Source organism: Streptomyces sp. RPA4-2, from assembly GCF_012273515.2.
GTDB lineage: Bacteria > Actinomycetota > Actinomycetes > Streptomycetales > Streptomycetaceae > Streptomyces > Streptomyces kaempferi.
This window is the reverse complement of sequence record NZ_CP050975.2, coordinates 5,327,673-5,384,713: the sequence shown is the minus strand read 5'-3', so window position 1 is coordinate 5,384,713 and position 57,041 is coordinate 5,327,673. Positions and strand designations below refer to the sequence as shown.

Annotated in this window: 49 protein-coding genes, 3 tRNA genes, 2 pseudogenes and 1 riboswitch (2 of these 55 cut by a window edge); of the genes and pseudogenes, 21 read left to right on the top strand and 33 right to left on the bottom strand. The window is 71.0% G+C overall.

The window, feature by feature from the left end:
• The 3 genes from HEP85_RS23555 to HEP85_RS23545 all read left to right on the top strand — a co-directional run.
• On the top strand, positions 1–332 hold the end of the coding sequence (locus HEP85_RS23555) for a pyridoxal phosphate-dependent aminotransferase (RefSeq protein ID WP_168529615.1). The gene continues 895 nt to the left of window position 1, outside the view; the window shows 332 of its 1,227 coding nt (coding positions 896–1,227); the start codon falls outside the window, past its left edge; its stop codon occupies positions 330–332.
• Positions 333–491: 159 nt separating this feature from the next.
• Positions 492–1,532: an adenosine deaminase gene (locus HEP85_RS23550; protein WP_168529613.1), complete on the top strand. Its 1,041-nt coding sequence runs from the start codon at positions 492–494 to the stop codon at positions 1,530–1,532.
• A gap of 154 nt (positions 1,533–1,686) precedes the next feature.
• A complete protein-coding gene (locus HEP85_RS23545; RefSeq protein ID WP_168529611.1) occupies positions 1,687–2,319 on the top strand; it encodes an NAD(P)-dependent oxidoreductase in 633 nt (210 codons plus the stop codon).
• A 26-nt stretch (positions 2,320–2,345) separates the two neighbouring features.
• Here the strand turns inward: HEP85_RS23545 and HEP85_RS23540 are convergent, their stop codons facing one another.
• The 8 genes from HEP85_RS23540 to HEP85_RS23505 form a co-directional block, all read right to left on the bottom strand.
• Positions 2,346–3,401, bottom strand: a complete 1,056-nt coding sequence (locus HEP85_RS23540) for a UDP-N-acetylmuramate dehydrogenase (RefSeq protein ID WP_168529609.1) — start codon at positions 3,399–3,401, stop codon at positions 2,346–2,348.
• Positions 3,402–3,579: 178 nt separating this feature from the next.
• A complete protein-coding gene (locus HEP85_RS23535; RefSeq protein ID WP_248002047.1) occupies positions 3,580–5,037 on the bottom strand; it encodes a DHA2 family efflux MFS transporter permease subunit in 1,458 nt (485 codons plus the stop codon).
• A 97-nt stretch (positions 5,038–5,134) separates the two neighbouring features.
• Positions 5,135–5,713: a TetR/AcrR family transcriptional regulator gene (locus HEP85_RS23530; RefSeq protein WP_211118046.1), complete on the bottom strand. Its 579-nt coding sequence runs from the start codon at positions 5,711–5,713 to the stop codon at positions 5,135–5,137.
• Between the two features lie 352 nt (positions 5,714–6,065).
• Positions 6,066–6,494, bottom strand: coding sequence for a MaoC family dehydratase (locus tag HEP85_RS23525; protein WP_168529605.1), 429 nt, complete (start codon positions 6,492–6,494; stop codon positions 6,066–6,068).
• 2 nt (positions 6,495–6,496) lie between these two features.
• Positions 6,497–6,943, bottom strand: coding sequence for a MaoC family dehydratase N-terminal domain-containing protein (locus HEP85_RS23520; RefSeq protein WP_168529603.1), 447 nt, complete (start codon positions 6,941–6,943; stop codon positions 6,497–6,499).
• 200 nt (positions 6,944–7,143) lie between these two features.
• The gene (gene rpmG / locus HEP85_RS23515) at positions 7,144–7,308 is read right to left on the bottom strand and encodes a 50S ribosomal protein L33 (RefSeq protein WP_004571794.1); all 165 of its coding nucleotides are present in this window, start codon (positions 7,306–7,308) and stop codon (positions 7,144–7,146) included.
• Between the two features lie 96 nt (positions 7,309–7,404).
• A tRNA-Met gene (locus tag HEP85_RS23510) sits at positions 7,405–7,477 on the bottom strand.
• A 46-nt stretch (positions 7,478–7,523) separates the two neighbouring features.
• Positions 7,524–7,596, bottom strand: a tRNA-Thr gene (locus HEP85_RS23505).
• A gap of 388 nt (positions 7,597–7,984) precedes the next feature.
• On the opposite strand from HEP85_RS23505, the gene HEP85_RS23500 reads away from it, so the two are divergent.
• Positions 7,985–9,238 (top strand): amidohydrolase family protein, encoded by a 1,254-nt coding sequence (locus tag HEP85_RS23500; RefSeq protein WP_329289694.1) that lies wholly within the window; start codon positions 7,985–7,987, stop codon positions 9,236–9,238.
• A 209-nt stretch (positions 9,239–9,447) separates the two neighbouring features.
• Positions 9,448–10,104 (top strand): SDR family oxidoreductase, encoded by a 657-nt coding sequence (locus HEP85_RS23495; protein WP_168529601.1) that lies wholly within the window; start codon positions 9,448–9,450, stop codon positions 10,102–10,104.
• Between the two features lie 196 nt (positions 10,105–10,300).
• On the opposite strand, the gene HEP85_RS23490 is transcribed toward HEP85_RS23495, so the two are convergent.
• Together HEP85_RS23490 and HEP85_RS23485 are read right to left on the bottom strand one after the other, a co-directional pair.
• On the bottom strand, positions 10,301–10,513 hold the full coding sequence (locus tag HEP85_RS23490) for a hypothetical protein (RefSeq protein ID WP_168529599.1): 213 nt from the start codon (positions 10,511–10,513) through the stop codon (positions 10,301–10,303).
• Between the two features lie 191 nt (positions 10,514–10,704).
• A tRNA-Tyr gene (locus HEP85_RS23485) sits at positions 10,705–10,786 on the bottom strand.
• A gap of 201 nt (positions 10,787–10,987) precedes the next feature.
• Here HEP85_RS23485 and HEP85_RS23480 point away from each other — a divergent pair.
• A complete protein-coding gene (locus HEP85_RS23480) occupies positions 10,988–11,476 on the top strand; it encodes a YajQ family cyclic di-GMP-binding protein (RefSeq protein ID WP_168529597.1) in 489 nt (162 codons plus the stop codon).
• A 108-nt stretch (positions 11,477–11,584) separates the two neighbouring features.
• On the opposite strand, the gene HEP85_RS23475 is transcribed toward HEP85_RS23480, so the two are convergent.
• On the bottom strand, positions 11,585–11,851 hold the full coding sequence (locus HEP85_RS23475) for a GlsB/YeaQ/YmgE family stress response membrane protein (protein WP_153289150.1): 267 nt from the start codon (positions 11,849–11,851) through the stop codon (positions 11,585–11,587).
• A 173-nt stretch (positions 11,852–12,024) separates the two neighbouring features.
• Between HEP85_RS23475 and HEP85_RS23470 the strand changes: the two genes are divergently transcribed.
• Positions 12,025–13,269 (top strand): APC family permease, encoded by a 1,245-nt coding sequence (locus HEP85_RS23470; protein WP_168529595.1) that lies wholly within the window; start codon positions 12,025–12,027, stop codon positions 13,267–13,269.
• A 136-nt stretch (positions 13,270–13,405) separates the two neighbouring features.
• On the opposite strand, the gene HEP85_RS23465 is transcribed toward HEP85_RS23470, so the two are convergent.
• Positions 13,406–13,972 (bottom strand): SMI1/KNR4 family protein, encoded by a 567-nt coding sequence (locus tag HEP85_RS23465; RefSeq protein WP_168529593.1) that lies wholly within the window; start codon positions 13,970–13,972, stop codon positions 13,406–13,408.
• Positions 13,973–14,335: 363 nt separating this feature from the next.
• Between HEP85_RS23465 and HEP85_RS23460 the strand changes: the two genes are divergently transcribed.
• The gene (locus HEP85_RS23460) at positions 14,336–14,737 is read left to right on the top strand and encodes a YccF domain-containing protein (protein WP_168529592.1); all 402 of its coding nucleotides are present in this window, start codon (positions 14,336–14,338) and stop codon (positions 14,735–14,737) included.
• 286 nt (positions 14,738–15,023) lie between these two features.
• Here HEP85_RS23460 and htpX read toward each other — a convergent pair whose 3' ends face one another.
• From htpX to HEP85_RS23405, 11 genes and pseudogenes are all read right to left on the bottom strand, one after another.
• Complete coding sequence (gene htpX, locus HEP85_RS23455; RefSeq protein ID WP_168529590.1) at positions 15,024–15,887, bottom strand: zinc metalloprotease HtpX; 864 nt, start codon at positions 15,885–15,887, stop codon at positions 15,024–15,026.
• Positions 15,888–16,125: 238 nt separating this feature from the next.
• On the bottom strand, positions 16,126–17,625 hold the full coding sequence (locus HEP85_RS23450) for an NADH-quinone oxidoreductase subunit N (protein ID WP_168529588.1): 1,500 nt from the start codon (positions 17,623–17,625) through the stop codon (positions 16,126–16,128).
• Positions 17,622–19,199, bottom strand: coding sequence for an NADH-quinone oxidoreductase subunit M (locus HEP85_RS23445; RefSeq protein ID WP_168529587.1), 1,578 nt, complete (start codon positions 19,197–19,199; stop codon positions 17,622–17,624). Before HEP85_RS23445 ends, HEP85_RS23450 begins: the two co-directional genes overlap by 4 nt.
• Positions 19,200–19,205: 6 nt before the next feature.
• Positions 19,206–21,197, bottom strand: coding sequence for an NADH-quinone oxidoreductase subunit L (locus HEP85_RS23440; RefSeq protein WP_168529585.1), 1,992 nt, complete (start codon positions 21,195–21,197; stop codon positions 19,206–19,208).
• Complete coding sequence (nuoK, locus tag HEP85_RS23435) at positions 21,194–21,637, bottom strand: NADH-quinone oxidoreductase subunit NuoK (RefSeq protein WP_168529583.1); 444 nt, start codon at positions 21,635–21,637, stop codon at positions 21,194–21,196. The genes HEP85_RS23440 and nuoK overlap by 4 nt, the downstream gene beginning before the upstream one ends.
• Positions 21,637–22,245 (bottom strand): NADH-quinone oxidoreductase subunit J, encoded by a 609-nt coding sequence (locus HEP85_RS23430; protein WP_168529581.1) that lies wholly within the window; start codon positions 22,243–22,245, stop codon positions 21,637–21,639. Before HEP85_RS23430 ends, nuoK begins: the two co-directional genes overlap by 1 nt.
• On the bottom strand, positions 22,242–23,000 hold the full coding sequence (locus HEP85_RS23425) for an NADH-quinone oxidoreductase subunit I (RefSeq protein WP_168529579.1): 759 nt from the start codon (positions 22,998–23,000) through the stop codon (positions 22,242–22,244). Before HEP85_RS23425 ends, HEP85_RS23430 begins: the two co-directional genes overlap by 4 nt.
• 2 nt (positions 23,001–23,002) lie before the next feature.
• Positions 23,003–23,971 (bottom strand): complex I subunit 1 family protein, encoded by a 969-nt coding sequence (locus HEP85_RS23420; RefSeq protein ID WP_168529577.1) that lies wholly within the window; start codon positions 23,969–23,971, stop codon positions 23,003–23,005.
• Positions 23,968–25,369, bottom strand: a pseudogene (locus HEP85_RS23415) (NADH-quinone oxidoreductase subunit C). Before HEP85_RS23415 ends, HEP85_RS23420 begins: the two are co-directional and overlap by 4 nt.
• Entirely contained in the window at positions 25,366–26,115 is a 750-nt protein-coding gene (locus HEP85_RS23410) for an NADH-quinone oxidoreductase subunit B (protein WP_168529575.1), read from the bottom strand. The pseudogene HEP85_RS23415 and the gene HEP85_RS23410 overlap by 4 nt, the downstream one beginning before the upstream one ends.
• Positions 26,106–26,531, bottom strand: coding sequence for an NADH-quinone oxidoreductase subunit A (locus HEP85_RS23405; protein WP_168529573.1), 426 nt, complete (start codon positions 26,529–26,531; stop codon positions 26,106–26,108). Before HEP85_RS23405 ends, HEP85_RS23410 begins: the two co-directional genes overlap by 10 nt.
• 311 nt (positions 26,532–26,842) lie before the next feature.
• On the opposite strand from HEP85_RS23405, the gene HEP85_RS23400 reads away from it, so the two are divergent.
• The 5 genes and pseudogenes from HEP85_RS23400 to HEP85_RS23380 all read left to right on the top strand — a co-directional run bounded on the left by HEP85_RS23400 (position 26,843) and on the right by HEP85_RS23380 (position 34,090).
• Positions 26,843–28,108, top strand: a complete 1,266-nt coding sequence (locus HEP85_RS23400) for a sensor domain-containing protein (protein WP_168529571.1) — start codon at positions 26,843–26,845, stop codon at positions 28,106–28,108.
• A 397-nt stretch (positions 28,109–28,505) separates the two neighbouring features.
• A pseudogene (locus tag HEP85_RS23395) lies at positions 28,506–29,860 on the top strand (sensor histidine kinase).
• A 273-nt stretch (positions 29,861–30,133) separates the two neighbouring features.
• Positions 30,134–30,793: a response regulator transcription factor gene (locus HEP85_RS23390; protein WP_282189913.1), complete on the top strand. Its 660-nt coding sequence runs from the start codon at positions 30,134–30,136 to the stop codon at positions 30,791–30,793.
• A gap of 293 nt (positions 30,794–31,086) precedes the next feature.
• Complete coding sequence (locus HEP85_RS23385; protein WP_168529567.1) at positions 31,087–33,018, top strand: 2-oxoacid:acceptor oxidoreductase subunit alpha; 1,932 nt, start codon at positions 31,087–31,089, stop codon at positions 33,016–33,018.
• Positions 33,011–34,090 (top strand): 2-oxoacid:ferredoxin oxidoreductase subunit beta, encoded by a 1,080-nt coding sequence (locus tag HEP85_RS23380; RefSeq protein ID WP_168529565.1) that lies wholly within the window; start codon positions 33,011–33,013, stop codon positions 34,088–34,090. Before HEP85_RS23385 ends, HEP85_RS23380 begins: the two co-directional genes overlap by 8 nt.
• Positions 34,091–34,104: 14 nt before the next feature.
• Here the strand turns inward: HEP85_RS23380 and HEP85_RS23375 are convergent, their stop codons facing one another.
• A complete protein-coding gene (locus HEP85_RS23375) occupies positions 34,105–34,458 on the bottom strand; it encodes a helix-turn-helix domain-containing protein (protein ID WP_168529564.1) in 354 nt (117 codons plus the stop codon).
• A gap of 166 nt (positions 34,459–34,624) precedes the next feature.
• Here HEP85_RS23375 and HEP85_RS23370 point away from each other — a divergent pair, with 166 nt between their 5' ends.
• The 4 genes from HEP85_RS23370 to HEP85_RS23355 all read left to right on the top strand — a co-directional run bounded on the left by HEP85_RS23370 (position 34,625) and on the right by HEP85_RS23355 (position 38,436).
• Positions 34,625–35,479 (top strand): SDR family oxidoreductase, encoded by an 855-nt coding sequence (locus HEP85_RS23370; RefSeq protein ID WP_168529562.1) that lies wholly within the window; start codon positions 34,625–34,627, stop codon positions 35,477–35,479.
• A gap of 207 nt (positions 35,480–35,686) precedes the next feature.
• Complete coding sequence (gene rarD, locus HEP85_RS23365) at positions 35,687–36,631, top strand: EamA family transporter RarD (protein WP_282189912.1); 945 nt, start codon at positions 35,687–35,689, stop codon at positions 36,629–36,631.
• A 256-nt stretch (positions 36,632–36,887) separates the two neighbouring features.
• Positions 36,888–37,349: a VOC family protein gene (locus HEP85_RS23360; RefSeq protein WP_168529558.1), complete on the top strand. Its 462-nt coding sequence runs from the start codon at positions 36,888–36,890 to the stop codon at positions 37,347–37,349.
• A 124-nt stretch (positions 37,350–37,473) separates the two neighbouring features.
• Positions 37,474–38,436 carry a M28 family metallopeptidase gene (locus HEP85_RS23355; RefSeq protein ID WP_168533936.1) on the top strand — a complete coding sequence of 321 codons (963 nt, stop codon included), beginning with the start codon at positions 37,474–37,476 and terminating at the stop codon, positions 38,434–38,436.
• 6 nt (positions 38,437–38,442) lie between these two features.
• On the opposite strand, the gene HEP85_RS23350 is transcribed toward HEP85_RS23355, so the two are convergent.
• Entirely contained in the window at positions 38,443–40,299 is a 1,857-nt protein-coding gene (locus HEP85_RS23350; RefSeq protein ID WP_369657813.1) for a hypothetical protein, read from the bottom strand.
• Positions 40,300–40,621: 322 nt separating this feature from the next.
• On the opposite strand from HEP85_RS23350, the gene HEP85_RS23345 reads away from it, so the two are divergent.
• Positions 40,622–41,146 (top strand): DUF6668 family protein, encoded by a 525-nt coding sequence (locus HEP85_RS23345; protein WP_168529556.1) that lies wholly within the window; start codon positions 40,622–40,624, stop codon positions 41,144–41,146.
• 35 nt (positions 41,147–41,181) lie between these two features.
• Here HEP85_RS23345 and HEP85_RS23340 read toward each other — a convergent pair whose 3' ends face one another.
• The 4 genes from HEP85_RS23340 to HEP85_RS23325 all read right to left on the bottom strand — a co-directional run bounded on the left by HEP85_RS23340 (position 41,182) and on the right by HEP85_RS23325 (position 45,895).
• A complete protein-coding gene (locus HEP85_RS23340) occupies positions 41,182–42,141 on the bottom strand; it encodes an ABC transporter permease (protein ID WP_168529554.1) in 960 nt (319 codons plus the stop codon).
• Positions 42,128–43,099, bottom strand: a complete 972-nt coding sequence (locus HEP85_RS23335; RefSeq protein WP_168529552.1) for an ABC transporter ATP-binding protein — start codon at positions 43,097–43,099, stop codon at positions 42,128–42,130. The genes HEP85_RS23340 and HEP85_RS23335 overlap by 14 nt, the downstream gene beginning before the upstream one ends.
• 35 nt (positions 43,100–43,134) lie before the next feature.
• A complete protein-coding gene (locus tag HEP85_RS23330; RefSeq protein WP_168529550.1) occupies positions 43,135–44,430 on the bottom strand; it encodes an outer membrane lipoprotein carrier protein LolA in 1,296 nt (431 codons plus the stop codon).
• A gap of 454 nt (positions 44,431–44,884) precedes the next feature.
• On the bottom strand, positions 44,885–45,895 hold the full coding sequence (locus HEP85_RS23325) for a polyprenyl synthetase family protein (RefSeq protein ID WP_148009971.1): 1,011 nt from the start codon (positions 45,893–45,895) through the stop codon (positions 44,885–44,887).
• Positions 45,896–48,081: 2,186 nt separating this feature from the next.
• Positions 48,082–48,242, top strand: a riboswitch (cyclic di-AMP (ydaO/yuaA leader).
• A 3-nt stretch (positions 48,243–48,245) separates the two neighbouring features.
• Here HEP85_RS23325 and HEP85_RS23320 point away from each other — a divergent pair.
• Complete coding sequence (locus HEP85_RS23320; RefSeq protein WP_168529548.1) at positions 48,246–49,013, top strand: LysM peptidoglycan-binding domain-containing protein; 768 nt, start codon at positions 48,246–48,248, stop codon at positions 49,011–49,013.
• A 161-nt stretch (positions 49,014–49,174) separates the two neighbouring features.
• On the opposite strand, the gene HEP85_RS23315 is transcribed toward HEP85_RS23320, so the two are convergent.
• From HEP85_RS23315 to HEP85_RS23305, 3 genes are all read right to left on the bottom strand, one after another.
• Positions 49,175–50,002, bottom strand: coding sequence for an HAD family hydrolase (locus tag HEP85_RS23315; RefSeq protein ID WP_168529546.1), 828 nt, complete (start codon positions 50,000–50,002; stop codon positions 49,175–49,177).
• 286 nt (positions 50,003–50,288) lie between these two features.
• Positions 50,289–51,491 (bottom strand): FAD-dependent oxidoreductase, encoded by a 1,203-nt coding sequence (locus HEP85_RS23310; RefSeq protein ID WP_168529544.1) that lies wholly within the window; start codon positions 51,489–51,491, stop codon positions 50,289–50,291.
• A gap of 28 nt (positions 51,492–51,519) precedes the next feature.
• Positions 51,520–52,791, bottom strand: a complete 1,272-nt coding sequence (locus HEP85_RS23305) for an ATP-grasp domain-containing protein (RefSeq protein WP_369657812.1) — start codon at positions 52,789–52,791, stop codon at positions 51,520–51,522.
• 224 nt (positions 52,792–53,015) lie between these two features.
• Between HEP85_RS23305 and fahA the strand changes: the two genes are divergently transcribed.
• A complete protein-coding gene (gene fahA, locus HEP85_RS23300) occupies positions 53,016–54,221 on the top strand; it encodes a fumarylacetoacetase (RefSeq protein WP_168529542.1) in 1,206 nt (401 codons plus the stop codon).
• Positions 54,222–54,347: 126 nt separating this feature from the next.
• Here fahA and recQ read toward each other — a convergent pair whose 3' ends face one another.
• Positions 54,348–56,327 carry a DNA helicase RecQ gene (recQ, locus tag HEP85_RS23295; RefSeq protein ID WP_168533934.1) on the bottom strand — a complete coding sequence of 660 codons (1,980 nt, stop codon included), beginning with the start codon at positions 56,325–56,327 and terminating at the stop codon, positions 54,348–54,350.
• Positions 56,328–56,617: 290 nt separating this feature from the next.
• On the opposite strand from recQ, the gene HEP85_RS23290 reads away from it, so the two are divergent.
• On the top strand, positions 56,618–57,041 hold the 5' portion of the coding sequence (locus HEP85_RS23290) for a hypothetical protein (protein ID WP_168529540.1). It continues 176 nt past the right edge of the window; 424 of the gene's 600 nt are visible here — the first part of the coding sequence; its start codon is at positions 56,618–56,620; its stop codon lies beyond the right edge, outside the window.

Genomic DNA, 57,041 nt, shown 5'->3' with positions numbered 1-57,041 from the left:
TGGCCGAGATGCGCGAGGCCTTCGACCGCCGCCGCAAGACCATCGTGCGCATGCTCAACGAGATCGAGGGCGTCCTGTGCCCCGAGCCCGAGGGCGCCTTCTACGCGTACCCCTCGGTCAAGGCCCTGCTCGGCAAGGAGATCCGCGGCAGGCGCCCCCAGGACACGGTGGAGCTGGCCGCGCTCATCCTGGAGGAGGCCGAGGTCGCGGTCGTCCCGGGCGAGGCCTTCGGTACACCGGGGTATCTGCGTCTGTCCTACGCCCTGGGTGACGAGGATCTCGTCGAGGGCGTCAGCCGGATCCAGAAGCTTCTGGCCGAGGCGCAGGACTGACGTCCCCGACGCCTCTCGTCGTACGTTTCGCGTTTTCGCGCTCCACGCGCGTGTGCGGGCCGTTTCCCCCCGGGGAGACGGCCCGCTTCTTCGTGCGAGCAAGACCACTAAAGGGGAAAGCGCTACCGGGACGACCCGGACGTGCGGCAGGATCCTGGAATGGAGCGCGTACGTGATCTCTCTGAACTGCCGAAAGCCCATCTGCACCTGCACTTCACCGGTTCGATGCGGCCGACCACCCTGCTGGAACTGGCCGACAAGTACGGCGTCCGGCTGCCCGAAGCACTGACCGAGGCGCTGACCGGCGGGGAACCGCCGAAACTGCGGGCGACCGACGAGCGCGGCTGGTTCCGCTTCCAGCGGCTGTACGACGCGGCACGGTCCTGCCTCAGAGAGCCCGACGACATCCGGCGGCTGGTGCGCGAGGCCGCCGAGGAGGACATCAAGGACGGCTCCGGGTGGCTGGAGATCCAGGTCGACCCGACCTCGTACGCGCCTCGCCTGGGCGGGCTCATCCCGGCGCTGGAGATCATCCTGGACGCGGTGGACTCGGCCGTGCGCGAGACCGGCATCGGGATGCGGGTCCTGGTGGCCGCGAACCGTATGAAGCACCCCCTGGACGCCCGCACGCTCGCCCGGCTCGCGGTGCGCTACGCGGACCGGGGCGTCGTCGGCTTCGGGCTGTCGAACGACGAGCGGCGGGGCATGGCGCGCGACTTCGACCGGGCCTTCGCGATCGCGCGTGAGGGCGGACTGCTGTCCGCGCCGCACGGTGGCGAACTGGCCGGTCCGGCCTCGGTCCGCGACTGCCTGGACGACCTGCACGCCACCCGGATCGGGCACGGGGTGCGCGCGGCCGAGAACCCGCGGCTGCTCGCGCGGCTCGCGGAGCGCGGCATCACCTGCGAGGTGTGCCCGGCGTCGAACGTCGCCCTGGGCGTGTACGAGAAGGCGGAGGACATCCCCCTGCGCACGCTCTTCGAAGCCGGTGTCCCGATGGCCCTCGGCGCCGATGACCCGCTCCTGTTCGGCTCGCGGCTCGCCGCCCAGTACGAGCTGGCGCGCCACCACCACGGCTTCACCGACGCCGAACTGGCCGAGCTGGCCCGCCAGTCCGTGCGGGGCTCGGCGGCGCCCCAGGACGTCAGGGGGAAGCTGCTGGCCGGCATCGACGACTGGCTGGCCGCCCCGGTCGCCTGAAGCGGCCGCGGCGCGGACACGCCTGGAAACCGGCGTCCAGCTCCGTACGGTGGCCTCGCCCGGTGGGTACTCGGCCGGTCGCAGCCTCACGGACACCGCTCCGGGAAGGTCATACGGAAAGGCACCCATTGAACTCGTCCAAGGGGAACTCGCCATGAAACTGACCGTCTTCGGTGCGACCGGCGGTATCGGACAGGAGATCGTCCGGCAGGCACTGGCCTCCGGTCACCAGGTCACGGCCGTCGTACGGGATCCGGCGCGGCTGTCCGTCACGGGCGCGGGCCTGGAGGTCCTCCGCGCGGACCTCACCGACCCGGAGGCGCTGCGCCCCGCGGTCCGGGGCCGGGACGCGGTCCTCTCCGGGCTCGGCGCCCGCAGCCGCAAGGACGCAGGGGTCACGACCCGGCTGACCCGTACGGTGCTCGGTGCGATGCGGGCCGAGGACGTGCGCCGACTGCTGGTGGTGAGCGCGGGGCCGGTCGGTCCCGACCCCGAGGGCGCCTCTTTCGCCGACCGTGCCGCGCGGGCCCTGATCTCGGTGATCCTCAAGGACGTCTACGCCGACCTGAGAGGCATGGAGGGCGAACTGGCCCGGAGCGACACCGACTGGACGGCCGTACGGCCGCCGCGGCTGCGGAACAAGCCGGTGACCGGCTCGTACCGGACGGCGGTCGGGAGCTTCCCCCTCGGGGGCCGTTTCATCGCGCGCGCCGACGTGGCGCACGCGATGCTGGCGATGATCACCGACACGGGGACGGTGAAGCAGGGGGTGGGTATCGCCTACTGAGCCGACGCGATTCGGCCCGACCTGGCCTAGAGGCGCACGCCGACCGTCACCGGTTCGTTGACCAGGGTGATCCCGAAGGCGTCACGCACCCCGGCGACGACCTCCCGGGCCAGCGCGAGGAGGTCCTCGGTGGTGGCCCGGCCGCGGTTGGTGAGGGCCAGCGTGTGCTTGGTGGAGATCCGGGCGGGCCCGGAGCCGTACCCCTTGGTGAATCCGGACTTGTCGATCAGCCAGGCCGCGGACGTCTTGGTGTGTCCTTCGCCCGCCGGGTAGGCGGGCGGCACGGCGCCGGAACCGAGCCGCTGCGCCACGCGCGCGTGGAACGCGGCGAACTCCTCGTCCGTGAGGATCGGATTGGTGAAGAACGACCCGGCGGACCAGGTGTCGTGGTCCTCGGGGTCGAGCACCATGCCCTTGCCGGAGCGCAGCTTCAGGACGGTCTCGCGGGCGGCGGTGAGGGGCACGCGGTCGCCGGGCTCCACGCCCAGCGCGCGGGCCGTCTCGGCGTACTTGACCGGTGCCGACAGCCCCGCCGCGTCCTCCAGCTCGAAACGGACGCGCAGCACGACATGACGCTCCGGGTCGGCCTTGAAGCGGCTGTGGCGGTAGGAGAAGGCGCAGTCGGCGTTCGTGAGGGTGACCGTCTCGCGCGTCTTCCGGTCGTACGCGATCACTTCGGTGATGGTCGACGACACTTCCTGGCCGTACGCGCCCACGTTCTGGATCGGGGTCGCGCCGGCGGAACCGGGGATGCCGGCGAGGCACTCGACGCCCGCGAGTCCGGCCTCGACGGTGCGGGCGACCGCGTCGCTCCACACCTCGCCCGCGGCCAGCTCCAGCCTCGTCCCGTCGAGCGCGAACCCGCTCGTCGCGATGCGCAGAGCGGTTCCGGCGAAGCCGTTGTCGCCGATGACGAGGTTCGATCCGCCGCCGATCAGCAGCAACGGGGTACCGGTGTCGTCGGCCTCGCGGACAGCGGCGATCACCTCGGCGTCGGTCGTGGCGGTGATCAGCCGGGTCGCGGGCCCCCCGAGCCGGAAGGTGGTCAACGGGGCGAGCGGGGCGTCGTGGAGTTCCTGCACGCGCCCAAGACTACGAGAAGGCCGGCGGCTCCCGGCCCGCGGTACGCGCGCTGTGCGCTGTGCGGCGTGCGGCGTGCGGCGTGCGGCGTGCGGCGTGCGGCGTGCGGCGTGCGGCGTGCGAACGGCCCCGCCGGGGAGGCGGGGCCGTTTCGTGTCGTACGGGCTGCGGACAGGCGGTTCAGTGGGAGGCGGTTTCCAGGGCCGGGGCCGGGGTGAGGGCGGGGACCGGGACCTCGGCCACGGTCTCGGACCGTGCCGCACGCCGTGCCGACGGGATGAGCAGCACCGCGACTCCCGCCAGGGCGACCATCGCGGAGCCCACCACCAGCGCGGGCCGCAGGCCGTCCACGAAGGTCTTCGCGGTCTCGTAGCCGCCCTGCGCGGAGAAGATCGACGACATCACCGCGATGCCGAGCGCGCCGCCCACCTCGCGCAGCGCGTTGTTGGCGCCGGAGGCGATGCCCTGCTCCTGCGGACGGACGCTGGACATGACCAGGTTGGACGCCGGAGCGAAGTACAGGGACATCCCGATGCCGCTGATGATCAGGGCGGGCAGCTGCTCGGCGTACGAGACGTCGGCGGCGACCACCACGGCGTAGTAGGCGAGTCCGACGGCCTGCAGGAAGAGCCCGGTGGCGACCACGGGGCGCCCGCCGACGCGGTCGGAGAGGTAGCCGGCGATCGGCGCGACGAGCATCGGCATACCGGTCCAGGGCAGCATCCGCAGCCCCGCCTCGGTGGGCGAGTAGCCGAGGACGCCCTGCATGTACTGGCTGAGCAGGAAGATCGAGCCGAACATCCCGAGGAACATCAGCAGGCTCGCGGCGTTGATCCCGGCGAAGGCGCGGGAGCGGAACAGCCGCATCGGCAGCATCGGGTTCTTCGCCCGGATGCCGTGCAGGACGAAGGCGGTGAGCAGCGCGGCGCCGGCGAGCAGGCCGGTCAGTACGACCGGGCTGGTCCAGCCGTCGGCGGGCCCGCGGACCAGGCCGTAGACGATTCCGAAGAGGCCGCCGCTGGCGAGCAGCGTGCCGGGGATGTCGAGCCGGGCACCGGCGCCGTGGGACTCGGCCAGCCGCAGCCGGGCGAGCGGGAGGAGGGCGAGGCCCAGCGGAACGTTCAGCCAGAAGATCCAGTGCCAGGACACGTGTTCGGTGAGGCTGCCGCCGATGAGGGGCCCGGAAGCGACCGCGAGTCCGTTCACGGCGCCCCAGATCCCGTACGCCATCCCGCGCCTGGCGGCCGGCACGGCGGCCGTCAGCAGGGTCAGCGTCAGCGGCATCATGATGGCGGCGCCGACACCCTGGACCGCGCGGGCGGCGATCAGCGAGTCGATGCCGGGGGCCATGGCCGCGGCCGCGGAGGCGCCGGTGAAGACGGAGAGACCGACGAGGAAGAGCCGGCGGCGGCCGAAGCGGTCGCCCAGCGCCGCGCCGAACATCAGCAGGACGGCGAAGGTGAGCGTGTACGCGCTCACGGTCCATTCCAGGTCGTCCAGCGCTCCACCCAGGTCCTTGCGGATGGAGGGCAGCGCGGTCGTGACGACGAGATTGTCGAGAGCCGCCATGAATCCGGCGACGCTGGTGATGACGAGGGCCCAGGTAGCTCCCCCGCGCCGTGCTGTCTGCTGTGACATCGCTCCCCCAAGAGTGATTCACTCGAGTTGATTAGTTATTGATGACTAACTTTCGCGCTCATGAAAAGGCGAGCCCCGCCGCCTTCCCGATGAACGTCTATCCGCCCGAAACCCCGGCGCGCCCGGCCACTCGCGCCTCCGGATAGATCCCTTCCCAGACCCGGTGGCCGGCCGGAAACCCCATGGCCACGAAGCAGTTGATGAGCATCCCGTACGCAAGGAAGTTCGTCGTCTCACCCACGTCGGCACCGAGCGGCAGATGGACCGTGTCCCACAGTCGCGTCCAGCCGCTCCGCACCGCCTCGCCGAACTCCCGGTCACCGGCCTCCTCGGCGGCCGCCACCGCGGTGTACGTCTGCATCTGCATGAGCAGCCGCTCCGGGTGCTCCGCGATGACCCGTGTGTACGCGGTCGCCATGGAGTGCAGGGCCTCCTCGCCCTCCAGCCCCTCGGAGGCCTCCTCGAAGGTGCGGCGGATGTCCTCGAGGCAGCGTTCGGCCGCCGCGAGGAAGATCGCCTTCTTGCCCGGGAAGAGCCGGAAGAGGTACGGCTGCGAGACGCCCACACGCTTGGCGATCGCCTCGGTGGAGGTGCCGTAGTAGCCGCCGCGGGCGAACTCGCCGATCGCCGCGCGGATGACGCTTTCGCGCCTGTCCTCTGCGCTCATCCTGACCATGCGAGAAAGTTAGTACTCAATCACTAACTACGTCAAGAGGGTTCTGAGAATGGGGCGGAACGTGTCCTCAGGGGCTCGTGGGGCGTGGCGTGAGGCGCGCGGGGGCGTGCCGGGCTGCGCGGTGGGGGCCGTGAGCTGAGCGGTGGGGCCGTGCGCCGCATGGTGAGGCGCGCTGGTGAGGACGCGTAAGGGGCGTCCGCCATGGACGGACGCCCCTTACCGCTGCCGGTTACTGGTTGCCGGTTGCCGGTTGCCGGTTGCCGGTTGCCGGTTGCCGGTTGCCGGTTGCCGGTTGCCGGTTGCCTGGACACACGGGCCGCCACCGAAACCGAACCGGCCGCACGACCCGCCGTCAGGCCAGTCGCACGACCGCTCGCGACATGCCCAGGACCTTCTGGCCCGCGCTCGTCGCGGTGAGGTCGACGCGGACGGTGTTGTCGTCCAGCTTGGCCGCGACCTTGGCGCTGACCTCGACGGTCGCCCCCTTGTCGTCGTTCGGCACGACGACGGGCTTGGTGAACCGCACCCCGTACTCGAGCACCGCGCCCGGGTCGCCGACCCAGTCGGTGACGACGCGGATCGCCTCGGCCATGGTGAACATGCCGTGCGCGATGACGTCGGGGAGACCGACCTCGACCGCGAACTTCTCGTTCCAGTGAATCGGGTTGAAGTCCCCGGAGGCGCCCGCGTACCGCACGAGTGTGGCGCGAGTCACGGGGAAGGTCTGGGGCGGCAGCTCCGTACCGACCTCGACATCACCGTAGGTAATCTTCGCCGCCATGATCAGCCCTCCGCCCGCGCCACGAGTTTGGTGATGGCCGTCACCACGTGCTCGCCCGTCTCGTCGTGGACCTCACCCCGGATGTCCAGGATGTCGTTGCCGGCCATGGACTTGATCGCCTCGATGGTCGAGGTGACCGTGAGCCGGTCACCCGCGCGCACTGGGCGGGTGTAGGCGAACTTCTGGTCACCGTGCACCACGCGGCTGTAGTCGAGACCCAGTTGGGGGTCCTCGACGACCTGCCCCGCGGCCTTGAAGGTGATGGCGAACACGAAGGTCGGGGGGGCGATCACATCGGCGTGCCCGAGCGCCTTGGCGGCTTCCGGGTCCGTGTACACCGGGTTGGTGTCCCCCACGGCCTCCGCGAATTCGCGGATCTTCTCCCGCCCCACCTCATAGGGCTCGGTGGGCGGGTAGGACCGCCCCACGAAGGACTGGTCGAGCGCCATGGGCCCGGAACCTCCTGGTTTTCAGCCGGTGCGGCATCTGCCGCGGTGCAGCGGATCCCGGCCGGTGTCCGGCGCCGTCGCTACGGCACGCGGGCCTGGCCGGAGGCCGGCGCCGGGCGTTCGACACGCCCGGCATCCGACCGGTGAACGACGCGAGGCCGCCCCCGTTACTGGGGACGGCCTCGTGTACGAGCCTGAAATTATCGCGTTTCGCGGTGCGCGGTGTGCGCGTTGCAACGCGGGCAGTGCTTCTTCATCTCCAGTCGGTCCGGGTCGTTACGCCGGTTCTTCTTGGTGATGTAGTTCCGCTCCTTGCACTCCACGCAGGCCAGCGTGATCTTCGGGCGGACGTCGGTGGCAGCCACAGGAGTGCTCCTTGACGAACGGATGGGACATTAAGACGTTTAACGCATAGAAGAGTAGCCGATCGAAGGACCGACCCCACAATCGGCTACTGTCTGTAGCGGTGACCGGACTTGAACCGGTGACACAGCGATTATGAGCCGCTTGCTCTACCGACTGAGCTACACCGCTGTGATGCGATCGGACCCCGCCTTGCGACGGGGACCTCCCACACCAGAGCCCCAATACGGAATCGAACCGTAGACCTTCTCCTTACCATGGAGACGCTCTACCGACTGAGCTATTGGGGCGAGCGATGAAGACATTACACGCTCGCCCGCCGATCGCCCAAATCCGTTTCGCGGCACCCGCCCCGGCCTGTTCCCCACCGCTTGCCGACCGCTCACCGGCCCGCATCCCACCCGTTCCTCACGCCCCTCGCGGACGGTGCGCCACATCCGCGACACACGGACCTCGCGCCCCCTGCGTCACGACGCATCCCCAGGTCCGGGGCCCTCTCCCGAGCGACGGACCACACCGGTACGACTATTGCGCTCCTCCCCGATGAGGACGGATCGCCACCCTAGGCTCGACCCACACCGCGTGATCTTGACCGGCTACTCTCCGTCACTCCAGCGTCCCCCAACAGCACTCTCCGCAACCGACTCCCCGCGGTCGCCCCCGAGCCCCAGGAGCGCGATGCCCGACAGCCAGTCGCAGCCGCCCCACTCCTCGTCCTCCCCTTGCGGTCGGACCGACACCGCCACCCTGCTGCTGTGCGGAGCGCGGCTCACCGACGGCCGGACCGTGGACGTACGGCTCGGCGGCGGGCGCATCGAGGCGGTCGGCACCGCGGGCAGCCTGGCGACGGAGTCCTCCGGGGCGCGGACCCCGAAGGTGGACCTCGGTGGCCATCTGCTCCTGCCTGCCCCCGCCGAACCCCACGCACACGGCGACACGGCCCTGACGGCCGAGGGCGACGGCCCCGTCTCGTACGACCCGCACGAGGTCCAGCGCCGGGCCACCGAGGCCGCGTTGCTGCAGCTCGCGCACGGGGCGACGGCGCTGCGCTCGCACGTGCGCGTCGGCGACGTACAGGGGCTCGGCGCACTGGACGCGGTGCTCCAGGCACGGCGGGCACTGCGAGGGCTCACCGAACTGTCGGTGGTGGCGATGCCGCGCGTACTCAGCGGGATCGCCGGGGCCGACGGTCTCGCGATGCTGCGGGACGCCGTGAAGATGGGCGCCTCGGTGGTGGGCGGCTGCCCGGACGCCGACCCCGATCCGACGGGGTACGTGGAGGCGGTCCTGGAACTCGCCTCCGAGTACGGCTGCCCGGTCGACCTGCACACGGACGCCACCGACCCCGCCCGGCTCGGGCGGCTCGCGGCGATGGCGGGCGGGCTGCGGTCCGGGGTGACGCTGAGCCCGTGCGCCGGGCTCGGCCGGCTGCACGCCGAGGCGGCCGCCCTGGCGGCCGACCAACTCGCCGCAGCGGGCGTCACCGTGGTGTGCCTGCCGCAGGGCGGCTGCGGGGGTTCGGAGCGTCGCGGGACGGCCCCGGTACGGCTGTTACGGGCCGCCGGAGTACGGGTCGTGGCGGGCGGCGGCGCCCTGCGGGACGTGGCGAACCCGGTGGGTCGCGGGGACCCCCTGGACACGGCGTACCTGCTGGCCTCGCGGTACGGGCTGCGCCCCGAGGACGCCTACGACGCCGTGAGTTCCGGGGCGCGGTGCGCGCTCGGGCTGCCCGAGGTGCGCGTGGAGGCGGGATTCCCGGCCGAGTTGCTCGCGGTGCGCGGCGACGGGCTCGCGGGAGCGCTGTCGCTCTCGTACAGCCGGATCGTGGTGCACCGGGGGCGCGTGGTGGCGCGGACCAGCGCTGTGCGTGAGTACTGCGACTCGGTGGTGGGCCTGGACCTGCCACGGCAGGGCTACGGGGATCCCTCTTGAGTGGCTCTCGGCCTTCCGGACCCTCAGAAGCCGTCCGCTGGGCGTGCGTTGGGAATCGGGACGCGAGACACGAGAGACGAGAGTTGAGAAGCGGAAAAGGCCCGTCCACTCCCGCGTCCGATCACTCGTTCGCAAGATCACTCTCGTGACCGGTGAGTTGTCCACAGGTCATGCGGCGAACGCGTGCGTCCGGGCGTACGGTCGGAAACATGCGCATTGTCATCGCTGGAGGTCATGGTCAGATCGCGCTGCGGCTGGAGCGCCTGCTCGCCGCACGCGGTGACGAGGTCGCGGGGATCATCCGCCGCGCCGAGCAGGGCGACGATCTGCGGGCGGCCGGTGCCGAACCGGTTCTGTGCGATCTGGAATCGGCCTCGGTGAAGGAGGTCGCCGCGCATCTGCGGGGTGCGGACGCGGCCGTCTTCGCGGCGGGCGCGGGGCCGGGCAGCGGCGCGGCCCGCAAGGACACGGTGGACCGCGGCGCCGCGGTCCTGTTCGCGGACGCGGCGGAGCAGGCGGGTGTACGGCGCTACGTGGTCGTGTCCTCCATGGGCGCGGACCCGTCCCATCAGGGCGACGACGTGTTCGACGTGTACCTGCGCGCCAAGGGCGAGGCCGACGAGTACGTACGCGGCCGTACGGCCCTGGAGTGGACGATCCTGCGTCCCGGCGGCCTGATCGACGACGCCGGAACAGGCCTCGTACGCCTGGAGGCCTCGACCGGCCGTGGCACGGTTCCGCGCGACGACGTCGCGGCCGTCCTCGCGGAGCTGGTGGACACACCGGCGACGGCCGGCCTGACCTTGGAACTGATCAGCGGTTCGACGCCTGTCTCGGTGTCGGTCAAGTCGGTGGCGGGGAACTGACCGCGTCCGCGCATCTGGGACAGGGCTTCGAGACAGGGATCCGGGCCGCGGAACCGGGACGGGGATCTCGGACAGGGATTCGGGGCGCGGAACCGGGACGCGGAACCGGGACGGGAAGCTGGTCTCCTGTCCCGGTTGTCCCGGTGTCCCCGGTCGCCGTCAGGGTGTCGGCCGCGCGGGGCCGGAACCGAACCGTTCAGAACAGCGGGAGCTGACCGGGGAACTCCGCGACGACGTATCCGTCCAGGGCCGGCTGTGCGGCCCCCAACTGCGCCTGCCTGCGCGACCCGGGACACGAGACCAGTTCCCCGTTTCCGCGCGCGCCCGGCGGATCGTGCCGGGCGAACCGTCCGGCGACAACGGCGATCTCCCGGCGGCACTCGGGGCAGTTCCTGCGACGCGACGACATGAGATCAGTGTGCCCTCGCGACACCCGGCGCGCCCTCCCCCACATGCCCCGGCCCGTCACTGCCCTGCCCCAGCCCTGGAGCACACCCCAGCCGTCGTACCGAGAACAGCCTCGGCAAGCGCATAGGCCCGACAACGAAGAAACCCCCTCCGATCTGCGTCAACGCAAATCAGAGGGGGTTTACCTTCATGTGGCGGCGCCAGGATTCGAACCTGGGAAGGCTGAGCCGGCAGATTTACAGTCTGCTCCCTTTGGCCGCTCGGGCACACCGCCGGGGTCGCTGCCCTGAGACCGCTTTTCGGCGGTGCTCTCTGGCAACGACGTAAACGATACCTGATGCCCAGGGGTGCTCCGCCACCCGATTGATCTGCGCTCGAAGGGGAGCGGGTGACTAGGCTTATGCGGATGCGGCCGGGGGCCTACGCCGGGCTCGACGGCCGCCCCTACGCACCCCGATACAAGGAGCCACAGGACATGGCCGACTCCAGTTTCGACATCGTCTCGAAGGTCGAGCGGCAGGAGGTCGACAACGCCCTCAACCAGACCGCCAAGGAGATCTCGCAGCGCTACGACTTCAAGAACGTCGGTGCCGCCATCTCCTGGTCCGGCGAGAAGATCCTCATGGAGGCGAACTCCGAGGAGCGGGTGAAGGCCGTCCTCGACGTGTTCGAGACCAAGCTGATCAAGCGCGGCATCTCGCTGAAGTCGCTGGACGCCGGTGAGCCGCAGCTCTCCGGCAAGGAGTACAAGATCTTCGCGTCGATCGAGGAGGGCATCTCCCAGGAGAACGCGAAGAAGGTGGCAAAGATCATCCGCGATGAGGGCCCGAAGGGCGTGAAGGCTCAGGTGCAGGGTGACGAGCTGCGTGTCACCTCGAAGAGCCGTGACGACCTGCAGGCCGTCCAGGCCCTGCTCAAGGGCAAGGACTTCGAATTCGCGCTGCAGTACGTGAACTACCGGTAGTCGTCGGTCCGTTGCGCTGCGGCGCGTGCGACCGTGTGTACGAGGAAGGGTGGGCGCCCGGAGTGCCCACCCTTCGCGTCTGCCGGCCGCGGCCTCAGGGATGCGCGGTCAGCGGCGCGAGTCGCCGAACAGGATGCGGTAGAGGATCAGCAGGACGAGCGAGCCGCCGATCGCCGCCGCCCACGTGGCACCGTCGTAGAAGTGCTTGCTGACCGGGTGGTCCAACCAGCGCGCGGATATCCAGCCGCCCAGGAATGCCCCCGTGACCCCGATGAGGGTCGTGCCGATGAAACCGCCCGGGTCACGGCCCGGCAGCAGGAATTTGGCGATGGCTCCGGCCAACAGTCCCAGAATGATCCAGCTGATGATGCTCATGCCCTGAACCTGCCTCTCCGCGCTGTGCCTGTGCTGTCCTCCTGCTCCGGCCTGGCCATGTCCATGCCTTCCACTTCGAGCAGTCGGTGGTGGATACCGGTGTTCGTGGCGCGTTACCAGGCAGGACGCCTGGTCGGCGCCGGGTGGTTGCAACGATCAATAGGGTGCGGCACATGACACAGTCCGGTTCTTCTCTGCGGCGCACGCTGGGCACGACGGACGCCGTGGTCGTCGGCCTCGGCGCGATGGTCGGAGCGGGGATCTTCGCGGCGCTCGGCCCCGCGGCACGGGCGGCCGGTTCGGGGCTGCTTCTCGGGCTCGCGGTCGCCGCCGTGGTCGCGTACTGCAACGCGATGTCCTCGGCGCGGCTGGCCGCTCTGTATCCCGCGTCCGGCGGCACCTACGTGTACGGGCGTGAGCGGCTCGGGGCCTTCTGGGGGTATCTGGCGGGCTGGTCGTTCGTCGTCGGGAAGACGGCCTCCTGTGCGGCGATGGCGCTCACCGTGGGCGCGTACGTCTGGCCTGAGCAGGCGCACGCGGTGGCGGTCGCGGCCGTGGTGGCCCTCACCGCCGTGAACTACGGCGGCGTACAGAAGTCCGCTTGGCTGACGCGGGCGATCGTGGCGGTGGTCCTCGCGGTCCTCGCTTCCGTGGTGGTCGTATGTCTCGGCTCGGGCGCCTCCGACGCCGGACGGCTGCAGGTCGGGGTCTCCGACGGTGTGGGCGGCGTGCTCCAGGCGGCAGGGCTGCTGTTCTTCGCCTTCGCCGGGTACGCGCGGATCGCCACGCTCGGGGAGGAGGTACGGGATCCCGCACGCACCATTCCGCGCGCGATCCCCACGGCACTGGGCATCACGCTGGTGGTGTACGCGGCGGTCGCGGTCTCAGTCCTTTCCGTGCTGGGGCCGGACGGCCTCGGGCAGGCTCCGGCGCCACTCGCCGACGCGGTACGGGCGGCCGGTGTGCCGGGTCTCGTGCCGGTGGTGCGGGTGGGTGCGGCCGTGGCGGCGCTGGGTTCCCTCCTCGCCCTGATTCTGGGTGTGTCACGGACGACGCTGGCCATGGCCCGCGACCGTCATCTGCCGGGCGCCCTGGCCGCCGTGCATCCCCGCTTCCAGGTGCCGCACCGGGCGGAGCTGGCCGTGGGCGCGGTGGTGGCGGCGCTGGCCGCGACGGTGGACGTCCGGGGTGCGATCGGTTTCTCCTCCTTCGGTGTGCTGGCGTACTACGCGGTGGCCAACGCGGCCGCCTGGACATTGAGGCCGACTCCGGTGGTGCGGGTCGTGCCGGTCGTGGGATTCGTCGGATGCGTGACCCTCGCGTTCGCCCTGCCCTGGGTTTCCGTGGTCGTGGGCGCGGCTGTACTGGGGGTCGGCGCGGCCGCGTACGGCGTGCGGAAGAGGGTGGCTTCGCGGTAGTCGCGGGCGCGAGCGGACCGCCGACTGTCGGTCGTCGGTGTCGGTCGTGGTGGCTCGGGGCGGAGGAAGGGCAGGGCTGGGAAAGGGTGGGGCTGGGACGCGGTGCGGCCCCGCTCGCTCGTGGCAGGGCTGACGGCTACGAGGCCGGTGCCGCCGTCGTGCGGGTGCGGAAGTCGGGCCAAGGGGACAGGTCCGCGTCGTCGTTGGACTCCTCGTACCAGCCGGTGCCCTCCAGCCAGATACGCAGCCAGGCCTCGAGGTCGGGTGCGTCCACGTACCACGCGTGGTCGGCCTCGTCGGCGTTCGGCTCGAACAGCAGGACCGTGGCCCTGGGGCTGTGGCAGTCCACGCACGCGTACATCCCGCAGCCCCAGTGGGATATCGGCAGGACGCCCTCCGGCCACGGCCAGTCCGGGTCCTTGCGTCCGCTCTCGCGGTGCGCGAGGTACTGCGGGACAGCGGCCGGCTCACCGGACGGGGCGCCGTCGAGCAGCGGCAGCAAGCCGTACTCCGGGCCGAATCCGCCGTCCCCTATTCGCAGATAGAGCGCGGCGAGCAGGGGTGGCAGCCCGAAGCCCAGGGCGGCCTCGGCGCGGACGACCGACGCCGCGTCCACCGGCTCGGGGAGCGAAGGCCAGCCCCACGGACGGGTGTTGCGGGCCTCCGTGCCGACCCTTGCCAGCAACTGCTCGATTTCGGTCATGGGTTCATGATGCAGCGCGCCACCGACATTCGGGCAGCCTGTGGATAACCCTCCGGCGGGGAGGCGGGCAGCCCTCGGACTGGTGGCGGACAGCTCTCGAGCCAGGCGGTCGCCGACGCGCTCGTCGACGCGCGCCGCCGAGGGAGCCGGCGCGCCACGAGCGGCTGGTCCGTGCACAGGACTTCGCGTCCCGCGGGGAGCAGCGAGACCCGGATGGGCTTGAAGTCGGCGATGCCGGACAGGATCGATTCCCGGCGCTCACGACACTCCCACAAAGGCTCTGCGGTTCCGGCTTCATGGCTGAGCACCGGATACTGGCCAGTGACAGCGGGCACGGGCGTCATCCGCGAAGGGGCAGCGATCGTGAAACTCCTCAGCCTGATCCTCAACATCCTGTGGTTGATCTTCTGCGGGATCTGGATGGCGCTCGCCTACACGGTGGCCGCGCTCATCTGTTTCGTCTTGATCATCACGATTCCGTTCGGCGTCGCCTCACTGCGGATCGCCGGATTCGTCCTCTGGCCCTTCGGGCGTACGACGGTACCGAAGCCGGACGCCGGAGCGGGCTCCTTGATCGGCAACGTGATCTGGATCATCGTCGCAGGGTGGTGGCTCGCCATTGGTCACCTCGTCACCAGCATCCCGCTCTTCCTGTCGATCATCGGGATTCCCTTCGGCTGGGCGAACCTCAAAATGATTCCGATCTCTCTCATGCCCCTGGGGCGCGAGGTCGTATCGACTGACGAAGAGTTCGGCGCGCGCTGAGTGCCCACTGCGGGATGCCAGTCCTCTCCCGCGCCCTGACGGCTCGCCCGCCGCCCAGGCCCTCTCTCGTTGCCCACGAACGTCCGTGCGGTCGAGGTCGCGTGCGGTACACGTCTCCCGATGAGAACGCCGGCCCGTGCACCGTCCTTTCGACGGGGCGCGGGCATTCTGTGACGGTCGGGGACAGCGGGCGGCAGCGGCCTTCCGCGCTCTGGTGGAACCTGCTGATGAAGCCGCCCCGTGGGGCATGCCGCTCAGGACCGGGCGAAGGACGTTCGGACCGTCTTCATCGCTGGCGGCCTGCCATCTGCTCGAGCCGGGAGATGCGCTCCGCCATGGGCGGGTGCGTGGAGAACATCTTCGACATCCCCTGCCCGGGGCGGAAGGGGTTCGCGATCATCATGTGACTCGCGGTCTCGATGCGCGGTTCCGGGGGCAGGGGCAGTTGCTTGGTGCCCGCGTCGAGCTTGCGCAGGGCGCTCGCGAGAGCGAGGGGGTCGCCGGTGAGCTGGGCGCCGGAGGCGTCCGCCTCGTACTCCCTGGAGCGGCTGATGGCGAGCTGGATGAGGGACGCGGCGAGCGGGCCCAGGATCATGATCAGCAGCATGCCGAGGATGCCGGGGCCCTCGTCGTCGTTCGAACGTCCGATCGGGATCAGCCAGGCGAAATTGACCAGGAACATGATCACGGAGGCGAGGGCGCCGGCGACCGACGAGATCAGGATGTCGCGGTTGTAGACATGGCTGAGTTCGTGGCCGATGACACCGCGCAGCTCGCGCTCGTCCAGGATGCGGAGAATTCCTTCGGTACAGCACACCGCCGCGTTGCGTGGATTGCGGCCCGTCGCGAACGCGTTCGGTGCCTCCGTCGGTGAGATGTACAGACGCGGCATGGGCTGGCGGGCCTGGGTCGAGAGCTCACGGACCATGCGGTACAGCGCCGGGGCCTCGAACTCGCTCACCGGGCGCGCGCGCATCGCGCGTAGAGCCAGTTTGTCGCTGTTCCAGTACGCGTACGCGTTCGTCCCGATCGCGATGAACAGCGCGACGACGAGGCCGGTACGCCCGAAGAAGCTGCCGATGACGATGATGAGTGCGGACAGTCCCCCGAGGAGTACGGCGGTCCTGAGCCCGTTGTGCCGGCGGTGCACGGTACGCCCTCCAAGTGGTGCGGCAGGGGAACCCTTTGCTTGTCGAATGCTCTGCTTCCACTCTTCAGTGGACCCTCCCGTACTGGTCAACGCCAGGCGGGGAGCACTAGTTCCCTTGTGCGCACGGCGGCGCGTGTCGGCCGTCCGGGTGACTGCCGGCGTCATCCCGCGCGCGGGGGGCTCATGGATGCCGCGCGCGTGGGCCTCACGATCGCCGCACACGGGCGCCACGCGAGCGTCAGAACAGGCTGGTCGCCGAGAAGCGCAGGATCAGTTGGGGCGCCCCGGAGAGGGCGATGCCCAGGACCGCCGTCAGCGCGATCGCTGCGGTCAACGGGGCCGGTACCGGGTGCCTCGCGGCCTCGCCCTCGGGGGCGCGGAAGAGCAGGGTCGTCCACTGGAGGTAGTAGAAGAGCGCGATCACGACGTTCACGGCCATGACCACGGCGAGCCAGCCGAGTCCCGCGTCGACGGCCGCCGAGAAGACGGTGACCTTGGCGAAGAGCCCGATGATGCCCGGCGGCAGTCCTGCCAGGCAGAGCAGGAAGAAGCCGAGGAGGAGGGCCGAGAGGGGGCTCTCCGCGTACAGGCCGCGGTAGTCGCTGATGCGGTTCAGGGGCCTTGTGCGGGCGACGAGGGCGGCCACCGCGAAGGCGCCCAGGTTCACGGCCGCGTACATCAGGGCGTACGCGACGGTGGAGCCGATGGCCTTCTCGGCGTCCTTGGAGTAGGCGGCGGACGCGATCGGCACCAGGAGGTAGCCGGCCTGGCCGACCGAGGACCAGGCGAGCAGCCGTACCGCGCTGTGCGCGCGCGTGGCCCGCTGCCGCAGGGCGCCGACGTTGCCGACGGTCATGGTGAGGGCGGCCAGCGCGGCGAGCGCCGGGCCCCAGACGTCCGCGTACGACGGGAAGGCGACGACGGTGACGAGGATCAGCCCGGAGAATCCGACCGCCTTGCCCACGACCGACAAGTAGGCGGCGATCGGCAGGGGTGCCCCCACATAGGTGTCGGGCACCCAGAAGTGGAAGGGCACGGCGGCCGTCTTGAAGGCGAAGCCGACGAGGGTGAGGACGACGCCGGCCTGGGCGAGCGTGTGGAATTGCCCGTCGACGTGCTGGATCTTGTCCGCGATCCGGGTGAGGTAGAGGGTGCCGGTGGTGGCGTAGACGAAGCTGACGCCCATGAGGCTCACGGCGGTGGCGGTGACCGAGGACAGGAAGAACTTCAGGGCCGCTTCGGAGGACTTCTTGTCGCCGTGCTTGATGCCGACGAGCGCGAAGGCGGGTAGTGAGGCGACTTCCAGGGCGACGATGAGGGTCGCCAGGTCGCGCGAGGCGGGCAGCAGGGCGGCGCCCGCGGCGGAGGAGAGCAGCAGGAACCAGTACTCCCCTTCGGGCAGTCCCTTGTTGGCGTCCTTCAGGGCGGTGACCGAGAGGAGGGCGGCCAGGAGCGCTCCGCCGAGGACGAGGAGCTGGATGACGAGCGTGAAGCGGTCCGCCGTGTAGCTGCACAGGCCGGTGTCGCCCGTCAGGCAGAAGGTGGCGCGGTCGCCGTCCAGGAGGGGCAGCAGCATGAGCGCGGAGGCGGCGAGTCCGGCGACCGAGACCCAGCCGAGGAGCGCCTTCCTGCCGTCGCCGACGAAGAGGTCGGCGACGAGCACGACGAGTCCGACGACCGCGGTGATGGTGGGCGGCGCGATCGCGAGCCAGTCGACGGACTGGACCATGGAGCTCATCGGGTGCCTCCTGCGAGGAGCTGCTGTACGGCCGGGTCGGTCAGCCCGAGGAGGGCCTTGGGCCAGAGGCCGGCGACGACGGTGAGGACGACGAGCGGCGTCCAGGCCGCGAACTCGTAGCTGTGGACGTCGGCGAGCTTCGGGGCCTCCGGCCGCGGGGTCGCGCCCATGCACACCCGGCGTACGACGAGGAGCATGTACGCGGCGGTGAGGAGGGTGCCGAAGGCGGCGATGGCCATGAAGGTCAGGAACGCCGGACGGCTGAGGTCGTCGGCGGGCTTGAACGCGCCGAACAGCGCCAGCATCTCGCCCCAGAACCCGGCGAGGCCCGGCAGTCCGAGTGAGGCGACGGCGCCGAAGGCGAGCAGCCCGCCGAGACGTGGGGCCTTGCCGTACAGCGCGGCTCCGGTCTCCTCGGCGAGGCTGTCGAGGTCGGTCGTGCCCGTACGGTCCTTCAGCGCCCCGACGAGGAAGAAGAGCAGGCCGGTGATGAGGCCGTGGGCGATGTTGGCGAACAGCGCGCCGTTCACGCCGGTCGGGGTCATCGTGGCGATGCCGAGCAGGACGAAGCCCATGTGGCCGACGGACGAGTAGGCGATGAGCCGCTTGAGATCGCCCTTCGCACCCTGTTTGACGAGAGCCAGACAGGCCAGGGATCCGTAGATGATCCCGACCACGGCGAAGGCGGCGAGGTAGGGGGCGAAGGTGTGCAGGCCCTCCGGCGCGACCGGCAGCAGAATCCGGACGAAACCGTACGTACCCATCTTCAGCAGCACACCGGCCAGCAGCACCGAGCCGACGGTGGGCGCGGCGGTGTGCGCATCCGGCAGCCAGCTGTGCAGCGGCCACATCGGCGTCTTGACCGCAAGCCCGATCCCGATCGCCAATACGGCGATGACCTGCACGGATGTGGTCAGCGACCGGCCGTTGTCAGTGGCGAGTGCCACCATGTCGAACGTGCCCGCCTTGATTCCGATCAGGAGCAGGCCCAGCAGCATCACGACCGACCCGAGCAGGGTGAAGAGGATGAACTTCCAGGCGGCTGCCTGGCGCTGAGCACCGCCCCAGCGGGCGATGAGGAAGTACATCGGGATGAGCACCATCTCGAACGCGAGGAAGAACAGCAGCAGATCGAGGACGGCGAAGGTCGCGAGGGTGCCGGACTCGAGCACGAGGACGAGTGCGACGAATGCCTTCGGGGTCGGGCCCGCGGGCATCTTGAAGTAGCTGTACAGCGCGCAGAGGAAGGTCAGAAGCGCGGTCAGGACCAGAAGGGGGAGGGAAATGCCGTCGGTGCCGAGGTGGATCCGCACGTCGAGTGCGGGGATCCAGCTGATGTCCGTCGTGGCCTGCATCTTCGACGGGTGGTCGTGGTCGAAGCCGAGCGCGAGGACGATCGCCGCGATGAGCACCGCGCCGGTGACGATCACACCGTGCCGCAGCACGGCCTGCTCGGGCGACTTCCCTTTCAGCCCGGGCGGGGCCGGCAGCAGAGCGGCGGCGGCGCCGATGAGCGGGCCGACGACGATGAACGCCAGAAGGATCTGCATCACGGATTCACTGATATCGATCACGCCAGCTCACGCTCCTGTGGCGACGAGGAGGGCGGCGACCACCAGGACGACGGTGCCGGCGAGCAGCGCGCTCACATAGGTCTGCACATTGCCGGTCTGCGCGCGCCGTACGGCGGCGCCGAGCCAGCGGGGTAGGTCGCCCGCGGCGCGGACGTAGGTGTCGACGACCTCGCGGTCGAGGAACCGGACGAGTGAGGCTCCGGCCTGGACCGGGCGGACGAACAGCACGGTGTACACGGCGTCGAGGTGGAAGCCGACGGCCGCGTGCCGGTGCAGCGGGCCGAGCAGCAGCCGGCCCGGGTCCGCGGGGTCGGGCGCGTAGGCCACGTCTCCGAAGGCGGGCGCGTGACCGGCGATCGCCTCGGCCTCGACCTGTCCGCCGTCGGCATCGGGATGGGCCGCGACGGCACCCAGCGGGACGCGGGCCGCGAGCACGGTGGTCTGCCGCCAGGCGCCGTAGGTGACGAGTCCGCCGACCAGGGCGAGCCCCGTGCCGAGGACGGAGGTGGTGAGTACCGGTGTCAGGTCGCGGCCGTCGAACCAGTCGGGCAACGGCCCGTACAGCAGGCCGAAGGCGAGCGACGGGACGGCGAGCACCCACAGCACGGCGGTCATGGTGACGGGCTGCCTGCCGTGGTCGGGAGCTTCGACGCCCCGGCCGCGGAAGGCCAGCAGCCACAGTCGGGTGGCGTACGCCGCGGTGAGCACGGCCGTGATCAGACCGGCGACGAGGACGATCCAGCCCGCGGCGCCGGGGGCGTGCTCGGTGTGGCCGGTGGCGACGTGTTCGGCGGCGCCGAGGACGGCTTCCTTGGAGAAGAAGCCGCTGAACGGCGGGATCGCGGCGAGTGCGAGCAGCGCCACCGTCATCGTCCAGTAGGCGTCCGGGACGCGGGTGCGCAGGTCCTTCATCCGGGACATGACGGCGAGTGAGTTGGTGCCGGAGGCGTGGATGATCACGCCGGCGGCGAGGAACAGCAGCGCCTTGAAGGCGCCGTGCGCGAGGAGGTGGAAGACGGCGGCACCGCGGTCGCCGACGGCGAGGGCGCCGGTCATGTAGCCGAGCTGGCCGATCGTGGAGTACGCGAGGACGCGCTTGATGTCGTCCTGGGCGAGTGCGGCGAGTGCCGAGCCGGCCATCGTGACGGCGGCCATGACGGCGAGGACGGTCATCGCGGCCGATGAGGCCTGGAAGACGGGGAGGAGCCGGGCGACGAAGTAGACACCGGCGGCGACCATCGTCGCGGCGTGGATCAGCGCGGAGACGGGTGTCGGGCCGGCCATGGCGTCGGGCAGCCAGGTGTGCAGCGGGAACTGCGCGGACTTGCCCGCGACACCGGCGAGGAGCAGCAGGGCGATCAGCGTCGGATGGTGCAGTCCGCCGCTCGCGACGGTGCCGAGGACCGTGGTGATGCGGAAGGACCCGGCGTCGGTGGCCAGGGCGAACAGGCCGATGAGGAAGGGGACGTCGCCGAGTTTGGTGACCAGGAAGGCCTTGATGGAGGCGGCGCGGGCCTCGGGGGTCTCCCAGTAGTGGCCGACCAGGAAGTACGAGCAGATGCCCATGACTTCCCAGCCGACCAGCAGCACGATCAGGTCGCCCGAGTACACGACGAGGAGCATCGCGGAGGTGAAGAGGGAGACGAGAGCGGCGTAGGAGGGGTAGCGGGGGTCGTCGCGCAGATAGCCCGTCGAGTAGATCTGCACGCAGGTGGCGACGACGCCGACGAGTACGGCGACGAGGGCGGCGAAGCCGTCGATGTACAGGGCGAGTTCGATCGGGACCGAGCCGGTGGGCGTCAGCTCGGTGGCGGCGCTGATGGCCTGGTCGCCGCCCTGGCGCACGGCGACGAGGACGGCGATGACGAGCGAGGCGAGGGGCGGGAGTACGGCGAGGGGACGTACGAAGCCGGGGGCCGTGCGGCCGAGGAGGAGTCCGGCCACCGCGCCGAGGAACGGCAGGAGGGGGACGAGGACGGCGAGGCTGGTCGTGGTCACGCGGCGGCCTCAGCCTTCTCGTCTGCCGGGACGGGGGCTCCTTCGGAGCCGTCGTCGTCGGGGCCGTCGCTGTCCGGGCCGTGACTGTCCGGGCCGCCGTCGTCGGGGCCGCCGGTCTCGGGGCCCTCGGCGGTGTCGCGGAGTCGGTCGATGTCCGCGGTGCCGCGGTTGCGGTGGACGGCGAGGACGATCGCCAGGCCGATGCCGATCTCGGCGGCAGCGATGGCGATGGTGAACAGGGTCAGGGCCTGCCCGGAGTGGAGCGTGTCGCGGGAGGCCTTGGAGAGCCAGACGTCGAAGGCGACGAGGTTGAGGTTGACGGCGTTGAGCATCAGCTCGACGGACATCAGGACCAGGATCGCGTTGCGGCGCGCGAGGACTCCGTACAGGCCCGTGCAGAAGAGGAGGGCGGCGAGCACGGCGGGATAGGCGAGGTGCATCAGCGGGCCTCTTCCTTCTCCGAGGACTTCGCCTTGCGGGAGAGGACGATCGCCCCCACCAGGGCGGCGAGGAGGAGGACGGACAGCGCTTCGAAGGGGAGCACCCAGTTCTGGAAGAGGCTCGCTCCGGTCACCTCGGTGGATCCGGCGGCGGGACCCGCCAGGTCGACCCAGGTGGTGCGGAAGGCGTCGACGACGACCCAGACGAGGGCGGCGGCCGCGGCGACGGCCACGGTCAGGGCCGCCCAGCGGTTCCCGGAGTCGGCGTCCGGGGAGCGGCCGATCGGGGCCCTGGTGAGCATCAGGCCGAACAGGAGGAGGACGACGACGGAACCGACGTAGATGAGGACCTGCACCCAGGCGATGAACTCGGCCGTGAGCAGGAGGTATTCGACGGCGAGACCGCCGAGCGCCACCACCAGCCACAGGGCGGCGTGCACCAGTTGCTTGGTGGTGACGGTGACGATCGCGGCGCCGAAGGTGACCAGGCCGACGAGGAGGAAGGCGATCTCGACGCCGGTCGGGGAGAGGAAGCCGTGGCTCCCGGCGGCGGTGGTCGTGGCGCGCGCCGCGAGGGTGGTGGCTGCGGTGGCTGCTGCGAGGCTCACGCGTCACCGTCCTGTGGTGCGGCGGGCTTGGACGGGTCCGAGGCCGGGGGCTCGGTCCGGGGTTCGGTCCGAGGTTCGATCCGGGGTTCGGTTTCGGCTGTCTGTTCGGCGGGACCGGTAGCCGTCGTGGGCGGGGTGGCCGGGGTGGTCGTCTCCACCGCCGTCGTCTCGGCCGCCTCGGCTACTTCGGTCGCTTCAGTCGCTTCAGTCGCTTCGGCTGCGAGCTTCTCGGCCTCGGCCGCGAGCTTGTCGGCGGTCTTGCGGGCGGCGGCCAGTTCCTTCGGCTCCTCGGCGCCGGCGTCGAGGGCGGGCGGGGCCGGGACCGTCCACATCCACTCGCGCAGCTTGTCGCGCTCGTGGGTGAGTTCGTGGATGTCGGTCTCCGCGTACTCGAACTCCGGTGACCAGAACAGCGCGTCGAAAGGACAGACCTCGATGCAGATACCGCAGTACATGCACAGGGAGAAGTCGATGGCGAAGCGGTCGAGGACGTTGCGGCTGCGCTCGCGTCCACCGGGGGCGGCGGCCGGGACCGTCTCCTTGTGGGAGTCGATGTAGATGCACCAGTCCGGGCACTCGCGGGCGCACAGCATGCAGACCGTGCAGTTCTCCTCGAAGAGGCCGATGACGCCGCGGGAGCGGGGCGGCAGTTCGGGCTGGACGTCCGGGTACTGCGCGGTGACGGTCTTCTTCGTCATCGTGCGGAGGGTGACGGCCAGGCCCTTGGCCAGGCCTGAGCCGGGGAGGGGGGCCATGGTTACGAGATCACCACCTTGACGATGCCGGTGAGGGCGATCTGGGCGAGGGAGAGGGGGACAAGGAGGGTCCAGGAGAGTTTCTGGAGCTGGTCCTCGCGCAGGCGGGGATAGGTGACACGGAGCCAGATCACGACGAAGGCGAGGACCGCGGCCTTCAGCAGGGTCCAGACCCAGCCGAGGCCGTCCGCGCCCCAGGGGCCGTGCCAGCCGCCCAGGAAGAGGACGGTGGTCAGACCGCACAGGACGACGATCCCGGCGTATTCGGCGAGGAGGAAGAGGGCGAAGCGCAGGCCCGTGTACTCGGTGTACGCGCCGAAGATGATCTCCGAGTCGGCGACCGGCATGTCGAAGGGGGGACGCTGGAGTTCGGCGAGGCCCGCCACGAAGAAAACGATCGCGCCGACGATCTGCCACGGCAGCCACCACCACTGGAACGCGTCGACGATGCCGGGGAGGGAGACCGTGCCCGCCGCCATCGCGACGGAGGCGGCGGTCAGCAGCATCGGGAGTTCGTACGCGAGCAGTTGGGCGGCGGTGCGCAGGCCGCCGAGGAGGGAGAACTTGTTGGCCGAGGCCCAGCCCGCCATGAGCGAGCCGAGGACGCCCACGCCCATCACGGCGAGGACGAAGAAGATGCCCGCGTCCACGACCTCGCCGACGGCTCCCTCGCCGGGACCGATGGGGATGGCGAGCAGGACCAGGAGGTACGGGAGGAGGGCCACGGCGGGGGCGAGCTGGAAGATACGGCGGTCCGCGCCCGCCGGGACGATGTCCTCCTTCTGCGCGAACTTCACGCCGTCGGCGACGAGCTGGGCCCAGCCGTGGAAACCGCCCGCGTACATCGGGCCGAGGCGGCCCTGCATGTGGGCCATCACCTTGTGCTCGGTCTGACCGACGATCAGGGGGAACGTCAGGAAGACGACGAAGACGACGACGAGTCGCAGGGCGACGTCGAGGGCGTCGTTCACTGCGTGCCTCCAGAGGGGTCGTCGTGGTCGGGCTGACGTTCGGCGGGCTGGCGTTCGCCAGGGTGCTTCGGCTCGGACTCCGGTGTGCTCTCGGCCGCGCTCTTCGAGGTGTCCTCAGACGCACGCTCCGTCGGCTCCGCCGGCTCCGTCGGCCCGGTCGGGCTCTTCGGCGCTTCCTCGGGCGTGCCCTCAGCCTTGTCCTGAGCCGTGTCCTCGGAAGGCGGCTCCGGCCGTGGCTGGGGCTGCGGCTGCGGCTGCGACTGCGGTTCCGGCTCGTCGAAGGCGGGGCGGGCGTGGTGCCACGGGGCGTCCGAGTCGCGTGGCGCGGTGGGCCTCGACGGCGTCGCGGGGGTGGTCGGCCCGTCGGCGCTCACGGGCGTCACCGCCGGGGTCTCCCCCGTTCCCTCGGCCCGCTGGGAAGCCGATCCCTGACCTGCACCGCGCGCGCGGCGTGGGCCGGCAGGAGCAGCCGGAGCCGTCGGCCGGTCGGCGTCCGGGACCGCGGTCTGTTCCTCCGCGGAGCCTCGACCCACGGGTGCCTGACCCGTGGCGCTCTGACCCGTTGGGCTCTGACCCGTGGAACCCTGAGCCGTGGAACCCTGGCTCGCGGAACCCTGACTCGCGCTGCGCGCACGACGGGGCGACGCCGCGGCACCCGCACCCGCACCCGCATCGACACCAGCACCAGCACCAGCACCGACATCGGCACCGCTACCCCCCGCTCCGGCGGTGGGCGCCTGGCTGGCGGAACCGTCTCCCGCCGTACGCGCCCGGCGCACCGGGCGGTCGCCGGCGGCGAGCGGCCGCGGGCCGGACGGGCGGGGGGTCAAGCGGGAGCTGGCCCTTCAGCGGACCCCAGTCGTTGGGGTCGGGGACGCCGGGCGGAAGCATCTGGCGGCGCTTCGGACCGCCGTGGTCGGACTCCCCCGGCTCCTTGGCGCCGGGCCAGGCCTTGGCCACGCGGGCGGCGAGGACGAAGTCCTTGCGGAGGGGGTGGCCCTCGAAGCCCTCGGGAAGGAGGAGCGGGTCGAGGCCGGGGTGGCCCTCGAAGGTCACGCCGAACATCTCGTGGGTCTCGCGCTCGTGCCAGCCGGCGCCCGCGTACACGGAGACCGCTGACGCCAGGACGGGTGCCGCGTGCGGGACGGTCGTACGGACGAGGAGGCGGCGTACCGGGGACAGGGCCACCACGTGAGCCGCGACGCGGAAGCCCGTACCTGGTTCGTCGACGGCGCTCAGCCAGTCGAAATAGCTGCAGCCGAGAGTGGTCCGGGCCGTGTCGAGGGCAGCGATCCAGGAAGCGGGCGGTACGTCGACCGTCAGGACCTCGTACGACTCCTCGGCCGTGGCCTCCGGGCCGAAGAGTTCCTCGACGGGTGCGGGGAGCCAGCCGGTCACTTGTCGCCCTCCCCGGAAACCGGATTCCCGCCGGAAGCCGGATCTCCGCCGGCAACCCCATTGCCTTGGGAAACCGGTGTCTCCCCGGACACCCGGGTCTCCCCGCCCGGCGCGACCGGCGGAGTCACCAGCCCGCTCTGGAGCGCGGCCGCCGACGGCCGGTGCGAAGAGCCGTAGCGCTCTACCAGCGACTCCCTGGCGATCTTCTCCTGAAGCTTGAGAATGCCCTGGAGCAGCGCCTCGGGCCGGGGCGGGCAGCCGGGCACGTAGACGTCGACGGGGATGATCTGGTCGACGCCCTTGGTGACGGAGTAGGAGTCCCAGTAGGGGCCGCCGCAGTTCGAGCACGCGCCGAAGGAGATGACGTACTTGGGCTCGGGCATCTGCTCGTACAGGCGCTTGACGGCCGGAGCCATCTTGTCCGTGACCGTGCCGGAGACCACCATCAGGTCGGCCTGGCGCGGGCCCGGCGCGAACGGGATCACACCGAGCCGGATGAAGTCGTGCCGGGCCATCGACGCGGCGATGAACTCGATCGCGCAGCAGGCGAGGCCGAAGTTGAAGACCCAGAGCGAGTAGCGGCGGCCCCAGTTCAGGACGACCTTCATGGGCTCGGGGGCGAGGCGCGAGAGCACGCCCAGCCGCTTCGGCTCCGGCAGCAGAACCGGCTGCCCCGAGGTCTCGCCGGAGATCTTGCCGGAGGTCTCGCCCGAGGGATTGCCCGAGGTCTTGGGGGTCACGTCCATGTGAGGACGCCCTTCTTGTATGCGTACAGCAGGCCCACGGCGAGGAAGCCGAGGAAGATGAACATCTCCGCGAGCGTCGCCGCGCCGTAGCCGGGGGCGGCGAAGACGGTCGCCCACGGGAAGAGGAAGATCGAGTCGACGGCGAAGATGACGTAGAGGAACGCGTAGACGTAGTAGCGGACCTGGGTGTGGGCCCAGCCCTCGCCGACGGGGTCGACGCCGCACTCGTACGTCAGGAGTTTCTCGGGTGTGGGGACGACCGGCCGCAGCAGTCGGCCCGCCCCGAAGGCGACGGCGACGAAGAGCACGCCCACGACGGCGAGCAGTCCGACGACCGAGTAGGACTGGAAGTAGCCCGCCGCGACGACGGTCGGTTCCGGCACGTCAGCCCCTCGCTCCCTGACCTCGTGGCGCACGCCGCGCGCACGCCGCGCACGCTGCGATACGCCCTGTTCGACGATCTGTACGGACGGGAGTCTAGGGCCTGCTAAAGAAACGGTAAGCAGGCCGTCACACCCCGATTATCGTGCACACGTCATGGTCGAGTGCTGGACTCGTCCGGCTCGTGCGCCACGGGATTCCCGTCCGTCTCTCGCGATCGCTTCCCATTTGACCGCAGCTCGGCGCCCGGCACAGCACGGAACGCCACGAAGGTAGGGCTTTCCCCAGTGGATCTGGGCGGGTCACCTCATGGCGCGGCGGCTCGCCGCCGGGCAGGGTAGCGAATATGACCGAACGCATCACCGCCGTCGCCCCGCCCGGCGGGACATCCTCCGGGACGACCGCCGAAACACCCGACGGGCCGTCCGACGGCACGCCCGACAGGACGCCCGACGGCGACCGGCTGCCGTCCCCGCGCCTCGCCCTCGGCCGCCGCACCTGGCAGGAGATCGCGCACCTGCTCGCCAATCTGCCGGTCTCGATCTTCGGCTTCGTGTACGTCGTGACGATGGTGTCCACGGGCTCGGCGCTCGCGGTGACGGTGGTGGGACTGCCGTTGCTCGCGGGCGGCCTGCTGGGCGCACGGCAGCTGGGCAAGCTGGAGCGGGCGCGGGCGCGCGCGCTGCTCGGCCTGCGGATCGACGAGCCGAGCCCGCTGCCGGTGCGCCGGACCGGCTTCTTCTCCTGGCTGTGGTCGAGCCTGAAGGACCCGGTGGGCTGGCGGACGGTGCTGTACGACCTGATCAGGCTGCCGTGGGGTGTGCTGACGTTCACGGTCACGCTGGTGTCGTTCTTCGTGCTGTGGCCGGTGCTGCCGTTCATCGCCCGGGGGCTGACCAACGTGGACCGGGCGATGGTGCGCGGGCTGCTGTCGCCCTCCGACGAGCTGGAGCGGCGCATCGCCGAGCTGGAGTCGGACCGGGGGGTCGTGGTCGACACGGCCGCGGCGGACCTGCGGCGCATCGAGCGGGACCTGCACGACGGGGCACAGGCCCGGCTGGTCAACCTCGCGATGGGACTCGGCCTGGCCAAGGAGAAGCTCCTCGAGGGCCAGGCCGACGAGACCGTCGCGGCCATGGTCGACGAGGCGCACGGCGAGGTGAAACTGGCCCTGCAGGAGCTGCGCGACCTGGCCCGCGGCATCCACCCGGCGGTCCTCACCGACCGCGGGCTCGACGCGGCGCTCTCCTCGGTCGCCACGCGCTGCACGGTGCCGGTGAAGGTGACCGCCGACCTCCGGTCGAGACCGGCCGCGGCGATCGAGGGGATCGCCTACTTCACCGTCTCCGAGCTGCTGCAGAACATCAGCAAGCACAGCGGGGCGAGGTCCGCGTCCGTCGACGTGTGGCGGACGGACCAGCGGCTGCTCATACAGGTCCAGGACGACGGGCGGGGCGGCGCGCGGCTCGACGGCGGTACGGGGATGGCGGGGCTCGCGGACCGGCTCGGCGCGGTGGACGGGCTGTTCGTCATCGACTCACCGCCCGGTGGCCCGACCACCATCACGGCGGAACTGCCCTGGCGGGACCGGCAGGACGAGCCGGCGCGCTAGGCGTGCCGCGCGGATCAGGTGGGCCCGACCACGCGGGCGGCGCGCCCAGCCGGTCCCGAACGCGCCACCGCACCCCCCGGGTCTCCGGGTCTCCGGGTCTCCGGGTCTCCGGGTCTCCGGGTCTCCGGGGTAACCCGATACCCCGGGGACCCCGGAGGCCCGCACCCATGCGCCCCGCACCCCCGCATCTCGCACCCCTGGACCCCCGCATCGCCCGAAGGGCTCGTCCTCGAACGCCGGACGGGCTGAAGGTGCGGGCCCGACCGCCCCGACAGCCATGCCCGGGGTAGGGAAAACCCCGCCCCAAGACGCCGACCCGCTCCATGTCCCCCACGCTCCACAGCCAGCAGGGTTGGGGTACGAGCCGATGAGCAGGACGAGAGAACGGACGACGCCGATGGCCACCGAGTACGGACAGGGGTACGGGCACGGGAGCGGGCCCGGATTCCACGGGGCGGCTGCCGGGGAGCGGCGCCACCGCCTCCCCGCGGCGCTGCGGGCGCCGGTCGAGGCCCGCAGCTGGCGCGAGTTCGGCTACGTGATGCTGGGCCTGCCGCTCAGCATCGCCATGTTCACGTTCGCCATCACGATGTTCTCGCTGGGCGCCGGCCTGCTGGTGACCTTCCTGGGGGTCCCGGTGCTCGCCGGAGCGCTGGCGGGCTGCCGCGGGTTCGGCGCGCTGGAGCGGGCGCGGGCGCGCGGGCTGCTCGGGGTCGAGGTCGGCTCGCCGGAGCCCGTGCTCGTGCGCAAGCAGGGGCCGATGGCGTGGATGGGGGCGATCCTCAAGAACGGTTCGTCGTGGCGGCATCTGCTCTACGCGGTGCTGCAGTTCCCGTGGGCGGTGTTCTCGTTCGTGGTGGCGCTGACCTTCTGGGCGTACGGCTGGGCGATGCTGACGTATCCGCTGTGGTTCTGGCTCTTCCCGGTCTACGGCGGGCAGGGCGGCCTTCAGCTCTACGGCGACGGCACCCACAGCATCTACCTGGACAACCCCTTCGAGATCACCGTGACCGCGCTGCTCGGACTGCTGATCACCATGGCGACGCCGTGGATCGTACGGGCGCTGACGACGGTGGACCGGCTGATGGTGCTGGGGCTGCTCGGGCCGTCACGGCTGGCGACCCGGGTGGTCGAGCTGGAGTCGGACCGGGGGGTCGTGGTCGACACGGCCGCGGCGGACCTGCGGCGCATCGAGCGGGACCTGCACGACGGGGCACAGGCCCGGCTGGTCAACCTCGCGATGGGACTCGGCCTGGCCAAGGAGAAGCTCACCGAGGACCCGCGGGCCGCCGCGCGGATGGTGGACGAGGCGCACGGCGAGGTGAAGACGGCGCTGCAGGAGCTGCGCGACCTGGCCCGCGGCATCCACCCGGCGGTCCTCACCGACCGCGGGCTCGACGCGGCGCTCTCCTCGGTGGCCTCACGCTGCACGGTGCCGGTGGCGGTGGACGTGGACCTTCCCGCCCGGCCCGCCCCGGCGATCGAGGGCATCGCCTACTTCACCGTCTCCGAGCTGCTGCAGAACATCAGCAAGCACGCGCGGGCGACCCGGGCCACGGTCGACGTCTGGCGCGTCGAGAACCGGCTGATGCTTCAGGTCGTCGACAACGGCGTGGGCGGCGCCGACGCCTCCGGCTTACCGGGTCTGGCGGGGCTCGCGGAGCGGCTGGACGCGGTGGACGGGATCCTGGTCGTGGACTCCCCGCGGGCGGCCCCACCCGGATCACGGCGGAGCTGCCCTGGCGGGGCTGATCCGCCCCGCACGACCGATGCCGCGGCAGGCGACGTCCGCCCCGTCGCGGCACCAGCCGGGCGTCGTCATCCCCCCGACGCCCCCCGCGCCACCCGATGACGCCCCTCGTGCCACCCCCTGAGCCCTCTCCGCCCCGGCTCGCCCCGGCGATTCCCGTTGCCCGGGCGCCCGTCGGCCCGAATGCTGAAATGCTGAGGGCTGTCGTACGAGCGGGGCGCAACCGGCGCCGGCCGGGTACGGGCTGTGGGGGGCCGAACATCGTGGAGGACAGGGTGCGGGTGGTCATCGCCGAGGATTCAGTGCTGCTCAGGGAGGGCCTGACCCGGTTGCTGACCGACCGTGGGCACGACGTCGTGGCCGGTGTCGGTGACGGCGACGCACTGATCAAGACCATCACCGACCTGGCCGCCCAGGGCGCGCTGCCGGACGTCGTGGTGGCCGACGTACGGATGCCGCCGACGCACACCGACGAGGGCGTCAAGGCGGCCGTGCAGCTGCGCAAGCACCACCCGGGACTCGGAGTGCTGGTTCTGTCGCAGTACGTGGAGGAGCGCTACGCCACCGAACTGCTGGCCGGTTCCAGCCGTGGCGTCGGCTATCTGCTCAAGGACCGGGTCGCCGAGGTGCGCGAGTTCGTGGACGCGGTGGTGCGGGTGGCCCAGGGGGGTACCGCGCTCGACCCCGAGGTGGTCGCGCAGTTGCTGGGGCGCAGCCGGAAGCAGGACGTGCTGGCCGGGCTCACGCCCCGGGAGCGGGAGGTGCTGGGGCTGATGGCCGAGGGCCGGACCAACTCGGCGATCGCGCGGCAGCTGGTGGTGAGCGACGGAGCGGTCGAGAAGCACGTCAGCAACATCTTCCTGAAGCTGGGGCTGTCCCCGAGCGACGGGGATCACCGGCGTGTTCTGGCGGTTCTGACCTACCTCAACTCCTGAATGCCTGACACTGTGTCAGGCATACGGAAGGCGGTGGCCGGGAGGCCGGCACGAGGTTCGCACGAGGGCGGCGCAAGGCCGGCGTGAGAACCAGAAGGTGAGTGGGGAGCATCTTCGGGAGAAGCATCGGGGGGCGAGCAAATCATGACAAGTCAGGGCGTCGAACCGTCTCAAAATGGTGTCCATCATGCGAACCGCCGAGGGAAGGCGACCCTTACGGACGTAGGGTTGGTCTTGGGAAGGCCTTCGGGAAGGCCGCTCCCGGACAGCCGCCTCGAAGGAGGTCCAGTTAAGTGACCAGCCAGGTCAGTAGCCCATCGGAGCAGGCCGACGAAGCCGTCGTAGGAGAACAGCGCAATCCGGCGGGGGCGAAGGACGTTCGCCGGCTCGACCGGGTGATCATCCGGTTCGCGGGCGACTCCGGTGACGGAATGCAGCTCACCGGCGACCGTTTCACCTCCGAGACCGCGTCCTTCGGCAACGACCTCTCCACACTGCCGAACTTCCCCGCAGAGATCCGAGCGCCCGCAGGCACCCTGCCGGGCGTTTCCTCGTTCCAGCTGCATTTCGCGGACCACGACATCCTCACCCCGGGCGACGCGCCGAACGTTCTCGTCGCCATGAACCCGGCCGCCCTGAAGGCGAACATCGCCGATGTGCCGCGCGGCGCCGAGATCATCGTCAACACGGACGAGTTCACCAAACGGGCGATGTCGAAGGTCGGTTACGCGACGAACCCGCTGGAGGACGGCTCCCTGGACGGCTACAGCGTCCACCCGGTGCCCCTGACGACGATGACGGTCGAGGCGCTCAAGGAGTTCGAGCTGTCCCGCAAGGAGGCGGAGCGCAGCAAGAACATGTTCGCGCTGGGCCTGCTGTCCTGGATGTACCACCGGCCGACCGAGGGCACCGAGAAGTTCCTGCGGACCAAGTTCGCGAAGAAGCCCGACATCGCGGCGGCCAACCTCACCGCGTTCCGGGCGGGCTGGAACTTCGGCGAGACGACCGAGGACTTCGCCGTCTCGTACGAGGTCGCCCCGGCCGAGCGCACCTTCCCGACCGGCACCTACCGCAACATCTCCGGGAACCTGGCCCTGTCGTACGGTCTGATCGCCGCCTCCGAGCAGGCCGACCTGCCGCTCTACCTCGGCTCGTACCCGATCACGCCCGCCTCCGACATCCTGCACGAACTCAGCAAGCACAAGAACTTCGGTGTGCGCACCTTCCAGGCCGAGGACGAGATCGCGGGCATCGGTGCCGCGTTGGGCGCCGCCTTCGGCGGCTCGCTGGCGGTCACGACGACCTCGGGTCCGGGGGTGGCGCTGAAGTCGGAGACGATCGGGCTCGCCGTCTCCCTCGAACTGCCGCTGCTGGTCATCGACATCCAGCGCGGCGGCCCCTCCACCGGACTGCCGACCAAGACCGAGCAGGCCGACCTGCTGCAGGCGATGTACGGCCGCAACGGCGAGGCGCCCGTCCCGGTCGTCGCGCCGCGCACACCCGCCGACTGCTTCGACACCGCGCTGGAGGCGGCGCGCATCGCCCTCACGTACCGCACCCCCGTCCTGCTCCTGTCGGACGGCTACCTGGCCAACGGCTCGGAGCCCTGGCGCGTCCCGGACATCGACGAACTCCCGGACCTGCGGGTGCGGTTCGCGCAGGGCCCGAACCACACACTGGACGACGGCACCGAGGTCTTCTGGCCCTACAAGCGTGACCCGGGGACCCTGGCCCGCCCCTGGGCGGTCCCGGGCACGCCGGGCCTCGAACACCGCATCGGCGGCATCGAGAAGCAGGACGGCACGGGCAACATCTCCTACGATCCCGCCAACCACGACTTCATGGTGCGCACCCGGCAGGCCAAGATCGACGGCATCGACGTCCCGGACGTGGAGGTCGACGACCCCTCGGGCGAGGCCGACACGCTGGTGCTGGGCTGGGGTTCGACGTACGGCCCCATCACCGCGGCGGTACGGCGGCTGCGGACGGCCGGGGAGTCCATCGCGCAGGCCCACCTGCGCCACCTCAACCCCTTCCCGCACAACCTCGGCACGGTGCTGGGACGGTACGACAAGGTGGTGATCCCCGAGATGAACCTCGGTCAGCTCTCCACCCTCGTCCGGGCCAGATACCTGGTCGACGCGCGTTCCTACAACCAGGTCAACGGCATGCCGTTCAAGGCCGAACAGCTCGCCGAGGTGCTCAAGGAGGCCATCGATGGCTGAGACGACCACGGAAGGCGCGGACACGATCGAGGCACTCACTCTGGTGCCCAAGGCCGGGGCCAGGCAGTCCATGAAGGACTTCAAGTCCGATCAGGAAGTGCGCTGGTGCCCCGGCTGCGGGGACTACGCGGTCCTGGCCGCCGTACAGGGCTTCATGCCCGAACTCGGCCTCGCCAAGGAGAACATCGTCTTCGTCTCGGGCATCGGCTGCTCGTCCCGCTTCCCGTACTACATGAACACGTACGGCATGCACTCCATCCACGGCCGCGCGCCCGCCATCGCCACGGGACTCGCCTCCTCCCGCCGCGACCTGAGCGTGTGGGTGGTGACCGGCGACGGCGACGCGCTGTCGATCGGCGGCAACCACCTCATCCACGCGCTGCGCCGCAACGTGAACCTGAAGATCCTGCTGTTCAACAACCGGATCTACGGCCTCACCAAGGGCCAGTACTCGCCGACCTCCGAGGTCGGCAAGATCACCAAGTCGACGCCGATGGGCTCGCTGGACGCGCCCTTCAACCCGGTGTCCCTGGCCATCGGCGCGGAGGCCTCCTTCGTCGCCCGGACCGTGGACTCCGACCGCAAGCACCTCACCGACGTCCTGCGGCAGGCCGCCGCCCACCCGGGCACGGCACTGGTGGAGATCTACCAGAACTGCAACATCTTCAACGACGGCGCCTTCGAGGTGCTGAAGGACAAGCAGCAGGCCGAGGATGCTGTCATCCGCCTCGAACACGGGCAGCCGATCCGCTTCGGCACGGACGGCGCCAAGGGCGTCGTACGGGACGCGGCGACCGGCGACCTGAAGATCGTCGCCGTCACCCCGGAGAACGAGTCGCAGGTCCTGGTCCACGACGCCCACGCGCCGTCACCGACCACCGCCTTCGCGCTCTCCCGGCTCGCCGATCCGGACACCCTGCACCACACCCCGATCGGTGTCCTGCGCTCCGTGGACCGGCCGGTCTACGACACCCAGATGGCCGACCAACTGGACGCGGCCATCGAGCAGAACGGCAAGGGGGACCTGGCCACGCTGCTCGCCGGCGGGGACACCTGGACGGTCGTCGGCTGACCGGAGCCAGCGGTTCAGGAGGCCCGGGTGCGTGACGCCCGGGCCTCGTCGTACGTGAGGCGGGCCTTCTCGACGTCGTCCATCCGGTCCGTGGTCCAGTCGGCCAGCGCGCGCACCTGCTCGGCGGCCTCGCGGCCGAGTCCGGTGAGCGAGTAGTCGACGCGCGGCGGGATCACGGGCTTCGCGTCGCGGTGGACGAGACCGTCGCGCTCCAGTGTCTGGAGGGTCTGGGTGAGCATCTTCTCGCTGACCCGGCCGATCGCCCGGCGCAGCTCGCTGAAGCGGTGGGGGCGGTCGAGGAGCTCGATCAGGACGAGCACACCCCAGCGGCTGGTGACGTGCTCCAGGACGAGGCGGTAGGGGCACATCGCCTCGCCGGTGTCGTACTTGCCGGCCGCCGGCTCACCGGCGGCGGCCCTGCTGACTGCTCGGGTACTTACGGCCATGTACGTACCTTACTTCAAAGTGGGTACTTTCCCAGGGTTAGCGCACCCCCTAGGGTTAGCGACAGATCACCCCACAAGGAGCTGACCCATGAGCATCGTCGTCACCGGAGCCACCGGACACCTCGGCCGCCACGTCGTCGAAGGACTGCTGGAGAGGGTTCCGGCGGACCGGATCACCGCCGTCGTCCGCGACCCGGAGAAGGCCGCCGGCTTCGCGGCCCGCGGCGTGCGGATCGCGGTCGCGGACTACAACCGGCCCGAGACCTTCGGCACCCTCTTCTCCGCCGGCGACAAGGTGCTGCTGATCTCCGGCAACGAGTTCGACAAGGGCCGCGTGCACCAGCACCAGGTCGTCCTCGACGCCGCCAAGGCCGCCGGGGTCGCGCTCTTCGCCTACACCAGCGCCCCGGGCAGCCTGACGGCCGCCCTCGCCGACGACCACCGCGGCACCGAGCGGGCCATCGCCGACTCCGGCATCACCTACGCCCTGCTGCGCAACGGCTGGTACAACGAGAACTACACCGAGAACCTCGCCCCGGTCCTCGAGTACGGCGCCGTCACCCAGGCCGCCGGAGAGGGCAGGATCGCTCCCGCCGCCCGCGCCGACTACGCGGCCGCCGCCGTGGCCGTGCTGACCGGCGAGGGCCACGAGAACAAGACCTACGAGCTGAGCGGCGACACGGCCTGGAGCTTCGCCGAGTACGCCGCCGAGGTCGCGAAGCAGTCCGGCAAGGAGATCGCCTACAACCCGGTCTCCGTCGAGGCCTTCACCGGCATCCTGGCCGGGGCCGGCCTGCCCGAGCCCCTCGCCGCGATCATCGCCGGTGTCGACGCGTCCATCGAGAAGGGCGAGCTCGCCGTGACCAGCGGCGACCTGTCCCGCCTCACCGGGCGCCCCACCACCCCGATCGCCGAGTCGATCGCGGCGGCCCTGAAGGGCTGACCCCGCCCGGACACCGGCCCGCCACCCTCCACCCCGCCTGTCATGACCGTATGGCGATACGGACATGACAGGCGGGGTGCGCGGCGCTACCTTCTTGGAGGCTGCACGGGAGCAGCTGTGCGAGAGAAAGGGCCGGTGGCCGTGCAGCACCAGGCGAAGAACGCGACCGGCTCCACCAACTCCAGGGCCGCCGGGAGCGAGCAGCGCATCGGGCTGCTGAACGGCTTCGCGGCGTACGGGATGTGGGGCCTCGTCCCCCTCTTCTGGCCGCTGCTCAAACCCGCCGGGGCCCTTGAGATCCTCGCCCACCGGATGGTGTGGTCCCTTGCCGTGGTCGGTGTCGCGCTGGTCGTGATGCGGCGCTGGGCCTGGCTCGGCGAGCTGCTGCGACAGCCGCGCAAGCTCGGGCTGATCACCGTCGCGGCGGCCGTGATCACGGTCAACTGGGGCGTCTACATATGGTCCGTGAACAGCGGGCACGTGGTGGAGGCGTCCCTCGGGTACTTCATCAATCCGCTCGTCACCATCGCCATGGGCGTACTGCTCCTCAAGGAGCGGCTGCGCCCGGTGCAGTGGGCGGCCGTCGGTGTCGGCCTCGGCGCGGTACTCGTCCTCACCATCGGCTACGGGCGACCGCCGTGGATCTCCCTCACCCTCGCCTTCTCGTTCGCCACGTACGGGCTGGTGAAGAAGAAGGTCAACCTCGGCGGCATCGAGTCGCTCGCCGCCGAGACCGCGGTCCAGTTCCTGCCCGCGCTCGGGTATCTGCTGTGGCTCGGGGCGAGGGGGGACGCCACCTTCGCCGCGCACGGGGCGGGACATGCGACGCTGCTCGCCGCGACGGGAGTGGTGACCGCGGTGCCGCTGGTCTGCTTCGGCGCGGCCGCCATCCGGGTGCCGCTGTCCACGCTGGGGCTGCTCCAGTACCTGGCACCCGTCTTCCAGTTCCTGCTCGGGATCCTGTACTTCCATGAGGCCATGCCGGCCGAGCGGTGGGCCGGGTTCGCGCTGGTGTGGCTCGCGTTGTCGCTGCTGACGTTCGACGCGTTGCGGACGGCTCGACGGGCGGCGCTCGCGCTTCGCTCGCGGGCCGGTGTCGTCGGGCCCCGTGTCGCCCCGGCCGACGTGGCGCCTGCGGACGCCAAGCCGTAACCCTGCCGGGGTGTTCTCGCCCTCCCATCCTCTTGGGGCTCCGCCCCAAACCCGCCAAGGGGCTGCCGCCCCCTGGACCCCCGCTCGCCCGAAGGGCTCGTCCTCGAACGCCGGACGGGCTGACATACATGCCCCGGCCGACACCATCAGCCCGTCCGGCGATTGAGGACAAGGCCCTTAAGGCCGACCGGGGGTCTGGGGGCGGGGCCGGTGCGGCGGTTGCCGCGTCGTGGGCGGAACCACTATGAGTGACTCCATGACGCACACCCCACCCCTGCACTGGAAACTCGTCATCGACGCGGCCGACCCCCACGCCCAGGCCGACTTCTGGGCGGCAGCCCTCGGCTACCGCCTGGAGGACAACAGCGCCCTGATCGAACGTCTCCTGACCCTCGGCGCCGCCCCGCCGGAGGCCACCCTGGAGTCCCACGGCCGCCGCGCCTGGCGGGACCTGATCGCCGTACGGCACCCGGACGACCCGTACGAGGAGGAGACGGGTATCGGGCAGGGCCGGCGGCTGCTCTTCCAGCGGGTACCGGAACTCAAGGCCGCGAAGAACCGGCTGCACCTCGACGTGCACGCGGGCCCCGGACGCCGAGCGGAGGAGGTGGCCCGCCTCCAGGAACTGGGCGCGAGCGTCCTGGGGCACGTCAAGGAGCCGGGCGGCGAGTGGGTGGTGATGGCCGACCCCGAGGGGAACGAGTTCTGCGTGCAGTGACGTACGGGCCGCCCGGCGCGGCCGGATCGCGCTCTTGACGTCACGTCAGCCACAGCTTCACCATCAGGCACCCCATTCACTGTGGGATTCCCGTGGAATCCCCATGGAATTCGGAGCCCCCCACATGAAGCTCTCCGTTCCCGGGCGCGTCACCTCGGCCGCGGTCATCACGGCCGTCACGCTCCTCACGACCGGTGCGATATCCGGCGCGGCGCCCGCACGCACCACCGCGTCCCCCACCGCCGCGGCCGCCGCTCCCGACATCCCCGTGGCCAACGTCAAGAGTCACCTCGCCCAGCTCCAGTCCATCGCCACCGCCAACGGCGGCAACCGCGCGCACGGCCGCACCGGCTACAAGGCCTCCATCGACTATGTGAAGGCGAAGCTGGACGCGGCCGGATTCACCACGGTCCTCCAGCAGTTCACGTCCTCCGGCCGCACCGGCTACAACCTGATCGCCGACTGGCCCGGCGGCGACACGGGCCACGTCGTCATGGCCGGCGCCCATCTCGACAGCGTGACGGCGGGCCCCGGCATCAACGACAACGGCTCCGGATCCGCCGCGATCCTGGAGACCGCGCTCGCCGTCTCCAGAGCTCAGTACCAGCCCACCAAGCATCTGCGGTTCGCCTGGTGGGGCGCGGAGGAGCTGGGCATGGTCGGCTCGAAGTACTACGTGAACAACCTGTCCTCGGCGAACCGGGCGAAGATCAGCGACTACCTGAACTTCGACATGATCGGCTCACCGAACCCCGGCTACTTCGTCTACGACGACGATCCCACCATCGAGAAGACCTTCAAGGACTACTTCACCGGCCTCGGTATCGCGACCGAGCCGGAGACCGAGGGCGACGGCCGTTCGGACCACTCGCCCTTCAAGAACGTGGGCATCCCGGTCGGCGGTCTCTTCAGCGGCGCCGACTACATCAAGACGGCGGCGCAGGCGGCGAAGTGGGGCGGCACCTCGGGGCAGGCCTTCGACCGCTGCTACCACGCCTCCTGCGACACCTCGTCCAACATCAACGACACGGCGCTGAACCGGAACGCGGACGCGCTGGCGTACGCGGTGTGGGGGCTGTCCTCCTAGCGGACCTCAGGTCGCGCTCTCGCGGGCGCGGGCGCGTTCGGCGAGGCGGCCCATGCGGGTGCGGGCCGATTCGAGCTGGTCGAGGTCGTCGGCGGCGGGGCCGCCGTCGGCCACGAGCCCGGTCCACACCTCGATCAGAACGCGTCCGAGGTTCATCCCCTGCGCGGGATCACGGACGGCGCGCCAGGCCGTGGCCGCGCTCTGCACGTTGCCGTACGCGGCGTCCGGGTCCCGCTGCTGACGGCGGACCCGGGCGAGGTCGAGCGACAGATGGAACGACCTGAGGGCGTCACCGGCCAAGTAGGCGATGTACGCGGAGAGTTCGCCCAGGCGCAGCACCTCGGGATGGTCGGGTCCCAGCGACCGTGCCGCTTCTGCCACGGTCCGCTCGGCCATCGCCGCGGCCTCTTCGATCCTGCCCTCCTTCACGGCTTCGTTGATCCGCGTCACGGGCTCCGCGAGGAACGCGGCGCCCTCCGTCTCGACCACCGGTGTCAGCACCGACTCGGCGACGGCGTCGAAGCCCCGCGCCGGCGTGGGCTTCGGCTCCGGCTCGGGCTCCATCACGGTCATGGCCTCCGCGGCCAGCGACGGATTCCGCGCGAAGACCACTCCGGCCGCCGGGGTGGCCCGCGCGGGGGAGGGAGGCAGCGGCTCGGGGGCGGGAGGCATCTGCGGTGCCGGGCCGAACTCGCCCGTCGGGGCTACCGCGACCCCGGGCCGGGCGTCGGCCACCGGCCCCTGGATCACTCGCAGGACGTGCGTCGACGGCGCCTCGGGCCAGACCGTGGGCTCCGGGAGGGACCCGGATACGGGCTCCGGCTCGGGCGCCACGTCGGAGACCGGCTCGGGCCACACCTGGGCGACCGCCTCCACGACCGACTCGACGACCGGCTCCGAGACCGACTCAGGGCCTCGATCCTGGCCCCGGTCCGAAGTCCGACCCTGACCCCGGTCCGAAGTCCGACCCGGGCCTCGGTCCGAAGCCCAGCTCGGGGCCCGGTCCGAGGCCCGATTCGAGGCCGACTCCGAGGCCCGATCCGAGTCCGGCTCCGAGCCCGGCTCCGAGTCCGGCTGTGGGTCCGGCTCCGAGTCCGGCTGTGGGTCCGGCTCCGAGTTCGGCTGTGGGTCCGGCTCCGAGTTCGGCTGTGGGTCCCGCTCCGAGGCCAACTCCCGGTCCGGCTCCGGGACTCGCTCCGGGACCGCCCCCGAGTCCGGCTCCAGGACTGCTTCCGGGACGGCTTCCGGGACCGGCCGGGAGGTGGGTTCCGGAGCCGGCCGGGAGGTGGGTTCCGGAGCCGGCTCCGGAAGCGGAAGCGGAAGCGGATGCGCAGCCCGCTCGGGCGTCGTCCCGGAGTCCGGGCCGAGCATCGTCCCGGAGTCCGGGCCGAGTGTCGGCTCGGGCGACCGGTCCGGCACCGGTCGCGGCGCCTGCGTGCCGGCGTCCCGACGCACCACGGGCGCCGTGGACGGCGGCGGTGGCGGGGAGGCCGGCAGGGCTGACGGCAGCGGCGGCGGAGCCGAGGGCGGCGTTCCCACCCGTACCGGCTCGCCCGCGTACCGGCTCGACCCGTCGCCGTACACCTGGAGCGGGACGACGAAGCCGATGCGTTCGTCGTGGACCCGGGCGAGGACGGGGCGCCCGGTGGCGCGGGCGATCCGGTGGAGGTGGTTCAGGACGGCGCCCTGGACGGTCTCACCGGGCGTGACGGCCAGGGGCACGCCCCCCACGGTGGCGCCCACGGCTGACGTCGGCACATGGACCTCGAGGGCCGGCGCCGGCTCGCCCGCGTGTCCTCCCGGGACGCCCGCCGAGCGCTGCCGCTTGATTTCCCGCTTCTGTTCGCGGCTGAGTCGAGACATTGGTTCCCTCACTCGGGGGTGATCAGGGGAGGGTGATCAAGGGAGAACGGAGCGGCGGACCGCCCGGTCCACGCGATCGCTCCCGCGCGGGGCACAGCCAAGGCGACAACGTCCTCGTACGCATCCTCGACTCCCTTCCGCGGGCCCGTCGCCGTGGTGCCGGCCCAGCCTGCCCCCCAGTCTCCCGGTTCCCGTCCGGTGCTCGCGTCACCATGGCGTCACAGGCTCGTTCCAGGAACCCGTCCCCCGCTGCTTAACCTGTCCGGGCGCCGTGAACTCCGGCGCGTCACGACCGGTGCGCCGATGACGGAGGGGACTGGCGATGGGAATCGCGCAGCAAGGGCCGGACGGCCCCGAGATCTGGATCCGCGGGCCGGTGGGCGAAGCCGCGCCGCCGCGGGCGGAGCACGGACAGGTCCTCGCGGGAGCGCGGCGGTTCGCCTGGGTCGCCACCCACGGCGGGGCCGGCACCTCGACCCTCGCGACGGTCTTCGGCGGCCTGGACGCGGGCCGCGACTGGCCGCGGTCCGAGCCCGACGCGCCGTGGTCGGTCTTCCTCGTGGGACGTACGCACGCGGCCGGACTGGAGGCCGTCTCGTACACCCTGGACATCTTCCGCCGGGGCGAGGCGCCGCCGGGGCTCGACCTCGAAGCGGTCGTTCTGGTGGCGGACGCGCCCGGCCGGCTGCCCCGCCCGCTCGCCCAGCGGGTCAAGGCGCTGACCTCCGTGATCGACGTCCACCAGGTGCCGTGGGTGCCGGCCTGGCGGATCGGCGACCTCGGTGCCGTGCCGCCGCGCGAGAGCGCCGCGCTGGCCCGGCTGACCGCGTCCGCGAAGCGCCCCTGAGGACGCCCGCTCCGGTCGCTCCGGCCGCTCCCCCACTACGCAGTGATGTCCTTCGCCGTGAACCGCGCCCATGCCGCCGAGCCGAACACCACCGCGTACAGGCCCTGGAGGCCGAGATTGCGGACGAGGTCGTCCCAGTACACCGGGTCGCGCATGAGGTCGGCGAAGGACAGCCAGTAGTGGGAGAAGAAGTACGGCTGGAGAGCGTGCAGCTGGGGGATCTGGTCGAGGATCTGGACGGTGATGAGGAGCCCGACCGTCGTCGCCATCGCCGCGATGCCGCTGTTCGTCAGCGTCGAGACGAACAGACCGAGGGCGGCCACGCCGATCAGTGACGCGGCGACGACCAGTGCGATGAGGAACGCCCGGCCGAGCCCCTCGGCCAGACCGATCCGCGTTCCGGAGATCGTCGTCAGCTCGCCCAGCGGGAAGAGGAGCGCACCCACCGCGAGCGCCGAGACCGCCACCACCACCGTCGCGACCAGGCAGAACGTCAGCGTGGTCGCGTACTTGGCGAGCAGCAGGCGGGTCCGGCCCGCGGGGGCGACGAGGAGATAGCGCAGGGTCCCGGCGTTCGCCTCGCCCGCGATGGCGTCGCCCGCGATGACACCGATCGCCATCGGCAGGAAGAAGGGCAGTGTCGCGGCGAGCGCCGTGAACACCAGGAACAGGCCGTTGTTGGTGACCTGCGTGATGAAAGCCGGTCCCCCGCCGCTTCCGCCGCCCGCCGACGAGCCGTCCCGCGTCTCGATCCTGATGGCGACACCGATGAGGACCGGTACGGCCGCGAGCACGCCCAGCAGCGCGATCGTCCGCCAGCGCCGGAAGGTCGTGACGAGCTCGCTGCGCAGCAGCCCGAACGTCCACAGCGCGCGAGGCGTCCGCACGGCCGGCGTCCCGCTGCCCGGGGCCTGCGCCCCGCCCTGCGCCGCCGATGCCTTGTCCTGCGCGGCCGGCGCCCTGTTCCGCCCGGCAGGCACCTCAGCCCGCGACATCGAATCCCTCTCCCGTCAGCGCCAGGAACGCGTCCTCCAGCGAGGCCCGTTCCACCCCGAAGCCGCGTACCCGGACGCCCGCCGTGACCAGCGCGGCGTTCAGTTCGGCGAGTTCGCGGTCCCGGTCCGGCGGCTCGGCCGTCACGCCCGTCTCGGTCACCACCACGTCCCCCACCCCCTGCTCCTTCAGGACGCGCGCCGCGTCCCCGGGGTCGGGCGTGGTCACCACGAGGCGGCCCCGCGCGCCCGCCGCGAGATCGGCCACCACGCCCTGCGTGATCAGTCTCCCCTGCGCCATCACGGCCGCATGGGTGCACACCTGTTCGATCTCGTCGAGCAGATGCGAGGAGAGGAAGACGGTGGTGCCGTCCGAGGCCAGTTCCCGCACCAGGGAGCGGATCTCCCGCATGCCCTGCGGGTCGAGGCCGTTGGTCGGCTCGTCCAGGACCAGCAGCCGACGGGGCTGGAGGAGCGCTGCCGCGAGCCCGAGCCGCTGCTTCATGCCGAGCGAGTACGCCTTGGCCTTCTTGCCGGCGGCGGCGGTGAGTCCGACCCGGTCGAGGGCCGACGCGACCCGCGCACGCCGGGTGCGCGGGTCGGCGGTCGGGTCGGCGGCGTCGTACCGCAGGAGGTTGTCGCGGCCGGAGAGGAAGCCGTACAGCGCGGGGCCCTCGATGAGAGCGCCCACCTGCGGGAGCACGGCGCGGGTGGCGCGGGGCATGGGCCGGCCCAGTACCCGCGCCGTGCCCGAGGTCGGCTCGATCAGGCCCATCAGCATGCGGATGGTGGTGGTCTTGCCCGAACCGTTCGGCCCTAGGAAGCCGAAGACGCTGCCCGCCGGAACGGTCAGATCGAGGCCGTCGACGGCGAGCTGCCCGCCGCGGTAGCGCTTGGTGAGCGCACGGGTGGCGATCACCGTCTCCACCATGTCCGGTTCCGCGACGGACAGTTCCTCCATGGGCTCCCTCGATTCGAGCTTCGCGGACGCGCCTGCTACTGGGCGGCGTCGGCCGCCTTCACCAGCGCGGACTTGGTGACGGCGCCCGCGTACACCTTGCCGTCGTCCGTGATCAGCGCGTTGATCAGGCGGGTCGAGAAGACCGTGCCCGAGCCGAACTTGCCGGAGACGTGGTCGCCGAGCGAGTCCAGGAACCCGGAGACGGGGCTGTTGTCGGACGCGGAGCCCGAGGGCACGCCCTGGCCGCCCGTGTCGAACTCGACGATCGAGCTCCAGCCCTCACCGATGGTCTTCATGCCGTCGAGCCCCTTGCCGGGGTTCTCACCGGGCTTCGGGGAGGCCTCCGGGAGCTTGCCGTGCCTGCCCTCGCCCTTGTTCGCGCCCTTGTCGCCCTTGTCGCCCTTGTCGGCGTGGTTGCCGAGTTCCTTGCCCAGGTCGTCGCCCTCGGTGACCTTCGCGCCCTTCGGCGGGGTGAAGTCGAAGGTCGAGGCGGCCGGCCTGGAGAAGTCGACCTTGGTGAAGCCCGCGTCCACGACGGCCGCGCCGCCGCCGGCCGGCGTGAGCGTGAACTTCAGCGGCACCCCGGTCTTGGCGTCCACCGCGACGCTGATCGCGCCGACCGTGGAGCCGGACTGCCTGGGCTTGATGAGCAGCTTGTAAGCGTCCCGGCCGGCGACCTGCGCCGTGCCGTCCACGGTCACGGAGGTCGTGTCGTCGACCGACTTCAGGGCCTCGTCGGCGAGCTCCTTGGGCGTGCTCGGGACGTCCTTGGGCGCCGCCCCGCGCCGCTCGTCGGACGCGGGCGCCTTCGAGTGGTACACCTCGTTCGACTTGCTGTCGTACGCCCATACGTCGTTGCCGTTGCGGATGACGCTGTACTCGGCGGCGCTCTCCAGCAGGGAGACCTTGCCCTTGTCCGGGCCGTCGGCCGCGACCCGCAGCGTGTGCGTGCCGGAGGCCAGCTCCATGAGTTTGGACTGCGGGTCGGCGGAAGAGCCGCCGTCACCCTGGGCGGCGCCGGACATCAGGCTGTTCTCCAGACCGCCCAGATCGGGCAGCCCGAGGTCGGTGCTGATCTTGACCGTGCCGGAGAGCTGCTGGACGTCGGACTTGGCGATCTTCTCGACGAGCTGCTGCGCGGTGATCTTCGGCAGGCTGGGGTCACCGGAGTCGGCGAGCGCCGGGACGAGCCCGATGGTCGCCGCCGCCACCCCCACCACCGCGACCGGGACGACGTACCGCGCTGCCTTGCGGCGGCCGGCGCGCATCTCGTCGGCCTCGTCGCGCAGCCTTTCCGCCCCGGCGGTCCTGTCGGAATCGTTCGGTGCCATGTGTGCCTTACCTCCGTCGTCGGCGGCGGCCTGCCATCCTGCGCTTCCCCACCCCTATAGCCGCCATTCTCACCCGAACCGGTGAGGAGTGGTGCTCTCCATATGACCAAATCGGGCGGAGAGATGCGTCAGACCCCGGACGCAACTCCACGTACTCCTGCGGTATGACACGGGGAGGCGGTGCCGACCGTGACCCGTAGGGGTCGCCGAGAACATCGCGACGCCGGCCAGGGTCAGGTTTCCTTGCGACACGTACTGAACGTACGGAACGTACAGACCACGGCCGCATGGCCGCACGGAACACATCGAACATAGCGTTCGATTACATTCTTCCGCTTTCCCCCCGTGCCGCCACTGACGCCCCCTGCGTCAGCTACCGCGCATCAACACGGAACCATTCGAGCCTGGACTCCATCCATCCCATCGTGTGACGGACGTCACATCGAGGAGGACGTCAGCCCGCCCGGTGCACCACCGCGTCCACGAGCTCCACCAAAGCCGCCTTCGCGTCGCACTCCGGCAACGGAGCCACCGCGGCCCGGGCCTCCTCCGCGTACCGCACGGTGTCCCGCCGCGCCTGCTCCAGCGCCGGGTGCGCCCGCAGCCGGGCCAGCGCTTCGGCGTGCCGGTCGTCGTCCGTGAGGTCGGAGTCCAGCAGCTCGCACAGTGCGATGTCCTCGGCGAGACCGAGCCGCTCCGCCCGCTCCCGCAACCGCAGCACCGGCAGCGTGGGAATGCCCTCGCGCAGATCCGTCCCGGGCGTCTTGCCCGACTCGTGCGAGTCGGACGCGATGTCCAGCACGTCGTCCGCCAGCTGGAAGGCCACGCCCAGCCGCTCCCCGTACTGCGTCAGCACGTCCACGACCGTCTCGTCGGCCCCGGACATCATCGCGCCGAACCGGCACGCCACGGCGACCAGCGAACCGGTCTTGCCGCTGAGCACGTCGAGGTAGTGCTCGACCGGGTCCCGCCCGTCACGCGGACCCGCCGTCTCCAGGATCTGTCCGGTGACCAGCCGCTCGAACGCCTCGGCCTGGACGCGGACGGCCTCGGGCCCGAGGTCGGCCAGCGTGTGCGACGCGCGCGCGAAGAGAAAATCGCCGGTGAGGACCGCGACCGAGTTGCCCCAGCGGGTGTTCGCGCTGGGCACCCCGCGTCGCGCGTCGGCCTCGTCCATCACGTCGTCGTGGTACAGCGTGGCGAGATGGGTCAGTTCGACGACCACGGCCGAGGGCACGACACCCGGCGCGTAGGGGTCACCGAACTGCGCCGCGAGCATCACGAGCAGCGGACGGAACCGCTTCCCGCCGGCCCGCAGGAGATGCTGCGCGGCTTCCGTGATGAAGGGGACCTCGCTCTTGGTGACTTCGAGCAAGCCCTCCTCGACAGCCGCCAATCCGGCCTGGACATCGGCTTCGAGAGCCTGGTCCCGCACGCTCAGCCCGAACGGCCCGACGACGGTCACGAGAGGTTCTCCTGTCTGCTGACGATCACATGGCGAACTCGGTCGATCATTCGGTCGATGACACGGTTTGTCGATGTGTCGCTGCCATCACTCAAGTCAGCGTATCCGGTCACGTTTCGATCACCACGAGCGCCCACCGTCCCCACTGTCGACTTCCTCCCGACTTCCCTCTCCCCCGGCGTCCGATGCCCCCGAGAGGCAGGCGGCCCCACGCAGTCCCACGTCTGGGCGGCGGCCTACCACGAACGGTATGTTCCTGATGGGCCGGTATGGCAGTAGATAAACCGAATCACCCGTGAGCACCGAGAACAGCATGTACACCCGTACGGCGTTCCCCTACGAGACGACTCACGAGGACGTCTGGATCCCTCCGGCGGACGGCACCCGGCTGTACGCAGGCCGCGGGACTCGCCCACGTCGCCCGACCGCCGACCCCGCGCACGCCGGCCAGGTGATGTGGCGCGACATCCGGGTGAACCGCCCGGAGACGGTGGACCCGTTCATCCATACGTGGCTGTCGCGCCCGGCCCAGGACGCGTACGGGGGCGACGGCGGCGTCCACGGGGGCGGCTCCGAACCGTGCGGCCGTCCCGGCGGTGGGCGGTTGGCGCGACCCGCAGCGGGTTGGCACGACCCGCCGCGCGACTCGGTACCGCGCCTGATCCAGAGCCTCCCGCCGGGCCCGGTGCTGCCGGAGCCCTTTCCGCGCCCCTACGTCATGGACGCGCGCCCACCAGCGACGACCTGCGCCTCCCTGCCCGGCCGCCGGGTGGGCGTCACCCCCTGGTCCTCCCCCTTGGTCACCCCCGTCGCGTACGCGCTCCGGGGTGCGCCGGTGCTCGGGCGCTCCCCTCAGCACACCGGCGTGGACGCGGGTCGCTTCCGCCCCGGCGGAGACGACGCGGACCTGCCGCCGGACCACCGGGAGGGTCGGGGCCGGGTGATCGCCCCGGTGTGCGACGCGGCCCTTGACGGCGCCTCGACCCTGGTCACTCGGGGTGCCCCGCACCTGTCAGTGCGCGACCGCCGTGATCGGGCGGCCCCCTCGAAGCCGAGCACTACGGAGAACGTACGTTTCGACCTGACCGCCATCGGCTGCGCCGTCCCGCCCGGCCGTCACGCCCCTTCCTCCCTCTGCCCCTCTCCTCCTCCTACCGGCCCTGGCTTTGGCCAGAGCCGGGCCCGGAGGCCGACTTCACCTGCACCCGTCGGCCAGTTCCCTCGAACGCACGTTGCAGGCAGGGGAGTTCGACCCCGCGATCACACGAAGCCGTCCCCGCCACTGCGGCACCCGTGCCCGTCCGGACGGCCTCGACCACACGGAGGGCGCGCGGGGGGCGTACTCCGTCCGGGAAGCCGGACCTCTGAGCACCCGCGCCCGCTCCTCCCGGTCGATCCGTCCGCGTCGTCCGGGACCGGCCTGGGACGCGCGGGGCGAGTCCCGCTCCGAAGTCACCTGCGGCACAAGGGACTTCACCCTCCAGCGAGCTGGACCCGCGAGGGCGGCGACGAGGTGGCCTCCATCGGACGCGGAGGCGGCGGATCCCACTCGCCGCGGGCCGAAGCCCCGGCAGCCTCCTCGGCGGCCCCGCGGGACAGAGCGTGGACCGGTGAATCCCTGACGGACCCCGGCGAGGGACACCCGCCCGCTCTCGCGGACGGGCAGGAGAGGGTCACGCGCTTCGGCATCACGCGGGCGGATGCCCCGGACAGAACCAACAGGGGCCACACGGCCCGAAGTTCAGCCCTCATCCCGGCCCGAAGCGGCACGCACATCCCGAACACCGGCCCTACGGACTCCACTTCAGGGCCGCCGAGGGCCGGCTCCCCACGGCGACCCCTGCACAGACCCGTCCGTACGAACGGTGCGCACGGCTCCGACCAGGGGCTCAGCGGCCTTTTATTCGCGCCTTATATGCCCGACTTGCCGCCATTGCCGCTTTATTCCTGCCGGATCGAGTGAGTTGGGTCACGCGCGAAGGTCATCCACCTCGCGAGCCCGTCCAGCGACTACCCGTTTGCATAAGCCAAGTTGAGCGAAGCATTCCGGATTAATCGGGCAATTCATCCGCCCTTATGTCCTGGTGAAAACGATCTACACCGCGACATCAAGGCTTGTTTCGGACATGTGCTCTCGCATACCTTCACGTCACTCCGGACGGACCGCCCAATCCTGCCGCCGACCGGAACCACACCCGACCACACACGCACGGCAGGAGCGGGGGACCCAGGTAAGCCGCCGATCCGAAGTTCGGAACGGCTAGGGGTGAAGTCGCACTCACCGTGCGGCCGGGCAGCTCCCGCCCGAACCCGACAGCTCACCTCGCAGGCGCCGGAGAGGAAACACGTCATGGCCGCAGCAGGTAGACACTGCCACCCGAAGACTCGCAGCACCCTCGTTCGCGGCATTCTCGCTGCGGGCACGGGCGCGGCGGTACTCGCCCTCCCGCTCCTGGGCGCCACCTGCGCACAGGCCGCCACGGGCGCCTCCGACGTCCAGCTCGTCACCTACAAGGTGGTCACGGGCGACACCCTGGCCAAGATCGCGCGGGAGTACCCCTCCAGCGGCGGCTGGAAGAAGCTGTACGAGGCCAACAGCGCGGTCATCGGCCCCAACCCGTCGGCGCTCCGCCCGGGCCTCACCCTGACGGTCGGCACGAAAACCGTCCAGAACGCCACAAAGTCGGCAAAGGTCACGGCGGCGGTCGCCAAGACCACGAAGTCCACGAAGTCCACGACCACGGCGGCCAAGACCACGGCGGTCAAGACCGCGACCACCGCCGCCGCGAAGACGTACACGAACGACCTCGACGGCTGGATCAAGCAGTCGCTGGACATCATGGCCAAGAACGGAATCCCGGGCACGTACAACGGCATCCACCGCAACGTCATGCGGGAGTCCTCCGGAAACCCCAAGGCCATCAACAACTGGGACTCCAACGCCGCCGCCGGTATCCCCTCCAAGGGCCTGCTCCAGGTCATCGACCCGACGTTCAAGGCCTACCACGTGCCCGGCACGTCCATGGACTCGTACGACCCGGTCGCGAACATCACCGCCGCCTGCAACTACGCCGCGGCGAAGTACGGCTCGATCGACAACGTCAACGGCGCCTACTGACCGGACGCCACGAGACCGGGGTGCCGGACCGGACTTCCGGCACCCCGGGAAGCCAGAACGACGGGCGACCGGGGCAACGGGGGTCCGTAGCCCCGGGTAGTCGGGGCCACGGGTAACCAGGGCCACGGGTAACTGGGACCACGGCTTACCAGGGCCACGGGTTACCAGGGCCACGGCGCGGAGAGCGGGAACAGCCGCTCCAGCACCACCGCGATCCCGTCGTCCTCGTTCGACAGCGTCACCTCGTCGGCCACCGCCTTGAGTTCCGGGTGGGCGTTGGCCATGGCGACCCCGTGGGCGGCCCAGTCGAACATGGGGATGTCGTTGGGCATGTCACCGAAGGCGATGGTGGCTTCGGAGGCCAGCCCGAGATGGGCGGCGGCGAGAGCAAGGCCCGTCGCCTTGGTCACCCCGCATGGCTGGAGTTCGACCGTGCCGGGCCCCGACATGGTGACGGTGGCCAGGGAACCCACCACTGCCCTGGCCGCCGCGGCCAACTCGTCGTCGGACAGCAGCGGGTGGCGCAGCAGCACCTTGCTGATCGGCTCCGTCCAGAGGTCGTCGCGGCGCCCGACCCGTGCCGCGGGAAGCGTCGGGTGCGGCATCACGTAGCCGGGCTCGATGAGTGTCAGTCCGTCCACGCCGTCCTGGTCCACCGCGGCGTACAGCAGCCCGACCTCCGCCTCGATCTTTCCGAGCGCCGTCTCCGCGAGTTCCCTGTCCAGGGTCACCGACCACAGCAGACGGTCCTCGCTCGCGTCGTAGAGCTGCGCCCCCTGCCCGCACACCGCCAGTCCCGCACCACCGAGTTCACCGAGGAGCGGGCGCACCCTCGGCGCCGGGCGCCCCGTCACGACCAGATGGCGGGCGCCCGCCTCCACCGCCCTCGCCAACGCCGCCCGGGTCCGGTCGGAGAGCGTGTCGTCGCCGCACAGCAGCGTTCCGTCCAGGTCAGTGGCGATGAGTGAATATGCAGTCGGAGCGGCCATGATCCGAAGAATACGGATCCGACGACTCATCGGCCCGGCGTGAACCGGACGACGTCCGGTATCCCGTCAGCAACGCCGTTCACCGCACGGGCCACGCGCGCCCGACGACGTCACACACACTCCGATCCGCCGTGCCGGGCGCCCGAGAGCGCCGCGACACCGGCTTCAACACCCGCCGTGGACAGGCACGTTACGGAACGCGCACGGCCGGTCACCTCTCGGTGGCGTCGGGGCCGTGGCCCCCGCCACCGCCCCGCCCGCCGGACACCCGACGCCGTACGCCGCCTCAACCGTGAGCCGCCGCCAAGTGCCTGGCCAATCGCGGCGAAGCGAACTCCGTCCCGCACACGAACCGCATCACCGGCCCGTACGAGGCCGCCGCCGGCAACCCCGTGAAGTACAGCCCGGGCACCGAGGACCGGTATCCGGCACCGAGCTTCGGGGTGCCTCGGCTCACCGCCAGCTCCGTCCGCAACGCGTGTCCCAGGAAGTCCATCGCGGCGATGTCGACGCGATAGCCCGTCGCCGCGATGACGTGGTCCGCCGCGAGCTCCTCGGGCGCACCGCCCAGGGTCCGCACGGAGAGCACCGGGCGGCTCCCGGAGACCGAGGCACGCTCGATCCGGGCGATCTCGCTGACCTCGACCTTGCCCTCGAAGCGGTCCCGGAGCCACCACGCGCCGAGCGGGCCGAGCACCCGGCGGACGAGATAGTGGCGGGCTTCGGCGGGCAGGTAGCGGTAGGGGTGCGGGTAGTAGCTGAGCGCCCACAGCGACCAGGCGCGCCCGAAGGGCGACTCCGGGCGCAGCTTCGGCTGTCCCCAGGGCGGTGCGCCGAAGGCGACCCTGCCCCGGCCCCGGGACACCACGCGCACCTGCGCGCCCGCCTCCGCCGCCAGCGCGGCCGTCTCCAGGGCGGACTGTCCCGCGCCGACGACGATCAGTTCCCTGCCGGAGAACCGGGTGAGGTCGTGGTGCTGGGAGCTGTGCGAGACGGGGCCGGTGGGCGCCGGTCCGTCCGCCGCCGCCTCACCGAGCTCGGGCGGCAGATGGGCGAGGCCGTACAGTCCGGTGGCCACGACGACCGCGCGTGCCGTGAACGACTCCCCCGAGTCCAGCTTCAGCTCGAATCCGTCGGCGCCCCGTCGGTCGACGGAGACGACCCGCACCTGCTCCAGCTCGGGCACGAGCTGCCGCTGGAACCACTCCCCGTAGGCGATGAACGTCTCGACCGGGATGATGTCCTCGTCCGTGACGAGCCGCGGTATCCCGGCGGCGTCGCAGTAGTCACGGAGTGTGTGGCCCGGCTGCGGGGCGTCGATGCTGGAAGCGGCCGGGGTCGATTTGAGGAGCATCCCCTCGGGCATGTGGTCGCGCCAGCTCACCATGGGCCGGCCGAAGACACGCACCGGAATGCCGCGCGCCCGCAGATGGGCGGCGGTGGACAGGCCGAACGGGCCCGCACCGATGACTGCTACCGGATGAATCACGAAGTCCCCTCCCCAGGACGTTCTTCCGTCACTTCGTGGTCGTACTGGTACTGCTGCCGCGGCGGTTGGTCCGCCACAGCTGGTACAGATGTCTCGCGCCCGGCCGCACGAAGCGCGCGAGCATCGTGAAGAACGGCCGCAGGTCGTCACCCGCGAGCCAGGCCAGCTCCGTACCGCTCGCGCGCGCCGGCGCGTGCGGGGTGGTGTAGCCGCTGCGCCGGTAGGCGAGCAGGGCCGGCAGGTCGATGTTCTCCACGATGTACCGGTGGCCGGCCCGCTGTTCCCCCTCGGGAACGGTGCGCCCGGTCAGGTCGAGGTGCATGGCCCGGACGACGTCGATCCCCGACTCGTTCTCGAAGAGCCGGAACTGCGCGCCCATGCGGGGGTTGAAGTCGAGAAGCTTGTACTGCCCGTCGCGGCGGTCGAAGCGCAGGTCGAGGTCGATGACGCCGCTGAAGCCGATCTGTTTGATGAAACGTGCGGCGAGGTCCGCGAGTTCCGGATTGTCGACGACGTACGCGTTCGCCGTCATGCCCGCGTGCGGTGGCCAGGAGCGGACTTTCACGCCCGTGAACATCGCGAGCGGCGTCGAGTCCGCGTCGAAGTACGCGTGCACGATCCAGTCCTCCGCCTCCTCCCTGGGCAGGTACTCCTGGAGGATGACACCCGGGTTCCCGCCCCAGTCCCGGGCGAGTGCCAGCAGCCCCTCCCGGGTCGCGATCCTCGTCGTCCCGTTGACCGCGGGCCGGCTGCGGCGCACGAACGCCTCCCGGTTCTTGGCCACGAGAGGGAAGCGGGCCGAGGCGGCGAAGCGCTCGATCTCCTCGTACGACTGGGGAAAGGCGGCCGCCGGACTGGGAATGCCGTGCTCCACGCACAGCTCGTGCAGGCCCTGCTTGCTGGCGAGGCGGCGGGGCAGTTTGGCGTCCACCCGAGGAAAGAGAAAGCGCTCCGCGAGCTCCTCCTGGTGTTCCGCTATCAGGACGGCGGCCTCCTCGTCCGTCGGGACGAGCACCGTCGGCCGCCCTATGCGACGGCCGATCCGCAACAGCCCCTCGACCAGGCGCTCCGGCTCCTCCGTCCCCGTCGTCGGCCAGACGAAGGCACGGCGCAGATAGCGTGAGGCCGCGGCAGGCGTGTAACGGTCCTCGGTGATCGCGTACATCGGTATGCCCAGGCGGCCCAGGCTCCGGATGGCGCCCACTCCTCCGTGGTGCAGCGGATAGTCACCGAATTTCACTATCAGCCCGGGAACGTCCCGGTCGGCGTCGACCGGCACTCCACTGACGCCCCTGGCCACGGGTCCCCCACGTGTCCCCCCTACGGACCGGACCCACCCCGTCCATGTCCCCAAAGGACGCTAAGCCGGAATTGCCGCGTCCGACAAGGCCTATTCGGACATTGCGAACTCTTTAGGCACTGCCACAGCACGGTCACTCCCCCGTAACGTGTGCCGCGACCACACGGAACGCGTGGAACACATGGATCACGGCGCGTACGACCACGAAAGCGAGGCACCACCCGATGCCCCCCTTCGATGTCCCCGAGGGCGATCCCTTCGGCCCGCACAACCTCCCCTACGGCGTCTTCTCCCGGGCCGGCTCGTCCGAACGGAGCGTCGGTGTCCGGCTCGGCGACCACGTCCTCGACGCGGGCGCGGCGGCCCGGGCACTCGGCTCCCCGTACGCCGAGCTGCTCGCGCGGCCGAACCTGAACCCGCTGCTCGCGGCGGGCCGTACGGCCTGGTCCGACGTGCGCCGCGCGCTGACGGGCTGGGTGACGGTCCCGGCCCACCGGGAGACCGTGGAGCCCCATCTGTACCCGCTCTCCGAGGTGACCCTGCACCTCCCGTTCGAGGTCGCGGACTACGTCGACTTCTACGCCTCCGAGAACCACGCCCGTAACGTCGGACAGATCTTCCGCCCCGACGCCGCGGACTCCCTCACCCCCAACTGGAAGCACCTGCCGATCGGCTACCACGGCCGCGCGGGCACGGTGGTGGTGTCGGGTACGGAGGTGGTGCGTCCGTCGGGCCAGCGCAAGGCCCCCACGGACACGGTGCCCGCCTTCGGTCCGTCCGTCCGGCTCGACATCGAGGCCGAGGTCGGCTTCGTGGTCGGCGCCCCCTCGCCCCTCGGCACTCCGGTGCCCCTCGCCGACTTCCGCGACCACGTCTTCGGCCTCTGCCTCCTCAACGACTGGTCGGCGCGCGACATCCAGGCCTGGGAGTACGTCCCGCTCGGTCCCTTCCTCGGCAAGTCCTTCGCCACCTCGGTGTCGGCGTGGGTCACCCCGCTCGACGCCCTGGACGACGCCCGTGTCGCGTCTCCGGTCCGCACGCACCCCCTTCTTCCCTACCTGGACGACTCCGCGGAGGACCCCGGCGGCTACGACCTCCGCATCTCCGTCGCCATCAACGGCCACGTCGTCTCGGAGCCGCCCTTCTCCACCATGTACTGGACGGCCGCCCAGCAACTGGCCCACATGACGGTCAACGGAGCCTCCCTGCGCACCGGCGACCTGTACGGCTCGGGAACGGTCAGCGGGCCCTCGCCGCAGGAACGCGGCTCCCTCCTCGAACTCACCTGGAACGGCCGCGAGCCCCTCGAGCTCCCCACCGGCAAGCGGACCTTCCTCGAGGACGGCGACGAGGTGACGATGACCGCCTGGGCTCCCGGCCCGAATGGCACCCGAGTCGCCCTCGGCGAGGTGACGGGCCGCATCCGCTAGTACCCCCCGCCCCGCTCCCGCGCACCCCGCGCCCGGCCCAGCCCGGCGAGGCGAGGCGCGGGGGCACCGCCCGACGAGGCCCTGTCCTGCGCCCCGAGGCCCGGGACCCGGGTTTCGGGCGCGGTGCTACATCCAGTCCTCCGGCTCCGGCTCCGCGTCCATCTCCGGCCAGTCCGGGTCCGGCGCCTCGTCGGCCGCGGGAGCCGGCGCCCCTCCGGGGGCGCCGCCCAGGGCGGCGAGCACCCCGACCACGCCCGCGCCGTACGTCGCGAGCTTCTTCTCGCCCACCCCGCTGATACCCCCGAGGTCCGCCACGGAGGTGGGCCACACCGTCGCGATCTCCCGGAGCGTGGCGTCGTGGAAGATGACGTACGCCGGGACGCCCTGTTCCTTGGCCTGCTCGGCACGCCACGCTCGCAGGGCCTCGAAGGCGGGGACGAGTTCCTGCGGCAGCTCCACAACGGCCTTGGCCTTGCGTTCGCCCCGGGGCGACGCGGAGGAACGGGAGGTGGCCGGCTTCGGCTGCTCCTTGCGCAACGGCACGTCGCGCTCGCGCCTCAGCACCGTCCCGCTCTCCTCGGTCAGCACCAGTGTCCCGTACTCGCCCTCGACGGCGAGCAGCCCCTGCGCGAGCAACTGCCGTACGACACCGCGCCATTCGGGCTCCGACAAATCCTCGCCGATGCCGAACACGGACAGCTGGTCGTGGTCGAACTGGATCACCTTGGCGGTCCGGCGCCCCAGCAGGATGTCGACGATCTGGAGCGCGCCGAACTTCTGCCCGCGCTCCCGCTGCAACCGCACCACCGTCGACAGCAGCTTCTGCGCCGCGACCGTGCCGTCCCAGGTCTCGGGCGGCGTCAGGCAGGTGTCGCAGTTGCCGCACGCCGGGGTGTGCGGGTCCTGGCCGAAGTAGGCCAGCAGCTGGGAACGCCGGCACTGGGCCGTCTCGCACAGCGCCAGCATCGAGTCCAGGTGGGCTGCGGCCCGCCGGCGGAACGCCTCGTCGCCCTCGGAGCCCTGGATCAGCTTGCGCTGCTGCACGACGTCCTGCAGGCCGTACGCCATCCATGCCGTGGACGGCTGTCCGTCGCGGCCCGCGCGGCCCGTCTCCTGGTAATACCCCTCCACCGACTTGGGCAGGTCGAGGTGGGCGACGAACCGCACGTCGGGTTTGTCGATGCCCATGCCGAAGGCGATCGTGGCGACGACGACCAGGCCCTCTTCGCGCAGGAAGCGCGACTGGTGCGCGGCGCGGGTGCCCGCGTCCAGGCCCGCGTGGTACGGCACCGCCTCGACGCCGTTGCGGGAGAGGAACTCGGCGGTCTTCTCGACCGAGTTGCGCGAGAGGCAGTACACGATGCCCGCGTCGCCCGCGTGCTCCTCGCGCAGGAACGACAGCAGCTGCTTCTTGGGGTCGGCCTTCGGGACGATCCGGTACTGGATGTTGGGCCGGTCGAAGCTCGCCTCGAAGTGGCGCGCGTGCGGCATGGCCAGGCGCTGGGTGATCTCCTTGTGCGTCGCGTGTGTGGCCGTGGCCGTCAGCGCGAGGCGCGGGACGTCCGGCCAGCGCTCGCCGAGCAGCGAGAGTGCCAGGTAGTCGGGGCGGAAGTCGTGACCCCACTGGGCCACGCAGTGCGCTTCGTCGATCGCGAAGACGGAGATCTTCGCCCGCGACAGCAGGTCCAGTGTGCTGTCCAGGCGCAGCCGCTCCGGGGCCAGGTAGAGCAGGTCAAGCTCGCCCGCCAGCAGCTCGGCCTCGACGACGCGGCGCTCGTCGAAGTCCTGCGTGGAGTTCATGAAGCCGGCGCGCACGCCCAGCGCGCGCAGTGCGTCCACCTGGTCCTGCATCAGGGCGATGAGCGGCGAGACGACCACGCCCGTGCCCGGTCTGACCAGGGACGGAATCTGATAGCAGAGTGACTTGCCGCCACCCGTCGGCATCAGGACGACGGCGTCACCGCCCGCCACCACGTGCTCGATGATCGCTTCCTGCTCGCCGCGGAAGGCGTCGTACCCGAAGACCCGGTGGAGCGTGGCCAGTGCCTCGCCCTCCCCCAGCTTCTCCGTCGCGTCCGCTTCGGTCATCACACCCGTCCCGCCCATCGTCCAGTCCCCCGTACGTCGCGCCTCGACCACTGCGTCCACGATAGGGGTCCGCGCCGACAGCCTCGGAGTTATCCACAGGCTGCGACCGTTCGGCTCCTCTGCGCACCGTTGTCCCGCCCGCGCTCACTCCACCGGGCGGCGCGCCTTACCCGCGTTCCACCCGTTGGCCCCTCTCGTATGGCGACCCCTCACGGCCGCGGGACATGCTGCTCGGGCCGGCGGAGGGGCCGCAGCCGACGGACCGGCACCGTCCCGTACACCGCTCTCGCGCCTCTAGGAGTCATCGCATGTCCCAGCGTCCGCTCAGGACCGCTCTCGCCCTCGCGACAGCCGTCGCCGCCTCGCTCGCCCTGGCCGCCGTGCCCGCCCCGGCCGCGGGCGGGCCCACGACCCCCATGGACCCCTCGGCCGTACGGGACCTGGACACGGCGTACGCGGCCAGCGTGAAGTATCTCGACGAGTCGACCGCCCTCGCCGACGGCTACGTTCCCTTCGCGTGCTCGGCGGACCCCGCGGGCCACGGCGCCATGGGCTACCACTACTTCAACGAGTCCCGCTACGGCTCCCTCGACCCGGCGAAGCCGGGAGCTCTGCTCTTCGAGGACGGACCGGACGGAAGGCGCAGGCTGGCGGGGGTGGAGTGGATCGTGGTGGACAAGGACCAGGACATGAAGACCAGCGGCGACCGGCCTTCGCTGTTCGGCCAGAAGT

Excerpts from the sequence above, each read along its gene's own strand:
- HEP85_RS23535 (WP_248002047.1), bottom strand. The coding sequence starts at position 5,037 with ATGTCACAGCAGACAGCACGGCGCGGGGGAGCTACCTGGGCCCTCGTC.
- HEP85_RS23375 (WP_168529564.1), bottom strand. The coding sequence starts at position 34,458 with ATGTGCCCCTACCGCCTCGTCCTGGAGCACGTCACCAGCCGCTGGGGT.
- HEP85_RS23330 (WP_168529550.1), bottom strand. The coding sequence starts at position 44,430 with ATGGCACCGAACGATTCCGACAGGACCGCCGGGGCGGAAAGGCTGCGC.
- HEP85_RS23495 (WP_168529601.1), top strand. The coding sequence starts at position 9,448 with ATGCGCATTGTCATCGCTGGAGGTCATGGTCAGATCGCGCTGCGGCTG.
- HEP85_RS23370 (WP_168529562.1), top strand. The coding sequence starts at position 34,625 with ATGAGCATCGTCGTCACCGGAGCCACCGGACACCTCGGCCGCCACGTC.
- HEP85_RS23525 (WP_168529605.1), bottom strand. The coding sequence starts at position 6,494 with ATGGCGGCGAAGATTACCTACGGTGATGTCGAGGTCGGTACGGAGCTG.
- HEP85_RS23400 (WP_168529571.1), top strand. The coding sequence starts at position 26,843 with ATGACCGAACGCATCACCGCCGTCGCCCCGCCCGGCGGGACATCCTCC.
- HEP85_RS23315 (WP_168529546.1), bottom strand. The coding sequence starts at position 50,002 with ATGGCCGCTCCGACTGCATATTCACTCATCGCCACTGACCTGGACGGA.
- HEP85_RS23320 (WP_168529548.1), top strand. The coding sequence starts at position 48,246 with ATGGCCGCAGCAGGTAGACACTGCCACCCGAAGACTCGCAGCACCCTC.
- HEP85_RS23380 (WP_168529565.1), top strand. The coding sequence starts at position 33,011 with ATGGCTGAGACGACCACGGAAGGCGCGGACACGATCGAGGCACTCACT.
- recQ (WP_168533934.1), bottom strand. The coding sequence starts at position 56,327 with ATGGGCGGGACGGGTGTGATGACCGAAGCGGACGCGACGGAGAAGCTG.
- HEP85_RS23450 (WP_168529588.1), bottom strand. The coding sequence starts at position 17,625 with ATGAGCTCCATGGTCCAGTCCGTCGACTGGCTCGCGATCGCGCCGCCC.
- HEP85_RS23335 (WP_168529552.1), bottom strand. The coding sequence starts at position 43,099 with ATGGAGGAACTGTCCGTCGCGGAACCGGACATGGTGGAGACGGTGATC.
- HEP85_RS23500 (WP_329289694.1), top strand. The coding sequence starts at position 7,985 with ATGCCCGACAGCCAGTCGCAGCCGCCCCACTCCTCGTCCTCCCCTTGC.
- HEP85_RS23360 (WP_168529558.1), top strand. The coding sequence starts at position 36,888 with ATGACGCACACCCCACCCCTGCACTGGAAACTCGTCATCGACGCGGCC.
- HEP85_RS23465 (WP_168529593.1), bottom strand. The coding sequence starts at position 13,972 with ATGACCGAAATCGAGCAGTTGCTGGCAAGGGTCGGCACGGAGGCCCGC.
- HEP85_RS23350 (WP_369657813.1), bottom strand. The coding sequence starts at position 40,299 with ATGTCTCGACTCAGCCGCGAACAGAAGCGGGAAATCAAGCGGCAGCGC.
- HEP85_RS23340 (WP_168529554.1), bottom strand. The coding sequence starts at position 42,141 with ATGTCGCGGGCTGAGGTGCCTGCCGGGCGGAACAGGGCGCCGGCCGCG.
- HEP85_RS23530 (WP_211118046.1), bottom strand. The coding sequence starts at position 5,713 with ATGGTCAGGATGAGCGCAGAGGACAGGCGCGAAAGCGTCATCCGCGCG.
- HEP85_RS23520 (WP_168529603.1), bottom strand. The coding sequence starts at position 6,943 with ATGGCGCTCGACCAGTCCTTCGTGGGGCGGTCCTACCCGCCCACCGAG.
- HEP85_RS23490 (WP_168529599.1), bottom strand. The coding sequence starts at position 10,513 with ATGTCGTCGCGTCGCAGGAACTGCCCCGAGTGCCGCCGGGAGATCGCC.
- HEP85_RS23425 (WP_168529579.1), bottom strand. The coding sequence starts at position 23,000 with ATGGCCCCCCTCCCCGGCTCAGGCCTGGCCAAGGGCCTGGCCGTCACC.
- HEP85_RS23545 (WP_168529611.1), top strand. The coding sequence starts at position 1,687 with ATGAAACTGACCGTCTTCGGTGCGACCGGCGGTATCGGACAGGAGATC.
- HEP85_RS23475 (WP_153289150.1), bottom strand. The coding sequence starts at position 11,851 with ATGAGCATCATCAGCTGGATCATTCTGGGACTGTTGGCCGGAGCCATC.
- HEP85_RS23550 (WP_168529613.1), top strand. The coding sequence starts at position 492 with ATGGAGCGCGTACGTGATCTCTCTGAACTGCCGAAAGCCCATCTGCAC.
- HEP85_RS23410 (WP_168529575.1), bottom strand. The coding sequence starts at position 26,115 with ATGGACGTGACCCCCAAGACCTCGGGCAATCCCTCGGGCGAGACCTCC.
- fahA (WP_168529542.1), top strand. The coding sequence starts at position 53,016 with ATGCCCCCCTTCGATGTCCCCGAGGGCGATCCCTTCGGCCCGCACAAC.
- HEP85_RS23470 (WP_168529595.1), top strand. The coding sequence starts at position 12,025 with ATGACACAGTCCGGTTCTTCTCTGCGGCGCACGCTGGGCACGACGGAC.
- HEP85_RS23345 (WP_168529556.1), top strand. The coding sequence starts at position 40,622 with ATGGGAATCGCGCAGCAAGGGCCGGACGGCCCCGAGATCTGGATCCGC.
- HEP85_RS23480 (WP_168529597.1), top strand. The coding sequence starts at position 10,988 with ATGGCCGACTCCAGTTTCGACATCGTCTCGAAGGTCGAGCGGCAGGAG.
- HEP85_RS23355 (WP_168533936.1), top strand. The coding sequence starts at position 37,474 with ATGAAGCTCTCCGTTCCCGGGCGCGTCACCTCGGCCGCGGTCATCACG.
- nuoK (WP_168529583.1), bottom strand. The coding sequence starts at position 21,637 with ATGCACCTCGCCTATCCCGCCGTGCTCGCCGCCCTCCTCTTCTGCACG.